The organism is Streptomyces javensis, from assembly GCF_039525925.1.
Lineage (GTDB): Bacteria > Actinomycetota > Actinomycetes > Streptomycetales > Streptomycetaceae > Streptomyces > Streptomyces asiaticus.
On the sequence record NZ_BAAAIF010000050.1, the window covers coordinates 1 to 57,671 of the forward strand.

A 57,671-nucleotide genomic window follows, 5' to 3' on the forward strand; every position below is an offset into this window, starting at 1 on the left:
CGACCCGCGAACACCGGCGACGACTCCAGCAACTCCACCGCCATCCCCACCCACTGCGACCCCTGCCCCGGAAACACGAACACCGGACGGGCATCGGGCACCGCCGCGCCCTCGCCGCACACCACCCCCGCGGACACCCCGCCGGAGGCCAACGCCTCGAGGTTGCCCAGCAGTTGGGTGCGGTCCGCGCCCACCACCGCGGCGCGGTATTCGAAGGCCGACCGTCCGGTGGCGAGCGAGTGGCCGACATCGGCCGGGGACGTCTCGGGGCGCTCGTTCAGATGCGCCAGCAGCCGCTCCGCCTGTGCCCGCAGGGCCGCTTCGCTCCTGCCGGAGAGCGCCCAGGGGACGGCGGAGCCGCCGAGCGCGGTCCCGTCCAGGGCGGGGGCGCCTTCTTCGCCGTCCTCCCCCTCGGCCGGGGCCTGTTCGAGGATGACATGGGCGTTGGTGCCGCTCACGCCGAACGCGGACACCCCGGCACGGCGCGGACGGCCACGCTCCGGCCACTCCCGCGCCTCGGTCAGCAACTCGACCGCGCCCGACGACCAGTTGACGGCCGGGGACGCCTGCTCGACATGGAGTGTCTTCGGCAGCGTGCCGTGGCGCAGCGCCATCACCGTCTTGATGACCCCGCCGACCCCGGCCGCCGCCTGAGTGTGGCCGATGTTGGACTTGAGCGAGCCGAGCCACAGCGGATGGCCGGAGGTGCGGCCCTTGCCGTACGTGGCGAGCAGCGCGCCCGCCTCGATCGGGTCGCCGAGCGCGGTGCCCGTGCCATGGGCCTCGACGGCGTCGATGTCGTCCACCGTGAGCCCGGCGGCCGTCAGCGCCGCCTCGATGACCCGGCGCTGGGCCGGGCCGTTGGGCGCGGCGAGGCCGTTGCTGGCACCGTCCTGGTTCATGGCGCTGGAGCGCAGCACGGCGAGGACCGGGTGGCCGTTGCGGCGGGCGTCGGACAGCCGCTCCAGCAGGACCATGCCCGCACCCTCGCCCCAGCCGGTGCCGTCGGCGCCCGCGGCGAAGGACTTGCAACGGCCGTTGGCGGCCAGTCCGCGCTGATGGCTGAACTCGACGAAGACACCCGGGGTGGCCATGACCGCCACCCCTCCGGCCAGCGCCAGCGAGCATTCGCCGCGGCGCAGTGCCTGGGCCGCCAGATGCATGGTCACCAGCGACGACGAGCACGCGGTGTCCAGGGTGATGGCCGGTCCCTCGAGGCCGAGGGTGTAGGAGATCCGGCCGGAGGCCACGCTGGAGACGTTGCCGATCAGCAGATGGCCCTCGACGCTCCGCGGGGCGTACTGCGGGTCCCCGCCGTACTGGAACGAGGCGAGCCCCACATAGACCCCGGCCCTGGTGCCCTTCAGCGAGAGCGGGTCGATGCCCGCGCGCTCGATCGCCTCCCAGGACACCTCCAGCAGCAGCCGCTGCTGTGGGTCCATGGCCAGCGCCTCGCGCGGGGAGATCCCGAAGAAGGCCGGGTCGAACTGGTCGGCGTCGTGGACGAAGCCGCCTTCGCGGGTGTTGCAGGTGCCGGACCGGCCCGGGTCGGGGTCGTAGAGCCCATCGGTGTCCCAGCCCCGGTTGGCGGGGAACTCCGAGATCGCGTCGCGGCCCTCGGCCACCAGCCGCCACAGGTCCTCCGGCGAGCGGACACCGCCGGGGAAGCGGCAGCCCATCGAGACGATGGCGATCGGCTCCCGCTCGTCGGCCTCGATCCGCTCCAGCCGGTCACGGGCCTGCTTGAGGTCGGAGGAGACCCGCTTGAGGTAGGTGAGGAGTTTCTCTTCGTTCTCGTTCGCCATCAGGAAGCCCCGAATTCGTTGTCGATGAAGTCGAAGACCTCGTCGGCGGTAGCGGAGAGGAGGCCGGTGTCGGGGGACGGCCCGCCGGTGTGTTCCCCGGGCGTGCCGCCCAACTTCGCCATGAGGTCGTTCAGACGCCCCGCCAGCCGCTCCCGCACCCCGTCCTCGGCCATCAGCTCCGGCAGCGCGGACTCCCACCGGTCCAGGTCGTCGAAGAGGGTGCGCGCGTCCGCCGGGCGGGCCGACGGCAGCTCGCCGCGCAGGTACTCGGCCAGTGGCGCGGGCGCCGGATAGTCGAAGACGAGGGTGGCGGGCAGGTCGAGTCCGGTGACCGCGGCCAGCCGGTTGCGCAGTTCGACCGCGGTGAGCGAGTCGAATCCCAGCTCCTTGAACGGGCGGCCGCCGGCGACCGCGTCGGACGAGGAGTGGCCGAGCACGGCCGCCGCCTGGGCGTGTACCAGGTCCCGCAGGGCCCGGTCCAGGCCCTCGCCCGTCAGGCCCGCGAGGCTCGCCAGGAAGGTGTCCGCCACGTCGTCAGGCCCGGTGGTGTCGGGGGCCGCGGTGGTGGCGAGGGCGTCGCGCACCTCCGGCAGCTCGCCGATCAGCGGCCGGGGGCGTGCGGCGGTGAAGCCGGGGACGAAGCGGTCCCAGCGCACATCGGCGAGGACGAGGGAGGTTTCGCCGGTGTGCAGCGCCTCGCTCAGCGCGGCCACGGCCAACTCCGGTGCCATCGCGGGCAGTCCACGGCGGCTGAGGTGCTCCGCCACCTCACCGTGCTCGATCATGCCGTGGTCGGCCCAGGGCCCCCAGGCCACGGAGGTGGCGGGGAGGCCGCGTGCCTCGCGGTGCTCGGCGAGGGCGTCCAGATGGGCGTTGGCGGCCGCGTAGGCGCTCTGGCCGCCGCTCCCCCAGGTGGCGGCGATGGACGAGAAGAGCACGAACGCCTCGAGGTGGTCCTGGTCCAGCAACGCGTCCAGATGGGCGGCGCCCAGCACCTTGCCGTCGGCCATCTCCGCGAAGTCGGCCACCGTACTGTCGGCGAGCTGGGAGAACTCCACGACGCCCGCCGCGTGGAAGACGGCGTGCACCGGGTCGCCCCCGGTGGTGATCCGGCGCAGCAGCGCCGCCACCTCGTCGCGGTCGCGGACGTCGCACGCCGCCACCGTCACCCGGACTCCGCCCTCGCCCAGCGCGATCAGCTCGTCGCGCAGTCCGGCGGCGCCGGGCGCCGCCATGCCACGGCGGCTGGTGAGCACGAGGTGTTCGGCGCCGGAGCGGGCCAGCCAGCGGGCGACCTGGGCGCCGAGCCCGCCGGTGCCGCCGGTGATCAGCACGGTGCCGTGCGGCTTCCAGCTCTCCCGGCCCGGTGTGCGCAGCGGCGCCCGGACCAGCCGCCGGACGAACACCCCGGCGTCGCGGAGGGCGAGTTGGTCCTCCGGGCCGCTGTCGCCGGCGATGCCGGAGAGCGCGGCGCACAGCCGGTCCGCCGTCCGCTCGTCGAGGCCCCCGGGGAGGTCGATCAGACCGCCCCACCGCTGCGGGTGCTCCAGGGCCACGACCCGGCCGAGGCCCCAGGTGGCGGCCTGTGCGGGGCTGTCGAGCGGATCGGATCCGCTCACCGATACGGCGCCGGTGGTGGCGAGCCACAGCGGGGCGGCGATCCCCGCGTCGCCCAGCGACTGGATCAGCCCGACGTTGCGGGCCAGACCGGTGCTGAGCGCGGGGTGTTCGGGGTGCGGGCCGTCGTCGAGGGCGAGCAGCGAGAGCACACCGGCCGGTGTGCCGCCGGTGTCCGCCTCGTGGCGCAGCCGCGCGGCGAGCGCGTCACGGCCGGTCGTGGCCGTGGTGAGGGGCACGACGCGCGCCCCGCGCCGGTCGAGGGCGGCCGCCACGGCGGCGGCCAGCGCACCGTCCGCCCCGCCCTCCGGCACGGCCACCCACCAGGTGCCGGACAGCGGCGCCGTACGCTCCTCGACGGCCACCGGGGACCAGGTGACCCGGTAGCGCCAGGAGTCCACGGTGGCGCGGTCGCTCTGGCCCCGGCGCCAGGAGGAGAGCGCGGGCAGCAGGTCGCCGAGCCGCGCCTGCTGGTCGATCTCCAGGGTGGTGGTCAGCGCCTCCAGGTCCTCGCGCTCGACCGCCTCCCAGAAACGGGCCTCCACGGAGGACGCGTCCGTGGTGGCGGCGGCGGTCGGCGTTCCCGGTGTGGCGGGGTCGAACCAGTAGCGCTGCCGCTGGAAGGCGTACGTGGGCAGCTCCACCCGATGCGCACCGCGCCCGGCGAACACCGCCTCCCAGTCGATGTCTCCGCCGTGCGCGTGCACCTGGGCGACACCGGAGAGCAGCGCCTCGGTCTCGTCGCGGTCCTTGCGCAGCAGGGGTACGAACGCGGCCGGACCGGAGACGCACTCACGGCCCATGGCGGAGAGCACACCGGCCGGACCGAGCTCCACAAAGCGGGAGACGCCCTGGGCCTCGAGGAACCGTATGCCGTCCCCGAAGCGCACCGCCTGACGCACATGGCGCACCCAGTACTCCGGCGAGCACACCTCCTCGCCCGCCAACTCCCCCGTGACGTTGGAGACGATCGCCATGCGCGGTGCGGAGTAGCCGATCCGGCCCGCCACCTCGGCGAACTCGGCCAGCATCCCCTCCATCAGCGGAGAGTGGAACGCATGCGAGACGGTCAGCCGCTTGCTCTTGACCCCCACCGCGTCCGCCACCGCGAGCACCGCCGCCTCCTCACCGGAGATAACGGTCGCCGCCGGGCCGTTGACCGCCGCGACGCTCACCCGGTCCTCGTAACCGGCCAGACGCGGCAGCACCTCGGCCTCCGGCGCCTTCAGCGACACCATCGCACCGCCCTCGGGCAGCGCCTGCATCAACCGGCCGCGCGCCGCTACGAGTGCGGCGGCGTCCTCCAGCGAGAACACCCCCGCCACATGGGCGGCCGCGAGCTCCCCCACCGAATGCCCCACCAGGAAATCCGGCGCCAGACCCCACGACTCCACCAGCCGGAACAGCGCCACCTCCAGAGCGAACAGCCCGGTCTGGGTGAACACCGTCCGATCCAGCGCCTCGGCGTCCTCACCGAAGACCACCGCCCGCACCGAACCGTCCAGATGACGGTCCAGCTCCGCGCACACCGCGTCGAACGCCGCCGCGAACACCGGGAACGCTGCATACAACTCCCGACCCATACCGAGCCGTTGCGCGCCCTGACCAGTGAAGAGGAACGCCGTCCTGCCCTCGTCGTCGGCCACCGTGCCCGGGGTGACGCCCGTGGCGAGTTGCTCCAGCCCGCTCAACAGCTCCTTCCGGTCCCGGCCGACGACCGCCGCGCGGTGGCCGAAGGCGGACCGGGTCAGCGCCAGCGAGTAGCCCACGTCCACCGGATCCAGCTCCGGCCGCGCCGCCACATACGACCGCAGCCGCTCCGCCTGGGCCCGCAGCGCGCCCTCGGTACGGCCGGACACCGTCCACGGGACCACATCGGTGCGCACCGGCGGCTCCGACTCCGGCTCGGGTTCGGTGGCCGGGGCGGTGGGCGGCTCCTCCAGGATGAGGTGGGCGTTGGTGCCGCTGATGCCGAAGGCGGACACCCCGGCGCGCCGCACCCGCTCGCCCGCGGGCCACTCCCTGGCCTCGGTCAGCAGCTCGACGGCTCCGGCCGTCCAGTCCACGTGCGGGGTGGGCTCCTTGACGTGGAGGGTCCTGGGCAGCAGGCCGTGGCGCATCGCCATGACCATCTTGATGACGCCCGCGCCGCCGGCCGCGCCCTGGGTGTGGCCGATGTTGGACTTCAACGCGCCCAGCCTCAGCGGCCGTTCCGCCTCCCGGCCCTGGCCGTAGGTGGCGAGGATGGCCTGGGCCTCGATCGGATCGCCGAGGGTGGTGCCGGTGCCGTGCGCCTCGACGGCGTCCACCTCGGCGGCCGACAGTCCCGCGTTCGCCAGCGCCTGCCGGATCACCCGCTGCTGGGACGGGCCGTTGGGGGCGGTGAGGCCGTTGCTGGCGCCGTCCTGGTTGACGGCGGAGCCTCGCACCAGCGCCAGCACCTCGTGGCCGCCTGCCCGCGCGTCGGACAGCCGCTCCAGGAGCACCATGCTGACGCCCTCGCCCCAGCTGGTGCCGTCGGTGTCGGAGGAGAACGCCTTCGACCTGCCGTCGGGGGCGAGTCCGCGCTGCCTGCTGAACTCGATGAACAGGCTCGGCGTCGACATCATCGTCGTGCCGCCCGCCAGCGCCATCGAGCATTCGCCCTGGCGCAGCGCCTGCGCCGCCTGGTGGATGGCGACCAGGGAGGAGGAGCACGCGGTGTCGATGGTGAGCGCCGGGCCTTCCCAGCCGAGGGAGTAGGCGATGCGGCCGGAGACCACACTGGCGGCCTTGCCGGTCAGCAGATACCCCTCCATGTCCTCGGGGATCTCGCCCAGCCGCGAGGCGTAGTCCTGGCCGGTGGAGCCGATGAACACGCCCGCGGTGCTGCCCTTCGTGGAGTGCGGGTCGATCCCGGCGCGCTCCAGCGCCTCCCAGGAGGTCTCCAGCAGCAGCCGCTGCTGCGGGTCCATGGCCAGCGCCTCGCGCGGGGAGATCCCGAAGAACTCCGGGTCGAAGTCGTAGGCGTCGTAGAGGAAGCCGCCCTCCTTGGCGTAACTCCTGCCCGGCGTATCGGGGTTGGGGTCGTACAGCTCCTCGACGTTCCAGCCGCGGTCGGTCGGGAAGGGCGAGATCACATCGCGGCCGTCCGCCACCAGCTCCCACAGGTCCTCGGGGCCGCGGACCCCGCCGGGCAGTCGGCAGCTCATGGCCACGATGGCGATCGGATCGTCGTCGGCGGGTCGGACGGCGGCCACCACGGCCGCCACTTCCGCCTGCTCGCCCAGTGCCTCGCGCCGCAAGTGGTCCACCAGGACGGCGGGGGTCGGGTAGTCGAAGAGGAGGGTGGTCGGCAGCCGCAGCCCGGTGGCGGCGCCCAGCCGGTTGCGCAACTCGACGGCGGTCAGGGAGTCGAAGCCGACCTCGCGGAAGGCGCGGGTGGCCTCGATGTCGTCCGGGGCGGCGAGCCCCAGCACCCCCGCCGCGTGTTCCCGCACCAGGTCCAGCAGGAACGGGTCCCGGTCGGCCGTCGGCAGGGCGGCCAGCCGCCGCCCGAACGAGCTCTCGTCGCTCTCCGCGGCCCCGCCTCCGCCACCGGCCCGTACGACGCGGCGGACCGGCGTCCGGACCAGGCCGCGCAGATAGGCCGGTACGGCCTCCTGGCCGGGGGTGGCGGCGGCGCTCGCGGCGCGCTTGCGCAGATCGGCCAGGTCGAGCCGGACGGGCACGAGCGTGGCATCGCCCGCCTCCCGTGCCGCGTCGAAGAGTTCCATGCCCTCCGCGCTGGGCAGCGGGCGGATGCCGGAGCGCGCCATGCGCCGGACATCGGCGTCGTCCAGATGTCCGCTCATGCCGCTGCGCTGCTCCCACAGGCCCCAGGCGAGGGACTGGGCGGCCAGGCCGCGGGCCCCGCGGTGCTGGGCGAGGGAGTCCAGGAAGGCGTTGGCGGCGGCGTAGTTGGCCTGTCCGGCGTTGCCGATGGTGGCGACGACGGAGGAGTACAGGATGAACGCGGCCAGGTCGTGGTCCGCGGTCAGCTCGTGCAGATTCCACGCGGCGTCCACCTTGGGCCGCAATACGCGGTCGAGCCGCTCGGGGGTCAGCGCGTCCACGACGCCGTCGTCGAGCACACCCGCCGCGTGGACCACGGCCGTCAGTGGATGCGCGGCGGGTATCGCGCCGAGCAGCCCGGCGAGCGCCTCCCGGTCGGCGGCGTCGCAGGCGGCGACGGTGACGGTGGCGCCCAACCCGGCCAGTTCGGAGCGGAGTTCGCCCATACCGTCGGCCGCGGGCCCGCGCCGGCTGACCAGCAGCAGATGCCGTACGCCATGCTCGCCCACCAGATGGCGGGCGACGAGCCCACCGAGGGTGCCGGTGGCTCCGGTGATGAGAACGGTGCCCTCGGGGTCCAGCGGCCGGTGGCCCCCGACGGGCCCGGCGGCCCGGGGGACGGTGGTCTCAGCGACCTCGGTGGCGGCAACCCCGGTGGCGGCCTCGGTGGCGGCGGTCGCAGTGCCGGTGACACCGGCCCCCTTGGTGACGGCAGCCCTGGCGGCCCGGGGGGCGGCGGCCTCAGCAGCCCCAGTAGCCCAGGAGCCGGTGGCCCCGGCAGCTCCGGTGGCGGCGGCCCCGGCAACCCCGGTGGCGGCCTCGGTGGCGGCCTCGGTAGCCGAGGCAATCCTGGTGGCGGCCCCAGCGACCCCAGCGACTCCAGCAGCTCCGGTGGCTCCGGTGACTCCGGTGACTCCGGTGACTCCGGTGGCTCCGGTGGCGGTGGCCTCGGTGGCCCCCGTCCCCCGCGCCACCCGCCCCAGCCGGGGCACCCGCACCAGTCCCTCGCGTACCGCGCACTGGGGCTCACCGGACGCCATCGCGGCCGGGAGAGCGGCCGCCGACTCCGGATCGGGGTCGAGGTCGACGAGGACGAAGCGGCCGGGGTGTTCCGACTGGGCCGAGCGCACCAGGCCCCATACGGCGCCGTGGGCCACGTCCGGGACCTCTTCGCCGGGGGCGGCCGCGACCGCGCCGCGGGTGAGGAACACCAACCGGGAGGCGGCGAGGCGGTCATCGGAGATCCAGCGCTGGATCAGCGTCAGCGCTCGGTGGGTGGCCGCGTGGGCCGCCTCCGCCACATCGGCGTCGCCCTCCGCGACACACGGCACCAGCACCGCGTCCGGCGCGTCCGGCGCGTCCGCCGTCTCGTCGTAGGACACCGCGCCCACGGCCGCGGAGAGCCCCAGCGGGTCGTCGCCGAGCACCGCCCAGCTCGCCGGAGTCCCGGTCACGGTGGTGTCCGCGGCGGACACCGCGGGCCACTCCAGCCGGAACAGCGACGGGTGGAGGGCGGAGCGGCCGCCGATCGGTTCGGGCGTGTCCACCGCGCGCAGCACGAGCCGGTCCACCGAGGCCACCGGGGCGCCGCTCGGGTCCGCCGCGACGACCGCGTACGCATCGGGGCCCGTCGGCGTCAGCCGCACCCGCAGCGCCGTGGCGCCCGTGGCGTGCAGGGTGACACCGCTCCATACGGCGGCCAGCCGCGACCCGTCGCCGTCGCCCGGTGCTTCCACCGCGTCGAGCGCCGACTCCAGCAGCACCGGATGCAGTCCGTAGCGCCCGGCGTCGGCCTCCTCGGCCTCGGTCAGCCCGACCTCGACGTAGAGGTCCGCTCCGAGCCGCCAGGCCGCGACGGCGCCTCCCGCCACCTCCACCGCGGCGGCGTCGGCCGGTGGCCACGCGGCGAGGCCGATGTCGGCGGCCGGAGCGCCGGTGCCCAGAACCGCCGTCGCGTACCGCGTCCACGGCTCGTCCGCGTCGGCGCCCTCGGCGCGCGCGTGGACGCTGAGGTCCCGCGATCCCGCGCCGTCCGGGGCGCCGACGCGCACCTGGATCACCGCGGCGCCCTTCTCGGGCAGCACCAGCGGCGCGTCCAGGGACAGTTCCCCGATCCGGCCGCAGCCGACCTGGTCGCCCGCGCGGATCGCCAGTTCGGCGAGGGCGCTGCCGGGCAGCACGGCCGCGTCGGGACCGGTGCGCTCGGTGAGCCAGGGGTGGTCCTGGGCGGAGATCCGGCCGGTGAACAGGTGGTCGTCCGCGCCCGCCAGCGGGACCGCCGCGCCGAGCAGCGGATGCCCGGCCGCGTCGAGTCCGGCCGCCGCCACATCGCTCGCCGCGGCCGGCTTGTCAAGCCAGTACCGCTGCCGCTGGAACGGGTACGTCGGCAGCTCCAGGGCACGCTCACCGCGCCCCGGCGCGCCCCCGAACGCCGTGTCCCACGACGGCTCGACACCCTGGACGTACGCCTCGGCGAACGAGCCCACGAAGCGCTCCGGGTCGCCCTCGTCCCGGCGCAGCGTGCCGACGACGGTGGCGTTTCCGCCCGTGTCCTCGATGGTCTGCTGGAGCGACATGGCGAGCATGGGGTGCGGGGAGCATTCGATGAACGCCGTGTGGCCGTCGGCCAGCAGCGCCCGGGTGGCCCGCTCGAAGTCCACCGGCTCGCGCATGTTCCGGTACCAGTAGTCGGTGTCCAGTTCGGTGGTGTCCAGCGGTCCACCGGTCACCGTGGAGTAGTACGCGATCCGCGAGGCGCGCGGCCGTACCCCCGCCACCTCGCGCAGCAGCCGCTCGCGCAACCCGTCGACCTGCGGGGAGTGTCCGGCGGTGTCCACGCCCGGCACCCGGCGGGACTTCACCCCGTCGGCGGCGAGCTCGGCCATGAAGGCGTCCAGGGCCTCCGGGTCGCCGGAGACGGTCACGGTGGCGGGGCTGTTGACGGCGGCGATGCCGAGCCGTTCGCTCCACGGCCGCAGCCGCTCCGCGACCGTCCCGGCCGACGCGAGCACCGAGAGCATGCCGCCCTTGCCGCTCAGCTCGGCCCATGCCTGGCTGCGCCGGGCCACCACCTTGGCGGCGTCCTGGAGCGACAGCCCTCCGGCCACGTACGCGGCGGCGATCTCGCCCTGCGAGTGGCCGACCACCGCGGCCGGTTCGACGCCGTGACCGCGCCACAGCGCCGCCAGCGACACCATCACCGCGAACAGCGCGGGCTGCACCACGTCGATACGGGACAGCGACGGCGCGCCCGGCTCACCGCGCAGCACATCGCGCAACGACCAGTCCAGGAACGGCTCCAGGGCGTCGGCGCACTCCTCCAGCCGCTCCGCGAAGACCGGCGAGGCGTCCCACAGCGGAAGCGCCATCCCGATCCACTGCGAGCCCTGCCCGGGGAAGACGAACACGGTCTTCCGCCGGCCGCCCGCCGTGCCCTGGACCACATGGGGCGCCGGGGTGCCCTGCGCGAGCGCGCCGAGGCCGTCCAGGAGCCGCTCCCGGTCCCGGCCGAGGACCACCGCCCGGTGGCCGAAGGCCGTGCGGGTGGTGGCGAGGGCGTGGCCGAGGGCGGCGAGGTCGGTGCCGGGGTGGTCGGCCAGATGGTCCCGCAGCTGCTCGGCCCGGGTGCGCAGGGCCTGTTCGGTGCGCCCGGACAGCACCCAGGGCAGCACGGGCAGCCCCGGGGCCGCCGGGCGCGGCTCGTCGTGGCCGGCGGCCGGTTCGGCCGGGGCCTGCTCCAGGATGGCGTGTGCGTTGGTGCCGCTGATGCCGAAGGACGACACGCCGGCGCGGCGCGGCCGCCCGGTCTCCGGCTCCGGCCACGGCCGGGCCTCGGTCAGCAGCTCCACGGCCCCGGACGACCAGTCCACATGCGGCGACGGCTCGTGTACGTGCAGCGTCTGGGGCAGCACGCCGTGGCGCAGCGCCAGCACCATCTTGATGACCCCGGCCACGCCCGCCGCCGCCTGGGGGTGGCCGACGTTGGACTTCAGCGAGCCGAGCCACAGCGGCCGGTCCGCGGCGCGGTCCTGGCCGTACGTGGCCAGCAGCGCGCCCGCCTCGATCGGGTCGCCGAGCGAGGTGCCGGTGCCGTGTGCCTCGACCGCGTCCACATCGGCGGCGCCCAGCCCGGCGTCGGCCAGCGCCTGCCGGATGACCCGCTGCTGGGCCGGGCCGCTCGGGGCGGTGAGGCCGTTGCTCGCGCCGTCCTGGTTGGTGGCGGAGCCACGGACCAGCGCCAGCACCTGGTGGCCGTTGCGCCGCGCGTCCGACAGCCGCTCCAGCAGCACCATGCCCACGCCCTCGCCCCAGCCGGTGCCGTTGGCGTCGGACGAGAACGCCTTGCAGCGGCCGTCGGGCGACAGCGCCTTCTGACGGCTCAGCTCCACGAAGATCCCGGGGCTGGACATCACGGTGGCGCCGCCGGCCAGCGCCAGCGAGCACTCGCCCTGGCGCAGCGACCGCACGGCCATGTGCAGGGCCACCAGCGAGGACGAGCAGGCCGTGTCGACGGTGACCGCCGGACCCTCGAGACCCCAGGTGTAGGCGATCCGGCCGGAGGCGACGCTGGTGGTGCCACCGGTCAGCAGATAGCCCTCGAACCCCTCCGACGCCTCGTCCATCCGCGGCCCGTAGTCCTGCGGCATGGCGCCGACGAAGACGCCCGCGTCGCTGCCCTTGAGCGTGGTGGGGTCGATCCCGGCGCGCTCGAAAGCCTCCCACGCGGTCTCCATCAGCAGCCGCTGCTGGGGGTCCATCGCCTGGGCCTCGCGGGGGCTGATGCCGAAGAAGGCCGGGTCGAACTGGTCGGCCTCGTAGAGGAATCCGCCCTCGCGCACATAGCTGGTGCCGTGGCGGGCCGGGTCCGGGTCGTAGAGCCCGTCCAGGTCCCAGCCCCGGTTGGCGGGGAAGCCGGCGATGGCGTCCCGGCCCTCGCTGACCAGCTCCCACAGTTGCTCGGGGGTGCGCACTCCGCCGGGGAGGCGGCAGCTCATCGCCACGATGGCGATCGGGTCGTCGTGGTCGGTGGTGACGGTCCGGGTGGCGGCCGGACGAGGGGCCGCCGCCGGGGAGCCCACCACCACCTCCCGTAGGTGGCGGGAGAGGGCCAGCGGGGTGGGGTGGTCGAAGAGGACGGTCCCGGCGAGCCGCGTTCCGGTGGCGGTGCCGAGGAGGTTGCACAGCTCGACGGACATCAGCGAGTCGAAGCCGAGGTCCTTGAAGATCTTCTCGGGGTCGACGGCGTCGGGTCCCGGGGAGCCCAGCACCCAGGCGGTGTGCGTACGGACCAGCTCAAGCGCCACGCGCTCGCGCTCGGCGGCGTCGGTCAGGGCCCCGAACTCCTCGCGCCAGGAGAGGGGTTCATCGGTGGCGGCGTCCTCGGTGCCGGGGAGGTCGGTGTCCAGCCAGTAGCGCTGCCGCTGGAAGGCGTACGTGGGCAGCTCCACCCGATGCGCACCGCGCCCGGCGAACACCGCCTCCCAGTCGACCTCGCCACCGTGCGCGTGTACCTGGGCGACCCCGGAGAGCAGCGCCTCGGTCTCGTCGCGGTCCTTGCGCAGCAGGGGTACGAACGCGGCCGGACCGGAGACGCATTCCCGGCCCATGGCGGAGAGCACACCGGCGGGGCCGAGCTCCACAAAGCGGGAGACGCCCTGGGCCTCGAGGAACCGTATGCCGTCCCCGAAGCGCACCGCCTGACGCACATGGCGCACCCAGTACTCCGGCGAGCACACCTCCTCGCCCGCCAACTCCCCCGTGAGGTTCGAGACGATCGCCATGCGCGGTGCGGAGTAGCCGATCCGGCCCGCCACCTCGGCGAACTCGGCCAGCATCCCCTCCATCAGCGGAGAGTGAAAGGCATGCGAGACGGTCAGCCGCTTGCTCTTGACCCCCACCGCGTCCGCCACCGCGAGCACCGCCGCCTCCTCACCGGAGATAACGGTCGCCGCCGGGCCGTTGACCGCCGCGACGCTCACCCGGTCCTCGTAACCGGCCAGACGCGGCAGCACCTCGGCCTCCGGCGCCTTCAGCGACACCATCGCACCGCCCTCGGGCAGCGCCTGCATCAACCGGCCGCGCGCCGCTACGAGTGCGGCGGCGTCCTCCAGCGAGAACACCCCCGCCACATGGGCGGCCGCGAGCTCCCCCACCGAATGCCCCACCAGGAAATCCGGCGCCAGACCCCACGACTCCACCAGCCGGAACAGCGCCACCTCCAGAGCGAACAGCCCGGTCTGGGTGAACACCGTCCGATCCAGCGCCTCGGCGTCCTCACCGAAGACCACCGCCCGCACCGAACCGTCCAGATGACGGTCCAGCTCCGCGCACACCGCGTCGAACGCCGCCGCGAACACCGGGAACGCGGCGCACAACTCCCGCCCCATGCCGAGCCGTTGGGCGCCCTGACCGGTGAACAGGAACGCCGTACCGCCGCTGCCCGCCACCGCGCCCGGGACCACGCCCGCGGCGAGCTGGTCAAGGCCGTTCAGCAGCTCCTCACGGTCCCGGCCGACGACCGCCGCGCGGTGGCCGAAGGCGGACCGGGTCAGCGCCAGCGAGTAGCCCACGTCCACCGGATCCAGCTCCGGCCGCGCCGCCACATACGACCGCAGCCGCCGCGCCTGGGCCCGCAGCGCCGCCTCACCGCGGGCCGAGAGCACCCACGGCACCGTGTCGAGGGCCGTCGGGCGTTCCGTGGCCGGGGCCTCGGCGGGTGCCTCCTCCAGCACCATGTGCACATTGGTGCCACCCATGCCGAACGAGCTGACGCCCGCGAGCCGTGGGGCGTCCGTCTCCGGGCCCCAGTCGTCGAGGGCGGTCTGGACCGTCAGGCCCAGGGTGTCCAGGGGGATCGCGGGGTTCGGCGTCTCGTGGTTGAGGCTCGGGAACAGCTCGCGGTGGGCGAGCGAGAGCACCGTCTTGATGAGACCGGTGATCCCGGCCGCGCCTTCGAGGTGGCCCACGTTCGTCTTGACGGAGCCGACCCGCAGCGGCGCGCCGTCCGCCCGGCCCGCGCCGAGGACCGCGCCCAGCGCCGCGGCCTCGACCGGGTCGCCGACCTTGGTGCCGGTGCCGTGCAGTTCGACGTACTGGACCCGGGCGGGGTCGACCCCGGCGCGCTCGTAGGCGGCGCGCAGCATGGCCTCCTGACCGTGGGCCGCGGGGGTGGTGAGGCTGTCGCCGCCGCCGTCGTTGTTGGCGTCGGAGCCTCGGATCACACACAGCACCGGGTCGCCGTCGCGCAGCGCGTCCGGGAGCCGCTTGAGCACGACGAGGCCGCCGCCTTCGCCGCGCACATAGCCGTTGGCGCGGGCGTCGAAGGTGAAGGAGCGGCCGTCCGGGGAGAGGGCGCCGAAGCGGGAGGCGGCGATGAAGCCGTCGGGGGCGAGGTTGAGCTGGACGCCGCCCGCGACGGCGGTCTCGGTCTCGCCGCGCCGCAGGCTCTCGCAGGCCAGGTGCACGGCGGCCAGGGACGAGGACTGCCCGGTGTCCACGGCCACGCTCGGGCCGCGCAGTCCGAGGGCGTAGGAGACCCGGTTGGCGATGATGCCGCGGTTCAGCCCGGTGAGGGTGTGCTGGGTGATGGCGGCCGGTTCGCCGCGGTGGACCAGGGCCGCGTAGTCGTCGGCGATGGCGCCGATGAAGACGCCGGTGCGGCTCCCCTCGAGTCGCGCCGGGACGAGTCCGGCGTTTTCCAGGGCCTCCCAGCACAGTTCCAGCGCGAGCCGCTGCTGGGGGTCCATCGCCCGTGCCTCTCGGGGTGAAATCCCGAAGAACTCCGGATCGAACTCGGCTGCCCTTTCCACGAACCCGCCGAATCGAATACCGGCCTCCCGGAGCTCATCGGCGTACCGGTCCGCCGGGATCTCCGTGACGGCGCTCTCTCCATTGCGCAGCAACTGCCGGAACTCATCCGGGGTCGATGCGCCCGGCACGCGACATGCCATACCGACGACCGCGATGTGCCCGTCACGCACCAGGGAGTTCTCCGACATCACGACCTCAGACTCTTCTCTCAGTTGAGATTACGACGCGACTGGACTGACCATGATCCGGAAGTCGACGGTATGGGGCGGGAGTCGACTCAACCACCCCTAACCGCATCCACCCCTAACCCTTGGCGTAGGGGTGGTCACATCTTCTTGAGCGGTTCCCACCAACCGCGGTGTGTCATGTACCACTTGGCGGTTTCCGCGAGGCCGTGTCCGAACGACATCTCGGGGCGGTAGCCGAGTTCGGCGGAGATTTTCGCGATGTCCACCGAGTAACGGCGGTCATGGCCCTTGCGGTCGGGCACCCGCTCGATCAGGGACCGGTCGACGCCAAGCAGTTCGAGCAGCTGTTCCGTGAGTTCCAGATTGGTCAGTTCGGTGCCGCCGCCGATGTTGTAGACCTCTCCCGGGCGGCCGTTCTCGGCGACCAGGGCGATACCGCGGCAGTGGTCGTCCACGTGCAGCCAGTCCCGGACATTCCCGCCGTCGCCGTAGAGCGGCACGGGTTTGCCGTCCATGAGGTTGGTGACGAAGAGCGGTATGACCTTCTCGGGGTGCTGGTACGGGCCGTAGTTGTTGGAGCAACGGGTCACGCAGACGGGCAGTCCGTGGGTGCGGTGGAAGGCCCGGGCCAGCAGATCCGAGGACGCCTTGGATGCGGAATACGGCGAGTTCGGCTCCAGTGGTTCCTCCTCGCTCCAGGAGCCGCTTTCGATGGAACCGTAGACCTCGTCCGTGGAGACATGGACGAACTTTCCGACCTCCGCGTTCGCGGCCGCGTTGAGGAGGGTGTGGGTGCCCAGGACATTGGTGCGCACGAATTCCTCGGCGCCGGATATCGAGCGGTCGACATGCGATTCCGCGGCGAAGTGGACCACCAGATCGGTGTTCCGCAGCAGCTCGCCGACGAGCTCGCCGTCGCAGATGTCACCGCGGACGAAGCGCAGCCGGGGACTGTCCGCGACCTCGGCCAGGTTGGCCTCGTTGCCCGCGTAGGTGAGCTTGTCGACCACCACGACCTGGGCGTCCGCCCAGGCCGCGTACGCCCCTGCCAGGGTCTGCCGGACGAAGTGGGAGCCGATGAAGCCCGCACCGCCGGTCACAACTATGCGCACTGGAGACAACCCTTCAGCGGTTATTGGCCGCGATATCCATCAGATATTGTCCGTAGTCCGTCTTGCTAAGCTCCGCACCGAGCTCATAACAGGCGGCGGCGTCGATGAACCCCATGCGGAAGGCTATCTCCTCGAGACAGGCGATCCGCACGCCCTGGCGCTGCTCCAGCAGCTGCACATACTGGCCCGCCTGGAGCAGTGAGTCATGGGTTCCGGTGTCCAGCCAGGCGAATCCGCGGCCGAGCCCCACCAGTCTGGCCTTTCCGCGTTCCAGATAGACGCGGTTGACGTCGGTGATCTCCAGTTCGCCGCGTGCGGAGGGTTGTACGTTCTTGGCGATGTCCACGACGTCGTTGTCGTAGAGATACAGACCGGTGATCGCCAGATTGGATTTGGGGGCGGCCGGCTTCTCCTCGAGGGAGATCAGCCGGCCCTGCTCATCCATTTCCCCTACACCGTAGCGCTCGGGGTCCTTGACTCCGTAGCCGAAGAGCACACAGCCGTCGACATGGCTTGCCTCATGGTGCAGCATCTTCGAGAAGCCGGGCCCGTGGAAGATATTGTCGCCGAGTACCAGCGCCACCGGGTCATCGCCGATGAACTCGGCTCCGATGATGAATGCCTCGGCGATTCCATTGGCCTCGGGCTGCTCGGCGTACTCGATCGAAAGACCCAGCCGGCCGCCGTCGCCGAGAAGCGCGCGGAACAGCTCCACATGGAGCGGGGTCGAGATGATCTGGATTTCCCGGACGCCGCCGAGCATGAGCACCGAGAGCGGGTAATAGATCATCGGTTTGTTGTAGACGGGAAGGATCTGCTTCGACACCGCATGTGTCAAAGGATGCAGTCGGGTACCGCTTCCTCCGGCGAGGACTATGCCCTTCATGCGGCCAGAAGCTATCAACGCGGCCGACCCGCGCTCCAGGTCTGTGGCGGCGATAGGGGGGTAATCAGGGGTGGGCATGGAACAGGGGTGGCCGCGTGTGGCCACCCCTTCCGCGGGACATCACCCCGTCGTCGCTCAGGCGATTTCGTCCACCTGGGCGCGGAGCGCGGTCGGCAGCTGCTGCCGGCTCCTGATATTCAGCTTGCGGTACACCCGCGTCAAATGCTGTTCCACCGTGCTGATGGTGATGAACAGGCTGGCGGCTATTTCCCGGTTCGTATAACCGTCCACCGCCAGGGCGGCCACCCGGGCCTCGGATTCGCTGAGCTTGCCGCCCAGGGGCGGCGGCACCGCCGGTTTCGGGCCGAGCGGTCCGGACACCGGCCGCACCACCGGCCGTGGATCGCGGGCCTCCAGACCGGAGTCGAGACGGATCCGGGCGCACAGTTCCTCGGCGCCGCACTCCTTGGCCATCCGCCAGGCCCGGCCCATGATGGCGTCGGCCCGCCCCAGCTCGCCGGATCCGCGCAGCGTACGTCCCAGATCGTTCAGCGCCCGGGCCAGTTCCAAGCGGTCGCCGGAGCACTGCAACTCCTCGACGGCCTGGCCGAGCAGCCGGGACCGGTTCTCGATGTCGCCCGCCGCGGCCAGTAACCGCAGGGAGACGCCACGGACCCGGGAGTCCCCCGCGCCGTTCCTGGCCAGCTGCTCGGAGACCAGGTTGGCGGCCTTCTCCCGGTCGCCGAGCTCCAGCCATGCCTCGGCGGCGTCCGAGCGCCAGGGCAGCAGCGCCGGCTGGTCGAGCTCCCACAGCTGGGCGAGCCGGCCGGCCATGAGAAATTCGCCGAGCGCCGCGTTGATGCGGTTGGTGGCCAGGTAGTAGCGGCCGCGGGCGCGGGTGTAGCCCAGTCCGTAGATGCTCTTGAACAGCGCCTCGGGGACCGGGCGGCTCAGATGCCGCGCCGCCGCGTCATGCTTGCCCATCTCCGTGTACGCCAGGATCTGGCTGGCCAGGGGGCCGCCGATGAAGACGCTTCCATCGCGGCCGGGCACGATCTCCAGGGCGGTGGTCGCATAGGCCGCCGACTCCACCAGATTGCCCTGCCGCAGGGCGATTTCGGCGCGGATCGAGGCGAAGATGGCCCGCCAGCCCGGCGCCCGGCGCCGCTCCGCCTCCTCCATCAGCGCGTCGCACCACGGCGCCGCCTTGTCCGGGCGGCCCGCGTACACCAGCGCGTTCACCGAGTTGACGATGGGCTCGAAGGTGGCGTCGGTGAGCGGCGAGACATCGAGCACCTTCTCCGCCGCGGCCACCGGCGACTCCTCGCTCCCCCCACGGCCGAAGAAGCCGCTGAACGCCGCCGTGATCGTCGACAGCGCGGAGGGTCTGCGGGATCTGAGCTGCGCACGGACGGCGCCGCCGTCCTCACTCTGGCGGGCCGTGGCCCCGGGGGCCCGGTCCTGCGCACCCGACTCCTGGGCCCAGCGGGCGGTCAGCCGGAACTGGGACATCGAGGTGGGGCCCGCGTTGCTCATCACGGCGTTGAGCCGGCCGATGGCGCCGCGCGCCTCCTCGATCCGGCCGTGGGCGAGCAACAGCTCGATCAGCCTGCCGATATGGGAGGCGGGCAGCCGGTCGGCGTAGAGCGCGGCCAGCGGCTCCTCCAGCATCCGCTCGGACGCCGACGGGTTGAGCCGCCACATGATCCCGGCGGTGCCGATCCTGATACCGGCCCGCAGCTCCTCGTCCGCGCAGGCCGCGTACGCCAGCTCCAGGCAGGCCACCGCCAGTTTGGCGTCGTCCTCGGCGAGCGCCTGCTGCGCGGCGTCCCGCAGCAGCGGCACCGCCCAGGGCTCGTCGGCGGCCTGGGCGGCGAGCAGATGGCGGGCCACGGCGAGGGTCGCCCCGCCGCCCTGGTGCAGCAGGACGGCGGCGCGCCGGTTCATGTCCAGCCGGACCTCGGGGTCCATGTCCTCCAGCACCGCCGCCTCGACATACGGGTGACGGAAGGCCAGGCCGTCGACGAGGCCCGCCGCGTCCAGCGCGGCGACTCCGCGGCGGGTTCCGGCGGGGCCGATGCGCAGCAGCCGGCCGAGGAGTTCGAGGGAGGCGGACGCCCCGAGCACCGCGATGCCCTCGGCCAGCCGGGAGACGGTGCGCCCACTGCGGTAGACGCAGGTGAGCACGGCCTGGACGAACATGTCGCCCACCACGGGTTCCACTGCGCGGCTGCGCCGTGGGGGCGCCCCCGCGGTGCGGTAATCGTCTATCACCGCGCGTAGCAACAACGGATTACCGCCGCTCACCTCATACCAGGTGTAAGCCACATCGGTGGAATCCGGAAGTCCCAGACGAGTGGTGAGCAGATGTGCCGTCTCATCCCAGGACAGCCTTTCCAGCCGTAGCCGCTGGAAATTGGGCTGGCGCAGCAGTTCGGTATTGAAGACGGCGTCTTGTCGTTCGCTGTCCGTCGCCTGTGCGAACACCATCAGGAGTTTGGCGGAGCGCGAACGGGTCGCGAGGTACAGCAGGTACTGAAGTGACGCCGCGTCGACGAGCTGGAGTTCGTCGACGCAGATCACCACCGATTCGCGGGAGGCGAGTTCATGGAGTGCGGCGCGGAACTCCCGGGCCCCCTGGACATGCGTGGGGTTCGCGCCGACGGGGTCGTCACCTGGGGTTTCCCGGGGCGGTGCGGCGTCGAGGGCGCCATGGTCGAGTGCCCGGCGCAGATGGTCGGCGGTCGCCATGGGCAGCCGCGGCGAGTCCAGAAGCTGGCGGAGTGTGCCGAGCGGGGCCCGGTCGGCCGAGCTTCCGTACGCCTTGAGGACGAGGGCTCCGGCCTTCGCCGCGTGGGCCGTGACGGCTTCGAGCGTATGGGTCTTGCCACAACCGACCGCGCCCTCGACGAGTACGATGCCCGCCTCCCCGGACAGACATCTGGAAAAAGCCCGCCGAAGTCTCTCGAATTGCGCGTCGAATTGTCTGGCTCTGGCCGATGAAAACACCATTGCTCGCACCCCCGAATGCGACGCGAAGCACTGCTCACGGCAGTCCGAACGCCTCCCAGCAAGCTATACGCCCACCGGTCACGCCACCATCGCCGCACGTAAAATCATCGTTAACGAATTACCAATTCTGAGCGGACTGCCCGACGATCGACAAAAGCGATGCGAGCGGGCCCCCTACCTGGGGCAACACATCGCAGCCGAAGTGCACCGACACCCTGACAACCTGCGCCACCCCCCGTTCACGTGGGCATTTGTTCGGAAGGGCCAGCATACACGAGACCCCCTAGCCGTACCCGGGTAAGCTCTCGACATCCTTGACTCCGACACTAAGTGGTCATGCACAGAGGGCCCCGGGGGCCCTTTCGAACATTTATTTGCCCGTTTTGATCGCCAATGCGGTTCTTATGTCTGTTGCCACTGGTAACCGCAAGCGATTCGCCGGGAATTCTCATGCCATAAAGCGGACAGCGGGTCGGCATACCTATTCCCGCGCCGATGAATTCCCGAGCCATACACCTCGGCGTTGGACTATTCCAATGGCATCTGCGCACCCTCAGCCGTGGAGGTGCAGCCCCCTCCCGCCCTTGCGGCCCAGATGACCCGCCCCGACCAGCCGCCGGAGATGGCGCGCCGGGGTCAGGGCCGGATCCCGGAAGGTGGCGTGCAGAGTGCGCTGGATGGCGAGCGAGACATCCAGCCCGATCACGTCCAGCAGCCGCAGCGGGCCCATCGGATAGCCCTGCCCGGCCGCCATCACCGTGTCGATGTCATCGGCGGTGGCCCAGCCCTCCTCGAGCATCGTCACCGCGCTGTTCAGATAGGGGAAGAGCAGGGCGTTGACGATGAAACCGGCCCGGTCCGGGCAGTCCACCGCGCGCTTGCCGAGCGCCGCGGCCACCGCGTGCGCCGTGCCGAGCGCCTCCTTGGAGGTCAGCACGGTGTGCACCACCTCGACCAGCCGCATCACCGGAGCGGGGTTGAAGAAGTGCATCCCGATGACGTCCTCGGGCCGCCGCGTCGCCATCGCGCACTCGATGACGGGCAGGCTGGAGGTGGACGTGGCGAGCACCGCGCCCGGTGCGCACACCCGGTCCAGATCGGCGAAGACGGCCCGCTTGACGTCGATGTCCTCCGCCACGGCCTCGACCACCAGATCGCAGGCGCCGAGGGCCTGGAGTTCACTGCCCGCGGTCAGCCTGCCCATGGCCTCGGTGAGCAGTTCGGGCGCCAGCTTGCCGCGCCGCACCCCGCGCTCCAGCGAGCGCTCCACCGCGGCCGTGGCCTCCTTCGCGCGCATCTCGCTCCGGGCCACCAGCACCGTCGGATAGCCGGAGCGCGCGCACACCTCCGCGATCCCGACGGCCATCGTGCCCGAGCCCACCACCCCGATCCGCCGCACCGCACGGGCCGGTACGGGCTCGCCCAGGCCGTCCGTCCCCCCGCCCCGCGCCGCGCCGCCCGCCCCGTACTCGTAGAAGCCGCGGCCCGCCTTCACCCCGAGCAGACCCGCGGTCACCATATGGGCCAGGGTGGGCGCGGGCGCGTACCGCGGATCGCCGGTGCGCTCGTACAGCGCCTCCAGGGAGTCCCGCGCGGTGTCCAGACCGATGGCGTCCAGCTGGGCCAGCGGCCCCATCGGCAGTCCGCAGCCGAGGGTCATGGCGGTGTCGATGCTGTCGCGGGAGGCGTAGCGCCGCTCGTACATGGCCACCGCGTTGTTGAGGTACGCCATGGTGAGCGCGCCCCCGACGAAGCCCGGCCGGTCGGCCACCCGCACCGGGATCCGGCCCAGGTCGCGCATGAGTTCCCGGACGTCGGCCAGGACCGCGTCCGCGGTGAGCGGGGTGCCCACCACCTCCACCGCCGGCTGCTCGCGGTCCGGGCCCACCGGGAAGAGGTGCAGCCCCACCGTGCGGTCGGTCCGCCCGGAGCCGACGGCGATCTCGGTCACCGGGAGGCCGGTGGTCGTGGTGGCGAACACCGTCTCCGGCGGGCAGTCGGCGTGGGCGCGGGCGAGCAGCCCGAGCTTGGTCGCCAGCCGTTCGGGGACCGCCTCGACCACCAGATCGGCCCGGGCCGCGGCCGCCGGGTCGGTGGTGAACTCTACGGCGGGTCCCGGCGCGGCCACCTCCGCCCGGCCGCGCCGCAGGGCCGGTTCGTCCCGCTCCACGGCGATCACCCGCCGGCCGCCGCGGACCAGGGCGTCCACGAGGTGACGGCCGGTGGTGCCGAGCCCGAACACCGCGACGGTGGGGAAGCGCTGTGCCATGCCGATGAGTCCTTTCGCTGGCTGGGACCTTGGGTTGGGCACGGACCGCGGTGGCCTGCTGCCACCTGACCCGGGTTGGTCACGGACTGCGGTGGCCGTCCTGCCATGTGAGCAGCGCGGCGCCGAGCGACATCCCGCCGCCGAATCCGGCCAGCAGCAGCAACTCGCCGTCGCCGAACACGCCCTGCCGCCGGGCGTCGTCGAGCGCCAGCGGGATGGAGGCGGCGCTGGTGTTGCCGTGCTCGGCCACCGTCAGATGGGTGCGCGCCCGCGGCAGTCCGAGGTCCGGAAGCGCCTTGGCCAGCAGCACGCCATTGGCCTGATGGGGGATGAAGTGGTCCACGCTCGCGGGGTCCGTGCGGTGCGCGGCCAGCAGGCGTCCGATCGCGCGCGGCAACTCGGCCAGGACGTATTCGCTGACCGCGCGGCCCCGCATCCGGAAGAAGTGGCCCCCGTCGGCGAGGGTCTTCTCCGACGCCGGGGCGCGGCTGCCACCCGCCGCCACCTCGATCAGCTCATGGAGCGCGCCGTCGCTGGTGAGCAGCGATCCGCCGAGGCCGTAGCCGGGACGGACGGGGCCGAGCACCACCGCCCCGGCCCCGTCGCCGAAGAGCACGGCGGTGCGCCGGTCGGTGCGGTCGATGATGCGGGAGTAGACATCGGCGCCGATCACCAGGGCGTACGGGGCGGGGGCGGCGGACCCGGCGGACAGCAGCCCGGCCGCCGTCACCAGGGCGAAGACAAAGCCGCTGCACACCGCGTTGAGGTCGAAGGCGGCCGCGCCGGTCGCGCCGATCCGGTGCTGCACCAGACAGGCGGTGGCGGGCTGGGGGTGATCGGGGGTCGAGGTGGCCACCACGACCCAGCCGAGCTGATCGGCGCCGATCCCGGCGTCCGCGAGGGCGGCGCCGGCGGCCGCCGCGGCCAGGTCTGAGGTGGCCTCGTGGTCGGCGGCGTAACGGCGGCGGTGGATCCCGGTCTTCGCCGAGATCCAGTCCGGGGTCACCCCCGCGCGCTCGGCCACCAGCTCGTTGGACACGGTCTCGGCGGGCAGATACGAGCCGGTGCCGAGGATCCCGATGGGCCGCCCGCCGGATGTCCGGACCGGCTGCTCGGTCATCTGGATCTCCCGGCCCGCGCGGCCACCGCCGCGGTCGCCGGTGCCATCGCTGTCATCGCTGTTCGGGGGGTGCGGCGGTGCTCGAGAAGAAGCATTGGGTGGTTCCCTCCGGATCCATGCCGGGCTTTGACGCTACGGACCGGGCACGGCACCGATAACCCCTAACCCATCACCCCCCTAGGCCCCCTACCGGATGAACCCGATCCGCCGTATGACCCGGCGGATGACGGGCACCCGTCGGAGGTGGTACCGGATACATGCAGGCCGAAGGCGCACCGGCCCAGGGAGCGGTCCCCATGGAGTGGTTCACCTCATCCGACTACTGGCTGAGCCGGCTGGTCTTCCAACGGGGTCTGGCCGCCATCTATCTGATCGCCTTTCTGGTGGCGGCCCGGCAGGGCCGGGCGCTGCTCGGCGAGCGGGGGCTGACGCCGGTGCCGCGCTTCCTGGACCGGGTGCCGTTCCGCCGCTCGCCCAGCCTCTTCCAGCTGCACTACTCCGACCGGTTCTTCGCCTGCTGCGCCTGGCTGGGGGCCGCGCTGTCGGCCGCGCTGCTGGTGGGGGCGGCGGACCGGGCGCCGCTCGCGGTCGCGATGGTGGCGTGGCTGGTGCTGTGGCTGCTCTATCTGTCGATCGTCAACGTGGGACAGGTGTGGTACGGCTTCGGCTGGGAGTCCCTGCTGCTGGAGTCGGGGTTCCTCGCCGTGTTCCTGGGCAATGAGCACACCGCGCCGCCCGTGCTCATCCTGTGGCTGACGCGTTGGCTGCTGTTCCGGGTGGAGTTCGGCGCCGGGCTGATCAAGATCCGTGGGGACCGCTGCTGGCGGGACCTGACCTGTCTGTACTACCACCACGAGACCCAGCCGATGCCGGGGCCGCTGAGCTGGTACTTCCACCATCTGCCGAAGCCGCTGCACCGGGTGGAGGTGGCGGCCAACCATGTGGCGCAGCTGATCGTGCCCGTGCTGCTGTTCACCCCGCAGCCGGTCGCGAGCGTGGCCGCGGGGATCGTCGTGGTCACCCAGCTGTGGCTGGTGGCCTCGGGGAACTTCGCCTGGCTCAACTGGCTGACCATCCTGCTGGCGCTCCCGGCGGTCGACGGGCGGCGGGCCGCCGAGGTGCTGGGGCTGCCGGGGCCACCGGACCTCGCCGCTCCCCCGGTCTGGTACGAGGCGGTGGTGCTGGCCGCCACCGTCCTGGTATTGGTGCTCAGCTACTGGCCGGCCCGCAATCTGCTGTCGGGCCGTCAGCTGATGAACTTCTCGTTCAATCCGCTGCACCTGGTCAACACCTACGGGGCGTTCGGCAGCGTCAACCGCAGCCGGCAGGAGGTGGTCATCCAGGGCACCGACGAGACGGTCCTCACCCCGGACACGGTCTGGCGGGACTATGAGTTCCGGGGCAAGCCGGGCGATGTGCGCCGGTTGCCGCGCCAGTACGCCCCGTACCATCTGCGGCTGGACTGGATGATGTGGTTCGCGGGGCTCTCACCGGGCTACGCCGGGTCCTGGTTCACCCCGCTGATCGGCAAGCTGCTGGTCAACGACCGGACGACGGTGAAGCTACTGCGGACCAATCCGTTCCCGGGGACGCCGCCCACCCATCTGCGGGCGCGGCTGTATCTCTACCGCTTCACCACCCGGGCGGAGCGGCGGGCCACCGGGGCCTGGTGGCACCGCACCCTGCTGAGCGAGTTCCTGCCGCCGGTCAGGCTGGAGGATCACGGCTCGTCACGGGCGTGACGCCGGGCGGGCCCGGGGCCCGGCGGGCGTCACGGTCGTGACACCGGGAGGCCCGGGGCCCGGCGGCTGTGTGGTCGGGCCCCGGGCCCCGCGGCTGTGGGGCGCGGTCCGGGCTCAGGCGGTGGCGCCCTTCGCGTTCGGGGTCTCGGCGCCGGGCGGGGGGTTGCGCAGCACGGCGTAGCCGACGCCGACGCCCAGCGCGATCGGCCATTCCAGGACTCCGGCGAGGCCCATCGCGCCGAGGCCGAGGTAGAGCGGCAGCCCACCCTTGGCGGGCAGCACCCGCCGTGCGGTCCTGATGGGCATCGTGGCGACGTTCGCCGTGGCCATGGCGGCACGGGGGACGGTGAAGGTCACCGTGCGGTCGCCGTTCTTCCTCGCGGACGTGCCCGTCTTCCGGGTGTCGGCCGTCTTGGATGTGGTCGCTGCGTTCACGCCTTCCTCCTACCGGACGCCCTTTTGATTACTTTATGACGGAATTAGGTAAGTATAGGCCGATCTTAGGTTCCGGCATATCAGGACCGAGGGGAGAGCAGCCTGTGCTGCCCATCACGACGCTCACGGGCCTCGTCTCCGACCCGTCCCGCACGATGAACGGTCCGCGACTGCGGCTCGCGGACATCACCGACGTCCTGCGGAACGCCGGCGACCGGCGCGGCGGCCGGAGGGTGTGGGCCCGGGCGGGCCGGGCTCATGTGGAGGTACGCGGGCTGACCGGCCACGGCGAGGGCCATGAGCGGCTGGTCCAGGAGCTGGAGGACGCGCTGCGGCGGGTGGCGGGCGTCAACTGGGCCGCGGTGAACGCGGCACTGGGCCAGGTCCTGGTCGACTTCGACGAGGACCGGCTCGGTCCCGACGACGTGCTGGAGGTGGTCGAGCGCGTCGAGGAGGCCCATGGGACGGGCGCGGACCCCTTCCCGGCGGGCCGTCCGCAGCCTCCGTTCGCCTCCGCTCCGGCGACGCTGGCCGTGATCGCGCTCGCCGCCGACTGTCTGGGGCTGATGACGGCCACGATCCGGCGGGTGGCGATGCGCCCCGCCCTCTCCCCCGCGCTGCGGATCCCGGCGGTGATGGCGGAGCTCCAGCCACGGGTGCGCGGTCTGCTGGAGTCCCGGCTGGGCCGCGCCCACGCCGACACCCTGATCGGCGTGTCGAACGCCGTGGTGCACGCCCTGACCAGGGGTGAGGCCCCGCTCGCCCTGGACGCGCTGCAACGTGTGCTGCAACTCGCCGAGATCCGCGGCCGGCAGGTCGTATGGCAGCGCCGGGAACCGGAGTTGGTGGCGGACGGCGACGGGCTCCCGACGCGCTCGTATCCGCCCACCCACCGGCCCGCACCGCTGCCTTCCGGGCCGGTGGAGACCTGTGTCGACCGCACCTCACTGGCCTCGCTGTCCGGAGCGGGTGGACTGCTGGCGTGGACCCGGGACCTCGAGCAGTCCGCCAAGGCGCTGCTGGCCACGGTGCCGAAGGCGGCCGCCATGGGCCGGGAGGCGTTCGCCGCCCGGCTGGGCGACGTGCTGGCACGCGACGGCGTGGTGCCCATGGACGGCACCGCGCTGCGGCTGCTGGACCGCGTGTCGGCGGTGCTGATCGACTCGCGGGTGCTGTGCGCCCGTCGGCCGCGGCTGCTGTCGGTCACCACCGTGGGCGACCTGGGGGAGGCCGAGGCGTGGAGCGCGGCGCAGTCCGTCCTGGACCGCCGCACCCTGCGGGAGCTGTCCGGTGCGGGGCCCTGGACGCGGGGTCCGTGGCGGCTGGAGCGACCCCCCGGGCTCCCCGCGGCGCTCCCGGCGAGCCCACTGGCCCTGACCGCGGATCTGCACGGCGAGGACGGCCGGCGACAGGCCCGGATCCGGATCGGCTGCGAACTCGACCCGCTGGCCGACGCCCTGGTGGCGGCGGCCCGCTCCGGTGCGCGGCGCCTGGTGCTCACCAGCCACGCCAGCACGGACGAGATCGCTCCATGGGCCGATGAACTGCTCCCCCTCGGCGTGTCGCTCCCCGACACGGTGCGCCGGCTCCAGATCGAGGACCACGGCGTGTTGGTGATCAGCGGCGAGGACGACGAGGCGCTGGGCGTGGCGGATCTCGGCGTCGCCGTCACGGCGCGCGGTGCGGGCCGGGTGTGCTGGTCGGCCGATCTGCTCTGCGGTCCGGGGCTGCTCCACGCGTGGCGTGTCCTGCGAGCGCTCGAGGACGCGCGCGCGGTCAGCCTGCGGTCGGCCCGGCTGTCGATGGGCGGATCCGCGCTCGGCGCGCTCATCGCCGCGGCGGGGACCCGGCCCGCGGTGGCCGGGCTGGCCACCTCCCCGGTGTACAGCGCGGCGTTCCTGGCCATACTCGGCGGGATCGGCGCGGCGCGCCGGGTGGAGCGCCGCCCGGCACCGGCGCCCCGTATCCGCGGCAACTGGCACGCCCTGGGGGCCCGGGAGACCCTGAGCGTGCTGTGCGCGTTCCGGGAGAACGGGACCGAACTGCCCGACGGCCCGGGCGCGTCGCGCGGCGCGGGCCCCGGGGAACCGGGCGCGTCGCGGATGTCCGGGGCGCTGTGGGCCGCCGGGGTGCGCCCCGTGCGCAAGGCCGCCGGGACGGTCGTACGGGCCGGGGCGCCCGATGCCGCGGGGTCCGCCTCGGCCCGGTTCGCGGCCCTGACCCGGAACACCGTCTCGCTGGTGCGCGCGGTGCGCGAGGAGCTGCACGATCCGCTCACCCCGGTGCTGGCCCTCGGCGCGGCGGCCTCCGCGGCGGTGGGGTCCGGGGTGGACTCCTTCCTCGTCGTCAGCGTGATGGCGGGCAACGCGGTGATCAGCGGCGCACAGCGGCTCCGGGCCGATCGCTCGCTGCGCGGCCTGCTGCTGAGCGAGCGGATGAACGGCCGACTGGTCGACTGGGCGCCCGCGATGTCCCTGGCGGACGGGGCGACGGCGGACCGCGAGGTGTTCTTCGCGGGGCTGACCACCGCCCCGGTGCGCACGGTGGCCGCCGAGGAGCTCCGGGTCGGGGACGTCATCGCGCTGCGGCCCTCGGATGTCGTACCGGCCGACGCCCGGCTGCTGGTGAGCGACCGGCTGGAGCTGGACGAGGCCGGGCTGACCGGTGAGTCCGGGCCGGTCGCCAAGGACCCGGCCGCCACGCCGGGCGCCGATCTGGCGGACCGGTCCTGCATGCTCTACCAGGGCTGTACGGTGCTCGCCGGAACCGGATACGCCGTGGTCGTGGCCGCCGGGGCGCAGACCGAGGCCGGGCGCGCCGCCGAACTGGCCGGGCGCGCCACCGCGCCCATCGGGATCGAGGGCCGGCTGGCCGCGCTCACCAAGGTCGCGCTGCCCGCCACCGGCCTCGGCGGCGCCGCCGTCACCCTGCTGGGGCTGTTGCACGGGGTGCCGGTGCGCGAGGCGCTGTCCACCGGAGTGGCCATCGCGGTGGCCGCCGTGCCCGAGGGGCTACCGCTGGTGGCCACGGTGGCGCAGTCCGCCGCGGCGCGCCGGCTCTCGCACCGCGGGGTGCTGACGCGCTCGGCGCGGGTGCTGGAGGCGCTGGGCCGGGTGGACGTCGTCTGCTTCGACAAGACCGGCACCCTGACCGAGGGCCGGCTGGCCGTGGCCCGGGTCGCCGGGTACGACCAGGAGCTGCCGACCCGCGGCGCGCTGGGCAAGCGGCTGCTGCGCACGGCGGCCCGGGCGTGTCCCGAGCCGGAGGGCGGGCGGGCGCTGGCCCACGCCACCGACCAGGCCGTGATCGACGCGGCGGCGGCGCACGGCGACGGGGACGGTGCCTGGCGTCCGGTGTCCGAGCTGCCCTTCGAGGCCAGCCGGGGATTCTCGGCGTGTCTGGGCACGCAGTCCGGGCGTCCACACCTGGCGGTCAAGGGGGCGCCCGAGGTCGTGCTCGCCCGCTGCGCGTACGCCCTGAGCCCGGCGGCGGCGGACGACACCGTGCCGCTCACCCCGGAGCGGCGGCGCGCCACCGAGCGCCTGCTGCACTCGCTGGCCTCGGACGGGCTGCGGGTGCTGGCGGTGGCCGAGACCCGGCCCAGCGCGTCCGACACGCCGACGGCGGAGGTGGCCGAGATCGCCCGGGAGCTCACCCTGCTGGGCTTCATCGCCATCGCCGACACCACACGGCCGGGCGCCGCCGAGACCGTCAAGCGGCTCACGGACGCCGGGGTACGCGTCGCCATGGTCACCGGCGACCATCCGACCACGGCGGTCGCCATCGCCCGGGAGCTGGGCATCCCGGACGCCGAGCCGGTGCTCACCGGGGCGGAGCTGGACACCTTGCCCGAGGCCGAGCGGGTCGAGCGGATCGCCCGTGCCACCGTGTTCGCCCGGGTCTCCCCCGAGCACAAGGTCCGTATCGTCCAGGCGCTGCGGCAGGCCGGACAGGTGGTGGCCATGACCGGGGACGGGGTGAACGACGCGGCCGCCATCCGCCTCGCGGACATCGGCATCGGGCTGTCCGCCCACGGCTCGGCCTCGGCCCGCGCCGCGGCGGACCTGGTGCTCACCGACCCGGACCCGACCCGGATCCTGGACGCGCTGCGGGAGGGCAGGGCGCTGTGGCGCAGTGTGCGCGACGCGGTGGCGATCCTGGTCGGCGGGAACGCGGGCGAGGTCGCCTTCACCCTGCTGGGCGCGGCGGTGGCCGGGCGGGCGCCGCTGGGCACCCGTCAGCTGCTGCTGGTGAATCTGCTGACCGACATGCTGCCCGCACTCGCGGTGGCCCTGGCCCGGGCCCGGGAGCCCAAGTCCGGTGAGGACCCGCTGGTCGGCGGCCCGTCATCGGCGCTGTTAGGCTCCGATCTGGGCCGTATCCTCGCGGTGCGCGGCAGTGCCACCGCGCTGGGCGCCGCGGCGGCCTGGCAGTGCGGGCGGATGACCGGCCGGGCCCGGCGGGCGAGCACCATGGGGCTCGCGGCGCTGGTCGGCACCCAGCTGGGCCAGACGTATCTGACCGACTGGCACAGCCCCCTGGTGCTGATCACCAGCGTCGCCTCGGCGGCCACGCTGTTCGCCATCGTGGAGACGCCGGTGGTCAGCCACTTCTTCGGCTGTACGCCGCTGGGCCCGGTGGCCTGGGCGATCGTCGGTGGCTGCTCGGCAGCCGCCACCGTGGGGGCGGCCATGGCGCCGCGGCTGCTCTTCCCCCGGCGGGTGTCGCTCGCGGTCTGAGGCCGTCGCCCGAGAACGGGATATCTCGGGCGTTTCTCACCCAGATCTTTCCGTCCGTTAACCGGACGCTCACCCGATGTGTGCCGCCCGCTTTCCGGTTCCGGTCAGGCTATGGAACTGGAAGCGGATGCCTCGCTTCCGATCCTGTTCCATCCAGTGAGGTACTCATGGCCGACATTCTCTCGACCGTCCTGGTCAAGCTGGCCCAGCTCGCGCTGGAGGCATTGGTCGCCCAGCTCGCGAAGACCCTTCTGACCGCCGCCTTCAGGCCGACCGCCGCCCCGGCCGCGGCCTGACGCGGCCGACCCGCCGACCGCTCCCGGGCCCCGTCCCGGGCTCCTGCCCGGGCCCCCGCCCCGGGCCCCCGCCCCGGGCCTCCGCTCAGTGGCCGTACGACGCGGCCCGGTGCACCGGACCGTGGGCGGTCGGACAGTGCTCCCCGTCCGGACGTCCCCGCTCGGCGGGCTCGTCCAGATGGTCCACCTGGAGCGTGGTGTGGGTGATCCCGTACTCCTCGCTCAACACCGCCTCCAGGTCCTCCCGTACGGCGTGGCAGTCGCCGCCCGCCGCCACCAGGACATGGGCGGAGAGGGAGACCTCACCCGAGGTGATCTGCCAGACATGCAGATCGTGCACCTCGGCCACCTGGCCATGGGCGACCAGCCGACCGCCCACCTCATCGGGCTCGACACCGGCGGGCGCGGCCTCCAGCAGCACCCGGCCGGAGGCCCGCAGCAGCTCCACACCCGCCTTGATCATGAGGAGGACCACCAGCAGACCGGCGATCGCGTCGGCCCGGGCGAAGCCCGTCGTCACCACCACCAGTCCCGCGATGGCGGTGGCGATGAAGGCGTAGAGATCGTTGAGCACATGCTGGAAGGCGCCCTCGACATTGAGCGAGGAGCGGTTCGCCTTCGACATGCACCACGCGGCCGCGAGATTCACCACCACACCGGCCAGCGCGGTGGCCAAAACCAGACCACCGGTCACCTCGGGCGGATCGATCAGCCGCCCCACACTCTCGTAGCCGAGATAGGCGCCGAGCAGCAGCAGGGAAAGCCCATTGGCCTGGGCGGAAAGGATTTCCGACCGCTTGAGCCCATAGGTGTATCCGCCACGCGCGGGGCGCGCCGAGAGCCGGATCGCGATGAGGGCGAGAACGATCGAGGCGGCGTCGGTGAGCATATGGGCCGCGTCGGACAGCAGCGCCACGGAGCGGGCGACGATCCCGACGATGACCTCCACCGCCATGAAGCCGCTGATCAGCGCGAGGGCGAAGGTCAACCACCGGCGGTCGGCGTTCTCCGCCACCCCGTGGGTGTGGCCGCCGTGGCCGGGCCCGCCGTGCCCCACGTCGGGTCCGTGCGCATGAGCTCCCACCGGCTCCTCCTCGGATCGCCTTTGGATCGTCCTCGGGACAACGCAATTGAAACAGGCCCGAGGGGAATTCGCCAAAGGCTGCAATGGACACGGTTATCAATAAACCCTTGCCCCGGCGGCGAATGGGCTTTATGAATGCGGCAATGCTTTTCATTTCGCCTGCGAAAAGGGGAACCGCCCGGGTCGCCCGGGCGGGTCACCGTGGCGCCGCCAGGCCGGACCGGCGGGCAGTCGCTGACATGTGCGACACCACGCCGATGCGGGTGAGACCGGCGTGCGGAAGGTGACCCGGCGGGGCGGGGCGCGTTGTCCGAACATGACGACGACGATGCGACGCCGTTCTCTCTCGCAGCCGAGCAGAGCGCTGGACCGGAGCACCGAAGGCGACGGAACGGTTCATCAGACCGTTCACACATCCACATCCGTACCGATCTACGCGGCGCTGGTCGAGCGCTGGGCCTCCGCCGGGCGCGCGGTGCCCGGGCGCTACGACCGCGAGTGGACCGAACTGGTCAACTGCCCCCCTTGGCCGGACCGGATCCGGGCGGCGACCCGTCCGGCGGCGCGCACGTCCGCCGACTGAGCCGCCGCCGGACGCACCGGACCCACCGGGACCCACCGGGACCCACCGGGACCCACCGGACAAGCGGCGGACGTGCGGGGAAGCGACGGACGCGGCTACTCGTCGTCCCCGCCCTCCAGGCCGCCCTCCGTCTCCAGGTACAGCTCCCGCACCCGCTCCAGCACCTCCGGATCGGGCTCCTCCCACAGCCCGCGGCTCTCGGCCTCCAGCAGCCGCTCGGCCATGCCGTGCAGCGCCCAGGGGTTGGCCTCCTCCAGGAAGGCGCGGTTCTCCGGGTCGAGCAGATAGGTCTGGGCGAGTTTGTCGTACATCCAGTCGGCGACCACGCCCGTGGTGGCGTCGTAGCCGAAGAGGTAGTCGACGGTCGCGGCGAGCTCGAAGGCGCCCTTGTAGCCGTGGCGGCGCATCGCCTCGATCCAGCGCGGATTGACCACCCGGGCCCGGAAGACCCGTGAGGTCTCCTCGTGGAGGGTGCGGGTGCGGACCGTCTCGGGGCGGGTGGAGTCGCCGATGTACGCGGCGGGCGCGGTGCCCTTCAGCGCGCGCACGGTGGCCACCATGCCGCCGTGGTACTGGAAGTAGTCGTCGGAGTCGGCGATGTCGTGTTCGCGCGTGTCGGTGTTCTTGGCCGCGACCGCGATCCGGCGGTAGGCGCTCTCCATCTCCTCGCGCGCCGGCCGCCCCTCGAGACCGCGGCCGTAGGCGTAGCCGCCCCAGACCGTGTAGACCTCGGCGAGGTCGGCGTCGGTGCGCCAGTCGCGGCTGTCGATGAGCTGGAGCAGTCCGGCGCCGTAGGTGCCGGGGCGGGAGCCGAAGATCCGGGTGGTGGCGCGGCGCTCGTCACCGTGTGCGGCGAGGTCGGCGCGGGTGTGCGCCCGTACGTAGTTGTCCTCGTCGCTCTCGTCGAGCGAGGCGGCGAGCCGTACGGCGTCGTCCAGCAGCCCCACGACATGCGGGAAGGCGTCGCGGAAGAACCCGCTGATGCGCAGGGTGACATCGACACGCGGGCGGCCCAGCTGGTCGAGGGGGACCGGCTCGACCCCCGTCACCCGGCGTGAGGCGTCGTCCCATACCGGGCGGACGCCCAGCAGCGCCAGCGCCTCGGCCACGTCGTCGCCGGAGGTGCGCATCGCGCTCGTCCCCCACAGCGAGAGGCCGACGGAGTGCGGCCACTGACCGTCGTTGTCGGCGCGGTAGCGCTCCAGGAGGGAGTCGGCGAGGGCCTGGCCGGTCTCCCAGGCCAGCCGGCTGGGCACGGCCTTGGGATCGACGGAGTAGAAGTTGCGGCCGGTCGGCAGGACGTTGACCAGTCCGCGCAGCGGCGAGCCGGACGGCCCGGCCGGGACGAAGCCGCCGTTCAGCGCGTGCACGGCGTGGTCGATCTCGTCCGTCGTGGCGGCCAGCCGGGGCACCACCTCACGGGCGGCGAAGTCGAGGACCGCGGAGACCGCGGGGCGCTGCTCATCGGGCAGGGTGAGGACGGCCTTCTCGACGGCCTCCGGGGCCCATGCGGCGTCCTCCATCGCCTGGACCAGCGCACGGGCCCGCTCCTCGGCCTCGTCGGCGCCGGTGCGGGTGGCGGCCGACTCGTCCAGGCCGAGCGCCTCGCGCAGACCGGGGAGCGCGGACGTACCGCCCCAGATCTGCCGGGCGCGCAGGATGGCCAGTACGAGGTTGACGCGCTCGGGGCCGGTCGGCGCGCCGCCGAGTACATGCAGTCCGTCGCGGATCTGGGCGTCCTTGACCTCGCACAGCCAGCCGTCGACGTGCAGCAGGAAGTCGTCGAAGCCGTCGTCGTCCGGCCGCTGCTCCAGGCCCAGGTCGTGGTCGAGCCGGGCGGCCTGGATCAGAGTCCAGATCTGGGCGCGGATGGCGGGGAGCTTGGCCGGGTCCATCGCGGAGATGGCCGCGTACTCGTCCAGCAGCTGCTCCAGGCGTGCGATGTCGCCGTAGGAGTCGGCGCGGGCCATCGGCGGCACGAGGTGGTCGACCAGGGTGGCGTGGACGCGGCGCTTGGCCTGGGTGCCCTCGCCCGGGTCGTTGACCAGGAAGGGGTAGATCAGTGGCAGATCGCCGAGCGCGGCGTCGGGGCCGCAGGCGGCGGACAGCCCGGCGTTCTTGCCCGGCAGCCACTCCAGGTTGCCGTGCTTGCCCAGGTGGACCATGGCGTCGGCGCCGAACCCGCCGTCCGCCCGCGCGGTGGCCATCCAGCGGTAGGCGGCCAGGTAGTGGTGCGAGGGCGGCAGATCGGGGTCGTGGTAGATGGCGATGGGGTTCTCTCCGAAGCCGCGCGGCGGCTGGATGACCACCAGGAGGTTGCCGCGGCGCAGCGCGGCCAGCACGATCTCGCCCTCCGGGTCGCGGCTGGTGTCCACGAACATCTCGCCGGGCGGTGGGCCCCAGTGCTCCTCGACCGCGTCCCGCAGCTCCCGCGGCAGCGTGGCGTACCAGCGGCGGTAGTCGGCGGCCGGGATGCGGACGGGGTTGCGGGCGAGCTGCTCCTCGGTGAGCCACTCCTGGTCATGGCCGCCCGCCTCGATGAGGGCGTAGATCAGCTCGTCGCCCTCGCCGGAGACCAGGCCCGGCAGCGCGTCCGGCCCGTCCTCGGGGCCGAGGTCGTAGCCTTCGGCGCGCAGCCGGCGCAGCAGGGCGACGGCGCTGGCGGGGGTGTCGAGGCCGACCGCGTTGCCGATCCGGGAGTGCTTGGTGGGGTAGGCGGAGAGGACGAGCGCGAGGCGCTTGTCGGCGGCGGGGATATGGCGGAGCCGGGCGTGTCGTACCGCGATCCCGGCGACCCGCGCGGCGCGCTCGGCATCGGCGACATAGACCGGCAGTCCGTCCTCGTCCACCTCCTTGAAGGAGAACGGCACGGTGATGAGCCGACCGTCGAACTCGGGGACGGCGACCTGGGTCGCGGCGTCCAGCGGCGACAGACCCTCGTCGTTCTCCTCCCACGCGGCGCGCGGCGAGGTCAGGCACAGCGCCTGGAGCACGGGCACGTCGAGCGCGGTGAGCGCGCCCGCGTCCCACGCCTCGTCGTCGCCGCCCGCGGACGCCTCGGCGGGGCGGGTGCCACCGGCCGCGAGCACGGTGGTGACGATGGCGTCGGCCGCGCCGAGTGCCTCGATCAGCTCGGGTTCGGGGGCGCGCAGCGAGGCGACGAACAGCGGCAGCGGGTGGCCCCCGGCGTCCTCCACGGCGCGGCACAGGGCCTCCACGAAGGCGGTGTTGCCGCTCATGTGGTGGGCGCGGTAGTAGAGCACCGCGACGGTCGGGCCGGTGGCGTCGCCGGTGTCGGCCGCCCGGGCGGTGCGCTCCAGCGGGCCCCAGGTGGGCGCGGGCGCGGGCGGTTCGAAGCCATGGCCGGTGAGCAGCACGGTGTCGGAGAGGAACCGGGCGAGCCGGCCCAGGTTGGCGGGCCCGCCGTGGGCCAGGTAGGCGTGGGCCTCGGCCGCGATGCCGACCGGGACCGTGGACGCCTCCATGAGCTGGGCGTCGGGCGCCTGTTCACCGCTGAGGACCACGACCGGGAGGTCGCCCGCGAGCAGCGTGTCGAGCCCCTCCTGCCAGGCGCGGATGCCGCCGAGAAGCCGTACGACGACGAGTTCGACGCCGTCGAGCAGGCCGGGGAGGTCGTCGAGGGCGAGGCGGGCCGGGTTGGCGAGGCGGTACGGCACCGGGCCCGTGGCGGCACGGGCGCTGAGCAGGTCGGTGTCGGACGTCGACAGCAGCAGAATCATGCGGCGCATGCCTTCCTCGGGGTCCGCGCCCCGGGCGGGTTGAAGACGGCGGCAGTTCCTGGCTCGCGCGGCCGCTGCCGTTCGGCAGCCACCGCGCTCACAGTGGCGGGACCGCGCCGGATTTCCACCGGCTTCCTACCGTGAGTGCCGTCTTGTGCGTGTCGCGGGTCGGGACCGACCCGCCGCTGAGCATAGTAAGCGTTGCTGACCTGCCACGGGACGGTGCGTTCCGGTCTCCGTGAAGCCTGGCCGGGGCGGTGGGCCGGACCGGATCGTCGGTATGCTCGCCGCCATGTCCCTCCCCCCGACAACCACCCCATCCGGGGATGAAACCCCCGTGCGCGGGCGCGATGACGCCTGTCCGGGCGCGCTGCGGCTGCACCCGGCGGACGACGGTTCGCTGGCCCGGATCCGGGTGCCCGGCGGACTGCTGACGATCCGTCAGGCATGGGTGCTGGGGCGGGTGGCCGAGGAACTGGGCGATGGGCGGCTGGACATCACCTCACGGGGCAACGCGCAGGTGCGCGGCCTGGCGGCGGGGTGCGGCGCGGAACTGGCGGCCCGGCTGCGGGCGGCCGGACTGCTTCCCTCGGACCGCCATGACCGGGTGCGCAACATCGTGGCGTCGCCGCTGTCCGGCCTGGACGGTGGCGGGCACGCCGATGTGGTGGCGTGGGTGCGGGAGTTGGACGCCGTGCTGTGCGACGACGCATGGCCGGGGCATGGGGAATTGTCGGGCTTGTCGGGCAGGTTTCTGTTCGCGCTGGACGATGGGCGCGGCGATGTGGCCGCGTTGGGCGCGGATGTGACATTGATCGCAACGCCTGGTGGTGGGGCGGTGCTGCGATGCGGTGGTCCGCCGCCGGGTCCGGGTGTGTCACCGCCGTCGGGCGCGACACACCCGGACGCGGCAGCGCGTCGGGGCGGTCGTCGGAACGGCTCCGACACGCTCGGCCGACGCGCGGAGGCGAACACCGGCGGTGACTGCGTGGCGAGCGTCGCCGCGGACGGGTCCGTGGCAGGGGGCGGCGGCCTCTGGGTGCGGGGCGAGGACGCGCCGCGGGCAGCGGCACTGGCCGCCGTGGAATTCCTGACCCGGGTGCGGGATAGCGGCACCCGGGCGTGGCGGGTGCGCGAACTCCCCGCCGAACACTCCGTGACGACCGGCGGTCTGGCCGCGCGACTCGCCGACGCGGGCATCCGGGCCGTACCGGTGCGGCACACACCCGCACCCGCCTCCGCAACACCCCCCGCCCCCGGGCCGGTCCCCGGCCCGGACGGGCGCCACGCGCTGTCCGTCGCCCTGCCCCTGGGCCGGGTGAGCGCCGCGCAGTGGCGGCTGCTCACCGGGCTCGCCCACCGGAGCGGGGCGGATGAGCTGCGTATGACACCCTGGCGCGGCGTGGTGCTCCCCGGGTTCGCACCGGACGACGCGCGCGGCGCCCTGTCGGAACTGTCCGACGCGGGACTGGTGACCACGCCGGACTCGCCGTGGCTCGGGGTCGGCGCGTGCACGGGACGGCCCGGCTGCGCCAAGTCCCTGGCGGACGTGCGGTGCCACGCGGCACGCATGGTCGCGGGCGGTTCGGAGCCGCGGCCGGTGAGCGGCACGGCGTCCGACGGCCGCCGGGGCGCGCCCGGTCCGCTGCCGGTGTACGTCTCCGGCTGCGAACGGCGCTGCGGCCACCCCGGGGGCCGCTGGGTGGATGTGCTGGCTACCGGCGACACGGACTATCGGGTCACCGTACGGGGCGGCGCGAAGGACGACACGCCGGAGGCGGAGGACGGCGTGGAAGTGACAGCAGAGCAGTTGGCCGGCGCCGTCGCGGCGGCCCGTGGAACGACATGATCGAGGACACCGTGTTCGACTACGAGAAGGACGGGGCGGCCATCTACCGCGCGTCCTTTGCCACCATCCGCGCCGAGGCCGACCTCGGCGGGCTCCCCGCCGACATCAGCCAGGTGGCGGTGCGGATGATTCACGCCTGCGGCATGGTCGACCTGGTCAAGGACCTCGCGTACACCCCCGAGGTGGTCTCCCGCGCCCGCGCCGCGCTGCGGTCCGGCGCGCCCGTGCTGTGCGACGCGCGCATGGTGGCCAGCGGGGTCACCCGCAAGCGGCTGCCCGCCGACAACGAGGTGATCTGCACCCTGTCGGACCCGGCCGTACCGGAGTTGGCGCGGCGCATGGGCACCACCCGCAGCGCCGCCGCGCTGGAGCTGTGGCGGGACCGGCTCGAGGGCGCGGTGGTGGCGGTCGGCAACGCGCCCACGGCGCTGTTCCGGCTGCTGGAGATGGTCGAAGAAGGAGGAGCGGGCGCGCCGCGCCCGGCCGCCGTGATCGGCGTGCCGGTGGGCTTCATCGGCGCGGCCGAGTCCAAGGAGGCGCTGGCCGGGCACCCGGCGGCGCTCGACCACCTGGTGGTGCACGGCCGGCGCGGCGGCAGCGCCATCGCCGCGGCCGCGATCAACGCGATAGCGAGCGAGGAAGAGTGAGCGAGCAGCAGACGGGCCGGCTCTACGGTGTGGGGCTCGGCCCCGGCGACCCCTCCCTGATGACCGTGCGCGCGGTGGAGGTCATCGCCGCGGCCGATGTCATCGCCTACCACAGCGCCCGGCACGGGCGCAGCATCGCGCGCTCCATCGCCGAGCGCCATCTGCGGCCCGACCACATCGAGGAGCGGCTGGTCTACCCGGTCACCACGGAGACCACCGACCATCCGGGCGGCTATCGCGGCGCGATGGAGGAGTTCTACGCGGACGCGGCCGCCCGGCTCGCCGCGCATCTGGACGCGGGACGCACGGTCGCGGTGCTCGCGGAGGGCGATCCGCTCTTCTACGGCTCGTACATGCACATGCACAAGCGGCTCGCCGACCGCTACCCCACCGAGGTCATCCCCGGTGTCACCTCGGTCAGCGCCGCCGCCGCCCGGCTCGGCACACCGCTGGTGGAGGGCGAGGAGGTGCTGACGGTACTCCCCGGCACCCTGCCGGAGGAGGAGCTGACGGCCCGGCTGGCGACGGCGGACGCGGCGGCCGTGATGAAGCTCGGCCGGACCTTCCCGACGGTGCGCCGGGCGCTGGAGCGGTCGGGACGGCTCGCGGACGCGCGCTATGTGGAGCGCGCCACGATGAACGCGGAGCGGACCGCCCCGCTGGCCGAGGTCGACCCGGAGTCGGTGCCGTACTTCTCGATGGCGGTGCTCCCGAGCCGCGTGGACGCGCCGCACGGCGACGACGGTGACGCGCCGGGCGGTGTGTCCGGCGGCCCGGGCGAGGTCGTGGTCGTCGGCCTCGGCCCGGCCGGTCCGCTGTGGCTCACCCCCGAGGCGCGCGGCGAGCTGGCCGCCGCCGAGGACCTCGTCGGCTACACCACGTACCTGGACCGGGTGCCCGTACGGCCGGGCCAGCGGCGCCATGCCTCCGACAACAAGGTCGAGGCCGTACGCGCCGAGTTCGCCCTCGACCTCGCCCGCCACGGTCGGCGTGTCGCCGTGGTCTCCTCGGGCGACCCGGGCGTGTTCGCCATGGCCACCGCCGTTCTGGAGGCCGCCTGCGAGGACCCGTATCGCGAGGTCCCGGTGCGGATCGTCCCCGGTATGACGGCGGCCCACGCGGCCGCCGCCCGGGCCGGTGCCCCGCTCGGCCACGACTACGCGGTGATCTCCCTCTCCGACCGGCTCAAGCCCTGGGAGGTCATCGCCGAGCGGCTGCGCGCCGCCGCGGCCGCCGACCTGGTGCTCGCCCTCTACAACCCCGGTTCGCGCAGCCGCGTCTGGCAGGTGGGCAAGGCCCGCGAACTCCTGCTGGAGCACCGCGCCCCCGACACGCCCGTGGTACTCGGCCGTGACATCGGCGGCCCCGGGGAACGCGTGCGGATCGTCCGCCTGGCCGACCTCGACCCGGCCCAGGTCGACATGCGCACGATCCTCCTGGTGGGCTCCTCGCAGACCCGCACGGTCCGGCGCGGCGACGGCACCGACGTCGTCTGGACCCCGCGCCGCTACCCGGAGACGTAGCACCCGGTGGGCTCCTGGCGCGGAGCGCGCCGGTTCAGGCCAGGGTCGTCCGCACCCAGGTGACGGCCTCGGCCGGGGTTTCGGCCACCGGGACGCCCTGGGGGGCGGGTGGGCGGCGGATGACGACGACCGGGAGGGCGGCGGCGCGGGCCGCGGCGAGTTTGGGGGCGGTGGCGTGGGCGCCGCTGTCCTTGGTGACCAGCACCTCGACGCGATGGCGGCGCAGCAGCTCCGCCTCGCCCTCGAGGGTGAACGGGCCGCGGTCGAGTATCACCTCCATCCGGGGCGGAACCGGCGGCTCGGGCGCGTCGACCGAGCGGACCAGGAACCACTGCCCGGTGAGATGGGCGAAGGCGGCCAGGCCCATCCGCCCGGTGGTGAGGAAGATCCGCTCCCCCAGGTCCGGCAGCAGCCGCGCGGCCTCGGCCAGCGAGCCGGCCGAGTGCCAGCGGTCGCCCGGACCGGGTACCCAACCGGGGCGGCGCAGGGCGAGCAGGGGAACATGGACGTCTGCGGCCGCCCGGGCCGCGTGGGAACTGATCGTGTCGGCGAAAGGATGGGTGGCGTCGATGAGCGCGTCCACCTGGTGCTCGCGGAGCCAGCGGGCCATGCCCTCGGTGCCACCGAATCCGCCGATCCGCACCTGCCCCACCGGCAGCCGCGGCGCGGCGACCCGGCCCGCGAGGGAGCTGGTGACGCGCAGCCCGGGCGTGTCGGCGAGCTCCTCGGCGAGGCGGCGCGCCTCGGTGGTGCCGCCGAGGATGAGCACATGGCGCGCCGGTGCGCTGTTCATCGGGATCGGGTGCCTTTCGTCGTCCGTGCGCCCGTCATCGTATGCGCGGCGGCCCGCCCATGGCTGAGGCGGAGACGACGCCCAAGGCGACCGGGGGGCGGGGCGCGCAGCTGGAGCGGTCGGGGCTGCGGCACGGCTGGACCACGGGGGCGTGTGCCACCGCCGCGACCACGGCCGCGTACACCGCGCTGCTGGGCGCGGAGTTCCCCGATCCGGTGACCATCGAACTGCCCAAGGGGCAGCGGCCCGCGTTCGCGCTCGCCGCCGAGGAGCTGACGGCGGACCGGGCCATGGCCGCGGTCGTCAAGGACGCGGGGGACGATCCGGATGTGACCCACGGCGCGCTGGTCAGGGCCACGGTGCGGGTTCTGCCGCCCGGCAGCGGAGTGGTCTTCCGGGCCGGTCCTGGCGTCGGCACGGTGACCCGGCCCGGACTGCCGCTCGAGGTGGGCGAACCGGCCATCAACCCCGTGCCGCGCCAGATGATGCGCGACCACATCGCCTCGGTCGCGTCCCGGCACGGCGGCACCGGTGACGTCGAGATCGAGATCTCGGTGGACCACGGCGAGGAGATCGCCCGCTCCACCTGGAACCCGCGGCTGGGCATCCTCGGCGGGCTGTCGATCCTCGGCACGACGGGCATCGTGGTGCCCTACTCCTGCTCGGCCTGGATCGACAGCATCCGGCGCGGGGTGGATGTCGCCCGCGCGGCGGGGCGCCGCCACGTCGCGGGCTGTACGGGCTCGACGTCCGAGAAGGTGGCGGTGGCCGTGCACGGGCTGCCGCAGGACGCGCTGCTGGACATGGGTGACTTCGCGGGCGCGGTCCTGAAGTATCTGCGCCGCCACCCGGTGGACCGGCTGACGGTCGCCGGCGGCTTCGCCAAGCTCTCCAAACTGGCCGCCGGCCATCTGGACCTGCACTCCTCCCGGTCCCAGGTGGACAAGGGCTTCCTCGCGGAACTGGCCCGCCGGGCAGGGGCCGACGAGGAGCTGGCGGAGGCGGTGGCCACGGCCAACACCGGCCTTGAGACGGTGCAACTGTGCACCGCCCACGGCGTCCCCCTCGGCGACCTGGTCGCGGCCGCGGCCCGCGACACGGCCCTCGGGGTGCTGCGCGGGGCGCCGGTGGCCGTGGACGTCATCTGCGTCGACCGCGCCGGCACGATCGTGGGCCGCGCCGAGCCACGCGGCCCCCGGGGTGGCTGACCCCCCGTCCCCCGCACGGCCCCGGGGTTACTGACCCCCGTCCCCGCGCGGGACGCGACACGCCTCGCGTGCGGCGCCGACGGCTTCGGCCGTCGGCACGGCACGCCGGAAGTCGTAGCGGCCCCCGCGCCCACCACGCTGCCGCACCAGGCGGACGCCCTCGTCACCACGAACGCGGCGTGCCACGCACAACACACCCAAGCTATGCCGCGCACGGGACACCGCACGGGCGCCCAGGCGAGCCAGTACGGGCAGGCACCGTCCCCGCCCAGCCCCACACGCCGGGCGTGCGGATCGCCGCACCCACAACCCGTCCCGCCGGGCGCCGCCACATTTGCCACGCCGGACACGACACGCCCGGCGCCCACCGCACATGCGACGCCGCACCCGGGCCCGCCGGACGCCGCCCGGCCCGATACGCCGCATGGGTGCAGGGCGCCACGCCCACCACACGACCCGCCGGGGCGGGCGCTCGTCGTCAGCCGACCCCACATGTCGCGCGGGCTCGGGTCGCGCTCACCCTGCGGTCCGCCGCGCGCGGCGCCGACGCCGTCGGCACCACAGAGGATGGCGCGCCGTTCGCAGCACGGCCCACGCGGAACCACGCACGGCGCCCGCCGAGGTGAGGCCTCAGGGCGCGGCCGGGGAGCCGGGGGCGCAGGGGCGGGGCCTGGCCGTGGAGTAGAGATGGCTGTCCGGGAACTGGGCGGCGGCCAGGGTCCGGCCGACGATGATGACCGCCGTGCGGATCACGCCTGCCGTCTTCACCTGGGTCGCGATGTCGTCCAGGGTGCCGCGCAGGACCAGTTCGTCGGCGCGGCTGGCCATGGCGACCACGGCGGCCGGGCAGTCGGCGCCGTAGTGCGGGAGGAGTTCGGCGACCACGCGGTCCACATAGCGGGCGGCGAGGTGCAGGACGAGCAGGGCACCGCTGCGGCCCAGGGCGGCCAGGTCCTCGCCGTCCGGCATGGGGGTGGCCTGCTGGGCGACGCGGGTGAGGATGACGGTCTGGCCGACGGTCGGGATCGTCAGTTCGCGCTTCAGCGCGGCGGCCGCGGCGGCGAAGGCGGGGACGCCCGGGACCACGTCGTACGGAACGCCGGCCGCGTCGAGACGGCGCATCTGCTCGGCGACGGCGCTGAAGACCGACGGATCGCCGGAGTGGAGGCGGGCCACGTCATGGCCCGCCTCGTGGGCGGCGACCAGCTCGGCGGTGATCCGGTCCAGGTCGAGCTGGGCGGTGTCGACCAGGCGGGCGTCCGGCGGGCACTCGGCGAGGAGTTCACGGGGCACCAGGCTGCCCGCGTACAGACACACCCGGCAGCGGGCCAGGGTCCGGGCGCCGCGCACCGTGATCAGATCGGCGGCGCCGGGGCCCGCGCCGATGAAGTACACCGTCATCGTGTTTCTCCTTGAGCGGCTTCGACGGATCCCCCGGGATCGGCGGCGCCCCCGCCAGGGCCTCGGGAAGCGAACGGTTTGACGGCGGCCCACTGGGTGACCGGCATCGCCTGCCGCCAGCCGGTGAACCCCCCGACCGGCGCGGCGTGGGAGACGGCGAGGCGGACCAGGTCGCCGCCGTGGCGGCGGTACCGGTCGGCGAGCAGCGCCTCGGACTCCAGGGTCACGGTGTTGGCCACGATCCTCCCGCCCGGCGGCAGGGCCGCCCAGCACGCGTCCAGTACCCCGGGCGCGGTCAGGCCGCCACCGATGAACACCGCGTCGGGGGTGGGCAGTCCGGCCAGCGCGCCGGGCGCGGCGCCGGTGACGACGGTCAGCCCGGGCACACCGAGCGCGGCGGCGTTGCGGCCGATGCGCTCGGCGCGCGCAGGGTCGCGTTCGACCGAGACCGCCCGGCAGACGCGGTGGGCGCGCATCCACTCCACCGCGATGGAGCCCGAGCCGCCGCCGACGTCCCACAGCAGCTCGCCGGGTGCGGGGGCGAGCGCGGCGAGGGTGGCGGCCCGCACATGGCGCTTGGTCAGCTGGCCGTCGTGCTCGTACGCCGCGTCGGGCAGCCCCGGGACGGGCGACAGCGGCCGGACGCCGTCCGCCGGGGCGCAGTCGACGGCGATGACGTTGAGGGGGTCACCGGGTGGATGGGGCCACCCCTCGGCCGTGCCCTCCACACACCGCTCCCGCGCGCTCCCCAGCTGCTCCAGCACCCGCAGCCGGCTCGGGCCGAAGCCGCGCGCCCCGAGCAACCCGGCCACCTCGGCGGGGGTGTCCGCGCCCGCGCTGAGCACGAGCAGCCGCCGTCCGGCGTAGAGCTCACGGTTCAGCGCGGCCAGGGGGCGGCCGACGAGGCTGATCACCTCGGTCTCCTCCAGCGCCCAGCCGAGCCGCGCACAGGCCAGGGAGACCGACGACGGATGGGGCAGCACCCGCAGCCGCTCGGCGCCCAGCAGCTCGGACAGCGTGCGGCCGATGCCGAAGAACATGGGGTCGCCGCTGGCCAGCACGGAGGTCCGCCGCCCGGTGTGCGCGGCGAAAAGTCCGGGGACGGCGGGGCGCAGCGGGGACGGCCAGGGCACCCGTTCGCCGGGGCACTCCGGCGGCAGCAGGCCCAGCTGGCGCCGCCCGCCGATCACCACCTCTGCCGTGCGCAACGCCTCGCGGGCGGCGGGGCCGAGCCCCTCCCAGCCGTCGGCGCCGATGCCGATGACGGTCACGGGGGGAGGCGGCGGGCTCACGGTGGTCACCTTCGCGGGTCGGGTACGGTCCACGAAACTCTACTGACCTGCTAGGACGCCCCGGCCCCCGGCTCCCGCTCCAGTCCGTGCCCCTCCACCTCGAGGCTCCGCTCCGCCGCTTGTTCCCGTGCCCGCTCCCGCTCGCGCTCCAGCTCGGCCAGCGCGAGCAGTTGCTCCACCGTCATGTCCTCGGGGATCGGCACCGGCGCCGGGGTGCGCAGTGGCGGCTGCCAGCCCTCGTCCGGGGCCCAGCGCCGTATGATCCGGGCCGGCGCCCCGGCCACCACGGCGTGGTCGGGCACCTCGCCCCGTACGACCGCGCCCGCCGCGACCACCACATTGCGGCCCAGCCGCGCGCCCGGCAGGATCACCGCGCCCGCGCCCAGCCAGCTGCCGGGGCCGATGTGGACGGGCGCGGAGCGTGGCCACTGGCGGCCGATGGGCTGGTCCGGATCGTCGTAGGAGTGGTTGTCGCTGGTCACATAGACGTACGGGCCGCAGAAGACATCGTCGCCGAACTCCACGCTCACGGAGGCGATCACATGGCTGCCCCGGCCCAGCACCACGCCGTCGCCGATGCGCAGCACCGGTTCGGGGCCGAGGTCCACATCGGGCATCATGCCGGCGGTGAGGGTCACCTGCTCGCCGATCACGCAGTGCGCGCCGAGCTCGATCCACGGTTCGCCGAAGAGGGTGCCCTGGGGGAACGCCAGCCGGGTGCCGACGCCGATGCGGCCGAAGCGGTACGGGCCGGGGCGCTCGGCGGTCACCGCACCGGCGCGCTGTACGGCGCGCCAGCCGCGGTGGACCAGACGGGAAGTGACGCGTCCGCACCAGCCTCGCCAGGATGAGAACACGTTCTCGTTCTTCGGCATCCGCCCACCGTATCGACCCATCGGAAGAGCGTCTCCACCGGGAGACGTCCCCACTGGGAGACATCCTCACCGAAAGACGTCCCCACCGGGAGACCGGCCGCCTCAGGAGAGCCGTCCGCCCCACCCCGGTGTCCCGCGCCCATTCCCCCGCCCCGGCGCCTCGCGCAGGACGCAGTCGCCGCACAACCCGCCGCCCGGCACCCGGTAGTAGAGACAGCAGGTGCGGCGCCGGTAGCCGAGCGGCGCGGTGCTGAGGGTTCCGGCGTCGCGCAGCGGCGGGTGGTCGAGCTGGGCGCGTGCCAGCTCTACGGCCCGGTCCGCCGCCTCGGTGCGGCCGTGCGCCCGGCACCAGTCGTGCAGCACCCGCAGCGAACCGACCAGCGCCGAGGCCGCGTTGCCCCACAGCAGCCGCCCCGAGACCCGGTACGCCCGCTCGATGGCCTGGTGCAGCGGCACCAGATGGACACATGCCGCGGTGCCCACCGGACCGGCGAGTCCTCGTGGTTCGCCCATCACGGACGGCGCGCCGGGCCACCACAGGTCGTCGGGGGCGACCCGCCCGGGGTTCCACCACAGCCGGTCGGGCCGGAGGTGGGGCACCCCGCCGGAGAGGGCCGCCGGGCCGAGCGCGAGGGACCACACCCGGGCGGCGAGCCCCTGGAAGACGAGTGAGGCGGCGACCCTCGGTTCGTCGGTGCGCAGGCTCGCGGCGACCGCCTCGACACGGGCGCGCAACAGCGGCCCGGCGCCGCCCGTGCCGGTCAGCCGGTACGCCTCGCCGATCCGCGCGTACCCCTCCGCACCCGGATCGCCGCTGCCGGTGCGCAGCGCGAAGAACGGCCCGACCCGCGCCGCGTCCCCCAGCGGCGCCTCATCCACCGTGGGCCGGGGCCTGGGGCGTCCCACCGTCGGCCGGGGCCTGGGCCCCTCCACCGTCGGCCGGGGCCTGGAACGCCTCCAGCAGCCGGTCCGCCGCCAGCGTGGCCGTCAGCGTGCCCTCGCGGACCCGCTGCTCCAGCTCGGGCCCGAGCCGTCGCACCTCGGGGTGGGCGTGCAGCCGCGCGAGCAGCTGGTCGCGCACCATCGACCAGGTCCAGTCCACCTGCTGGTCGCGCCGCTTGGTCCGCAGCGCGCCCGTGGCCTCCAGCACCCGGCGGTGCTGCTCCAGGCGCTCCCACACCACATCGAGCCCGGTGGACTCGCGGGCGCTACAGGTGAGCACCGGCGGGTTCCAGGGCGCGTCCGGCGGCTGCAACAGGCGCAGCGCGCCCGCCAGTTCGCGGGCCGCCGACTTCGCGTCCCGTGCGTGCGGCCCGTCGGCCTTGTTGATGGTGACCACGTCGGCCAGCTCCAGGACGCCCTTCTTGATGCCCTGGAGCTGATCGCCGGTGCGGGCCAGGGAGAGCAGCAGGAAGGAGTCGACCATATTGGCCACCGCGGTCTCGGACTGGCCCACGCCCACGGTCTCCACCAGCACCACGTCATAGCCCGCGGCCTCCATGACGACCATGGACTCGCGGGTGGCGCGGGCGACCCCGCCCAGCGTCCCGGCGCTGGGCGAGGGCCGTACGAAGGCGCTGGGGTCCACCGCCAGCCGCTCCATCCGGGTCTTGTCGCCCAGGATGGAGCCGCCGGTGCGGGTCGACGAGGGGTCGACAGCCAGGACCGCGACCTTGTGGCCGACCCCGGTGAGCATGGTGCCCAGGGCGTCGATGAAGGTGGACTTGCCGACACCGGGTACCCCGCTGATGCCGACCCGCCGGGCCCCGCCGGTGTGCGGGAGCAGCTCGACCAGCAGCCGCTGGGCGAGGTCGTGGTGGTCCGGGCGGGTGGACTCGACGAGCGTGATCGCGCGCGCGATGTACGCGCGCTTGCCGTCGAGCACGCCCTTGGCATACTCCTCGATGTCGATCGTCCGTGGCATTACAGCTCGTGGCCGAGGTCGGCTGCCAGCTTCCGCACCAGGTCGTGGGCGGCGTCGGGGATGACCGTGCCCGGCAGGAAGACGGCGGCGGCGCCGGCCTCGTGCAGGGTCTGGACGTCCTGCGGCGGGATGACACCCCCGACCACGATGGTGATGTCCTCGCGCCCCGCCTCGGCCAGCTGCTCGCGCAGCGCGGGCACCAGCGTGAGGTGGCCGGCCGCGAGCGACGACACGCCGACGATGTGCACATCGGCCTCCACCGCCTGCCGCGCGACCTCCTCGGGGGTCTGGAACAGCGGGCCGACGTCGACGTCGAAGCCCAGGTCGGCGAAGGCGGTGGCGATCACCTTCTGGCCGCGGTCATGCCCGTCCTGGCCCATCTTGGCGACCAGGATGCGGGGGCGGCGGCCCTCCTCGCGCTCGAACGCCTCGACCAGCGTGCGGGTGCGGCTCACGCCGGACGACGGTCCGGCCTCGTCTCGGTACACACCGGAGATCGTACGGATCTGGCCCGAGTGGCGCCCATAGACCTTCTCGAGCGCGTCGGAGATCTCGCCCACGGTGGCCTTGGCGCGGGCGGCGTCCACGGCCAGCGCCAGCAGATTGCCCTCCAGACCGGCGCCGGGACCGGACTCGGCGGCCGCGGTCAGGGCGCGCAGCGCGTCCTGGCAGACCGCCTCGTCGCGCTCGGCCCGCAGCCGCCGCAGCTTCTCGATCTGCTGGGCGCGCACCGAGGAGTTGTCGACCTTGAGGACCTCGATCTGCTCATCGCTGTCCACCCGGTACTTGTTGACGCCGATCACCGGCTGGCGCCCGGAGTCGATCCGCGCCTGGGTGCGGGCCGCGGCCTCCTCGACGCGCAGCTTGGGGATGCCCGCGTCGATGGCCTTGGCCATGCCGCCGGCCGCCTCGACCTCCTCGATGTGCTGCCAGGCCCGCCGCGCCAGGTCGTACGTCAGCTTCTCGACGTACGCGCTGCCGCCCCAGGGGTCGATGACCCGGGTGGTGCCCGACTCCTGCTGGAGCAGGATCTGGGTGTTGCGGGCGATGCGCGCGGAGAAGTCGGTGGGCAGCGCGAGCGCCTCGTCCAGCGCGTTGGTGTGCAGCGACTGGGTGTGGCCCTGGGTGGCGGCCATGGCCTCCACACAGGTGCGCGCCACGTTGTTGTAGACGTCCTGGGCGGTCAGCGACCAGCCGGAGGTCTGCGAATGGGTGCGCAGGCTGAGCGACTTGGGGTTCTTCGGGTCGAACTGCTTGACCAGCTTGGCCCACAGCAGCCGCGCCGCCCGCAGCTTGGCGACCTCCATGAAGAAGTTCATGCCGATGGCCCAGAAGAACGACAGCCGGGGCGCGAAGGCGTCCACGTCCATCCCGGCGTCCAGACCGGCCCGCAGGTACTCCACACCGTCCGCGAGGGTGTACGCCAGCTCCAGATCGGCCGTCGCCCCGGCCTCCTGGATGTGGTAGCCGGAGATGGAGATGGAGTTGTAGCGCGGCATCCGCTGCGAGGTGAAGGCGAAGATGTCGGAGATGATCCGCATCGACGGCTGCGGCGGATAGATGTAGGTGTTGCGGACCATGAACTCCTTGAGGATGTCGTTCTGAATGGTCCCGGCCAGCTTCTCGGGCGGTACGCCCTGTTCCTCGGCGGCCACGATGTAGAGCGCGAGCACGGGCAGCACCGCGCCGTTCATCGTCATCGACACGCTCATCCGGTCCAGCGGGATGCCGTCGAAGAGCTGCCGCATGTCGTAGATGGAGTCGATGGCCACGCCCGCCATGCCGACGTCGCCGGTGACCCGGGGGTGGTCGCTGTCGTAGCCCCGGTGGGTGGGCAGGTCGAAGGCGACCGACAGGCCCTTCTGACCGGCCGCGAGGTTGCGGCGGTAGAAGGCGTTGGACTCCTCGGCGGTGGAGAAGCCCGCGTACTGCCGGATGGTCCAGGGCTGGTTGACGTACATCGTCGGGTACGGGCCGCGCAGATAGGGCGCGGCGCCGGGATAGGTGCCCAGGAAGTCGACGCCCTCGAGGTCCTCGGCGGTGTAGAGCGGTTTGACCCCGATGCCCTCGGGGGTGTCCCACACCAGGTCCTCCACGCCCTTGCCCACGCCGTTCTGGAACGCGGCGGCCCAGTCACCGGAGCTGGGCACCGGGCCTTCGGCCGGTCCGTCCAGATCGACCGCCGAGAAGTCCGGGATCTTCCCGGGCTCCACCGGAGAGCCGGTCATCACGCCACCCCCATGGTGTCCAGAGCCGAGGTGAGCACCTCGACCGCGTCGCAGCCCGCGAAGACGTATCCGTCCACTCCGGCCCGCTCGTACTCGTCCTGTTGTGCCCCCGGCCGTCCGGCCAGGTAGACCCGGGTCGCCCCGGCCGCCTTCAGTCGCTCGGCCACGGCGGCCGCCTCCTCCGCGTACAGCTTGTCGCTGGAGCACAGGCAGGCCACCCGGGCGCCGCTGGCGGTGAACGCCTCGGCGACCGTCTCCGCGGTCACCGTGACCGGTTCGTGGACCGCCTCGATCCCGCCCGCCTGGAAGAGGTTGGCGGTGAAGGAGGCGCGGGCGGTGTGCGCGGCGGCGGGGCCCAGCGCGGCCAGGAAGATCCTGGGGCGGCCGCCCTCGGCCGCCAGATGGGCGTCGGAGCGGGTGCGCAGCGCCTCGTACGCCTCGTCGCGGCGCACCCTCGGCAGTCCGCCGCCGGGCTGCTCGGGCGCGGGCTCGCGCTCGACGGGCCGCTCGGCGAGGTTCGGGAACTCGCTGACGCCGGTGATCGGCTCCTTGCGGCGGGCGAGGGCCCGGCCGCGGCGGGCCCAGGTCTCGGCGAGCCGGTCGCGGACCAGCCCGGAGGCGAGGGCGGCGGCCATGCCCCCGGCGCGCTCGATCTCCTGGAACCAGGCCCAGGCGGCGCGGGCGACGTCGTCGGTGAGCTTCTCGACGTACCAGGAGCCGCCGGCCGGGTCGATCACCCGGGCCAGATGCGACTCCTCCAGCAGGATCGTGGAGGTGTTGCGGGCGATGCGCCGGGCGAAGTCGTCGGGGAGGCCGATGGCGCTGTCGAAGGGCAGCACGGTGACCGCGTCCGCGCCGCCGACGCCCGCGGCGAGGGTGGCCACGGTGGTGCGCAGCATGTTCACCCAGGGGTCGCGCCGGGTCATCATCACCGGCGAGGTCACCGCGTGCTGGCGCTGGGCGCGCGCCTCGGAGGGCGCGCCGCACGCCTGCGCCACCCGCGCCCACAGGCGCCGAGCAGCCCGGAGCTTGGCGATGGTGAGGAACTGGTCGGCGGTGGCCGCGTAGCGGAACTCCAGCTGCGCACAGGCGGCTTCGACGCTCAGCCCCTCCCCGGTGAGGGTGCGCAGATACGCCACGGCGGCGGCGAGGGAGCAGCCGAGCTCCTGGGCGGCCCCGGCGCCCGCCTCGTGGTAGGGCAGCGCGTCCACGGCGAAGGTCCGCACCCGGGGGTGGTCGCGGTCGCAGGTCAGCGCGAGGTCGGCGGCGGCGGCCAGCTGTCCGGCCAGGCCCTCGTCGCGTCCGGTACGGGCCACGAGGCCCAGCGGGTCCGCGCCGAGGTTGCCGAGCGCGGCGCCGGGCGGCACCTCGCGGCCGGCGTAGAGCCGCAGCAGGGCGCGGGCGGCGTCCTCGAAGTCGGCGCCCGCGTCGAGGGCGACGGTGGCGAGGTCGAGATAGACCCCCTTCAGCGCCTCCGGCAGGGCGTCCACGGGCACCCCGGCCGCGCCGACCGCGAGCCAGACCGAACCGGCGCCGTTCTCCAGGTCGGCGAGGATCGCCTGGTTGGTGCGGGCCGGATCGGGGTGGGCGTGGCGCTGGCGTACGTCCCAGCCGGACACGGCGGAGCCCTCGGCCCGGCCGCCGCGCACGAAGGGCGCGAAGCCGGGGAATCCGGCGTCCCCGGGGGCGTCGTCGGCGGTGTAGAGGGGGTGGACGGTGATTCCGTCCTCGAGCGCGGTCGCGAGGGCCTGTTCGGCCTCGGCACCCACGGCGTCCGAAGTGCCGGTTTTACGCAGCACGCCTTCGACGAGGTGGCGCCATTGGTCTCGCGTCACTTCAGGGAAATCGTCGGCTAGGGGAAGCCCGTCGGGCAGGACCGTCATAGGAGGAGGCTAATGGGGTCCCCTAAAGCCGGAGCAGTGGTTGGGGCTGTGAGCTTACTCTCTAGTGATCTCAGGGGTGAGCACTAGGGATTTCAGGGGTAACGGCCGACCACCGCCGGAGCGGGTGGGGCGGACGGGCCCACCGCCAGGCACCGGCCGTATGCCCGATCCGTTGCCGGCGCACCGGACGCACAGAGGCCCGCCCGGTGCGACGGGGGATGCACACCGGGCGGGCTCGAAGACCTTTTTACCGCATCGGCGGGGGGTTATGCATCAAAAACCTGTTCGCTTCTCCGGATCACCATGCGACAGGCAGCGAGATCAGGCCACGCGCGCGGATCGTCGGCCGCCATCCGAGCCGCTCCCTCGGGACGTCCAGCCGCAGCCCCGGGAATCGGCGAAGCAGCGCGGCCAGAGCGGTTTCCATCTCCATTCGGGCCAGCGGCGCGCCGAGGCAGTAGTGGATGCCATGGCCGAGCGCAAGGTGACCGGACCGGCCAAGATGTGGATTGAACTCGTCCGGATCCTTGAAGTGTGCCGGGTCCCGGTGGGCCGAGGCCATCGACAGCAGCACGGTCTCCCCGGCGGGGATGGTCACGCCGCCGATCTCGATGTCCTCCAGCGGGAAGCGGCGGATCCCCAGCGACGCCGGGCCCTCGTACCGCGCCAGCTCGTCGAAGGCGGCGGCGATACCGCTCGGATCCTCGCGCAGCTCCTGGAGGGCCGCGGGGTGGTCGAGCAGGGTGAGCACCGAATTGGCGATGAGGTGGACGGTGTTCTCGTAGCCCGCGAGGAGGATGAGGAAGGCGAGCGAGGTCAGTTCGTCCTCGCTGAGCCTGCCGTCGCCGCTGCCGTCACCGCCGCCGTCCCCGGCCTCGTCGTCACGGACCCGGATCAGATCCGAGAGCAGATCGTCGGCGGGCTCGGCGCGCTTCTTGGCGATCAGCTCGGTGTAGAAGCGCAGCATGCTGCCGACCGCTTCCTTCGCCGCCCGCGGCCGCGCCGGATCGGGGGTGATCAGGGCGTCGCTCCAGGCCCGGAAGTCGCGCCGGTCGCGCTGCGGGACGCCGAGCAGATCGCAGATGACGATGATGGGCAACTGCCCGGCGTAGGCGGCCAGGAGGTCCGCTCGGCCGTCGGGCTCGATGGCGTCGAGCAGTTCCTCGGCGACCCGCCGGACCGGTTCGCGCAGCTTCTCCACGCGGCCGGGGGTGAACGCCTTGACCACCAGCCGGCGCACCCGGGTGTGGTCCGGCGGGTCCATGTTGAGCAGATTGGCGTCGAGGGCGGGCGGCAGCGAGAAGCCGCTGAAGTTGCCCGGCGCGGCGTGGCGCTTGTCCAGGGCGAGGCGCGGATCGGCGAACAGCCGCCGCACATCCTCGTAGCGGGTCACCAGCCAGGCGGGGCGCCCGTCGGTGCCGGCGATCCGGTGGACCGGACCGGCCTCGCGCAGCTCGGCCAGGGCCGGGTAGAGGTCCTCGACCAGCGGGGCGGTGTCAACGAGCTCCGGGCCGTCCGTTCCGGCGGCGTTCGCGGTGTTCTGCATGGATCCCGACTCTAGGCCGTGGCGTCCACGGTGCCTGGACGGGTGGGCCATTCCAGCCCGTCCAGGCGCTGTGCACGCCGGTGGTGAATAGTGGTGGCCGGGAGGCGGCGCCGGGGCTGAATCCCCCCGGCGCCGCCTGTGCCACGGGCGGCCCCGACCCCCGTCCAGGGCCACCTCGTCTGTGATCCCCCCGTTCACCGCCGCTGGGCGGCGGTCTCCTCTCTCAGTTCCGCGAGCACCTCGTCGACCAGCGGCAGGTGGTAGACGTCGGCGACGCGGGCCAGATGCTCGTGCTCGTCCACCAGTTCGGCCCCTGTCGTCACCACCACGCTGTCCGCCGCGGACTCCGGCACATGTCCGTCTGCTTGATTCAGCAAACCGCGTCTGAGGGCCGCCGCTTCCACTACGGCAGCAAGTTGCCAATCGTCGAGTCGCGCCGCGCTGCCCTTGACATGCGCAATCTCCAGCGCGCGGGCCTCCACATGACGCCGTACGCCGCGCTGGACGTCCCGGATCTCCGCCATCTGACGGTTGGCCCGCCACTCCAGGTCCGCGAACGGCCACCAGCCGGTCCAGCGGGGCTGCCCCATGGACACCTCGGGGGCCCGCTCGGTGACCTCCCGCCACAGCGGCCGCAACCTCCGGAAGCGGCGCCACGCGGAGGCCCGCGGGCCCACCGCGGGGATGGCGAAACCGGCCAGCACCAGGAGCGCGGCGACCGAGGCGGTCAGCGGGGCCACTCCGTTGGAGAGCCAGTACAGCTCGTGGCCCGCCCAGGAGAAGACGAAACCGATCAGCTTGCAGGCGCAGTACGCCAGTCCCAGCCAGCATCCGGCGGACAGCACCCGCAGCCCCCTGGCCAGCCATGTGCCGCCCAGGCTGGCGGCATAGCGCGGGCACAGCATGCCGAGCCCCGCCAGACCGGCTCCGAAAATGGCCAGATACAGCACCAGGAAGAGGACCACTCCGGGGGCGTCGGCGTAGGCGGTGCTGAAGTCGCGGGGGTGCTCCACGGCGTCCGGACGGCCCACCGCGAAGCCGACGACGGCGACGGTCCACACCACGGCCACGGCGGCGACCACCGCGCGGGGCGGCACCGCGGAGCCCGTCCAGCGCAGCAGCAGCACCAGGGCGCCGGTGGCGAACACCACGACCGAGGAGTAGAGGAGGACCATGGCCAGATTGGCGACGCCCACCAGCCCGTCGAACCAGCGGTAGACGCTGGGCGCGGAGAGCAGGAACACATTCGCCACGGCCGCGGTCATCACACACGCCAGGCCGAGATCGGCGTTGGCGCGGTCGCGGAACCAGGCCCGGGCCTTGTAACCGGCCATCGCCCAGGCGGCGGCGCCGAAGCACAGATAGACGAGGTCAAACACCGGTGTCACCGCCCGGTTCCCCGCGCACGCCATCGGTACGATCGGCCCCGTCGGTGCGCACATGGCGCAGCGCCGGGCCCAGTGCCGCGGCGAGTTCGGCCGCCCGGCCATCGAGCGGCAGCCCGTGGTCGGGCGAGGTCGGCACCACACGCTCCATCAGAAGGGTGCCCAGCACCTCGGTCTCGCGCTCGGTGAGGTTGTCGTAAGCGTGGTGGCGGGCGAAGTCCGGGGTCATCCCCAGCCGGCGCATCGCGGTGGTCACATCGACCGACGGCGTCCACATCCGCAGCGCGTCCTCGGTGACGGCCGGGTCCTGCTCGTGTCCGAGCAGCAGATGGCCGATCTCGTGCAGCACGATATGGATCTGGTGCCAGGGGGACGTCCTGAGCTCGTAGAAGATCCAGTAGTCCTCGTCGGTGGAGGCGGTCATGCCCGAGACCACACCGCCCAGGCTCATCGGCACCAGGTGGACCGGGCGTCCGACCCGGCGGGCCACGAGGTCGCAGAGACCGGGCAGGTCGGTCGAGGCGGGCAGCCCGAGCTCCTTGATGAGCTGCTTGCACCGCCGCCGTATCCGGCCCACTCGCATGCCTGTACCACCCTCGTTTCCGGTCCGCCGCCAGGAGGAGAACAGTTCCGGGTCAGCGGCTGCCATTCGTCGCCCCGCCGTCCGGACCGCCCGAACCGTCCGCCTCCCCGGCGCCGTTCGTACCGGGCGGCTCGGGCGGAAGGTTCATCTGCTGCCGGAACTGGGAGATGATCGTGGTGAGACTGTCCTGGACCTCTGGCGGGAGGCCCACGGAGCGCAGCGCGATGCTGCGGACCCGCTTGTCGCGCATGGCGACGAGGAACCGTACCTCCTCCTCGACCCGCTCCGCCTGCGAAGGCGACAGATCGCCCAGCAGATAACCGACGGGCACGGCGAAGAACTTGGCGAGCGCCCGCAGCACATCCGGGCTGGGGTTGGTGCGCCTGCCGTTGCGCAGCATCGACAGATACTGCTCGGTCAGGCTCACCCCGCCGTACTCCCCGCCGCCGCTGATCTCCTCGGCGACGTACGCGTTGGTGTACGGCGCGCCCGGCGGGTGCATGGTGGTGAACAGGTAGTTGAGCCGGTCCGCCAGCGGGCTGCCGGCCGCGTCCGGTGACCTGTCTCCACCCGCTGCCATCTGCGCCCCCTCACGGCTGCTCCCGGGCTCGCACACCCTCACGGTTGGTTAAGGCGGACGACGCCGTGCGACGCATCCTGCCATGTACCTCGCGGAGCGCACCAGCCCGGTCCCGCATCACGGGGGCGGAGGACTTAACTACCAGTTGGTAGCTGAGCCGGAAGGGTGATCCGTCGGGCGGGGGAGGCGACCGGTCGAGGGCCGGGATGTCCGCTTGTTGCCAGCGGCGGCGGCCGGAGGACCGGTGCCCTCCCTCGCTCTCAGCGCGTGCGCCGGGCCATCAGTCCACGCTCTGGAGGATGTGCGGCTCGGCGAGGTCGTCCTCGTAACCGGCTAGTCGGATCGGCGCGGAACGCGCCCATACCTCCAGACTGCCCACCTCGGCGGCCTGCACGAACCGCCCGCTGTTATCGGCGCGCGCGTCGTCGCTCTGCGTTTGTTCGGGGGTCACCGCACACTCCCTCGTGTCGGCTGAACCGGATCTGTCGTCAGATTAACCAGCGCCTGAACGCTCCGCGCGCCGATTCTCAGGGAGTGGACAACAAGCCGCCGCCGGGACCGCGTTCCACGCCCGGTGGCCGCGCGGAACCATCCGTGGTGAGCTGGTACGTACGAGATCCACCGAACTCGTCTCACCTGGTGGACAGCGCGGCATCCCAGGCGACATGGCCGTCGGGGCGCACCAGGACCGTGCGCCGCCCCGCCCAGCCGTCATGGGTGGTGGTCGGGCGCGCGCTCACGGCCCGTATCCGGTCCGGGCTCCCGGCGATCGCCCCGGCGGTGGCGAGGGCGTCGCCCCGTTCGCGTCCCGCATCGCCCTCCGGGCCGAGGTCGAGCAGCACGAAGCGCCCGTCGGCCAGGAGCGGATACAGACTGGGCTCGGGCGCGCCGTCCAGCCCGAGGTCGGGCGCCCGGGTGCCGGTGAGCCGGTCGGCCGCCCCGTCCGCCGGGTAGGCCAGGTCCAGCGCGGAGAGCTCCCCGGCGAACTGCCGGTTCACCGCCGGATGGGTGGCCAGGAGCCGGCCGAACACCGAGCGCAGGGCCTGTGCGTCGGGCGTGTGGGTGGCGCCGAGCACGGTCTGGGCCTGGGTGTTCTCCAGCAGCGCGGCCCCCACGGGGTGGCGCTCGGCGTGGTAGGTGTCCAGCAGCCCGTCGGGCGCGCGGCCCTGGCACACCGCGGCCAGCTTCCACCCGAGGTTGAAGGCGTCCTGGAGCCCCACGTTCAGGCCCTGGCCGCCCATGGGCATGTGCATATGCGCCGCGTCCCCGGCGAGCAGCACGCGGCCGTCGCGGTAGCGGGCGGCCTGCCGGGCGGCGTTGCCGAACCGGGACAGCCAGCGGGGTGCCCGCATCCCGAAGTCCGTGCCCGCGACCCGGCGCACATGGCCGCGCAGCTCCTCGAAGGTGAGCGGCCGGTCGGCGGGGATGGTGGCGGACTCCCTGGTGGAGCCCGCGATGCGGTGGTGTCCGTCGGCCAGCGGGACGATCAGGAAGCCCCCGTACTCGTTGTCGACCGAGGGGGCCGACGGCGGCGCGTCGAGCACCACATCGCCGAGGAGGCCGGTGGTCGTGGTCCCGGTGCCGGGGAAGTCGATCCCGGCGGAGGTCCGTACGGCGCTCCCGGCCCCGTCGCAGCCCACCACCCACGCCGTGCGCAGGGTGTACGTCCCGTCGGGGCCCGCCACGTCCACCTCGGCGCCGTCC

The 57,671-nt window shown here is 73.5% G+C and carries 32 protein-coding genes and 1 riboswitch (1 of these 33 running past the window's edge); of the genes, 8 read left to right on the top strand and 24 right to left on the bottom strand.

Features of this window, described 5'->3' with window-relative positions:
- From ABD329_RS33340 to ABD329_RS33370, 7 genes are all read right to left on the bottom strand, one after another.
- Window positions 1-1,805 (bottom strand): type I polyketide synthase (locus tag ABD329_RS33340; RefSeq protein ID WP_344317346.1); only part of this gene is annotated, 1,805 nt, incomplete at its 3' end.
- Window positions 1,805-15,232 (bottom strand): type I polyketide synthase, encoded by a 13,428-nt coding sequence (locus ABD329_RS33345; protein WP_344317347.1) that lies wholly within the window; start codon window positions 15,230-15,232, stop codon window positions 1,805-1,807. The genes ABD329_RS33340 and ABD329_RS33345, both read right to left, overlap by 1 nt.
- A 137-nt stretch (window positions 15,233-15,369) precedes the next feature.
- Window positions 15,370-16,344 (bottom strand): dTDP-glucose 4,6-dehydratase, encoded by a 975-nt coding sequence (gene rfbB / locus ABD329_RS33350; RefSeq protein WP_198278697.1) that lies wholly within the window; start codon window positions 16,342-16,344, stop codon window positions 15,370-15,372.
- A gap of 13 nt (window positions 16,345-16,357) precedes the next feature.
- Window positions 16,358-17,230: a glucose-1-phosphate thymidylyltransferase RfbA gene (rfbA, locus tag ABD329_RS33355; protein ID WP_198278698.1), complete on the bottom strand. Its 873-nt coding sequence runs from the start codon at window positions 17,228-17,230 to the stop codon at window positions 16,358-16,360.
- A gap of 135 nt (window positions 17,231-17,365) precedes the next feature.
- Complete coding sequence (locus tag ABD329_RS33360; RefSeq protein ID WP_198278699.1) at window positions 17,366-20,242, bottom strand: helix-turn-helix transcriptional regulator; 2,877 nt, start codon at window positions 20,240-20,242, stop codon at window positions 17,366-17,368.
- A gap of 553 nt (window positions 20,243-20,795) precedes the next feature.
- The gene (locus ABD329_RS33365; protein WP_344317348.1) at window positions 20,796-22,511 is read right to left on the bottom strand and encodes a 3-hydroxyacyl-CoA dehydrogenase family protein; all 1,716 of its coding nucleotides are present in this window, start codon (window positions 22,509-22,511) and stop codon (window positions 20,796-20,798) included.
- 79 nt (window positions 22,512-22,590) lie between these two features.
- Complete coding sequence (locus ABD329_RS33370) at window positions 22,591-23,631, bottom strand: 3-oxoacyl-ACP synthase III family protein (RefSeq protein WP_198279959.1); 1,041 nt, start codon at window positions 23,629-23,631, stop codon at window positions 22,591-22,593.
- Window positions 23,632-23,927: 296 nt separating this feature from the next.
- Between ABD329_RS33370 and ABD329_RS33375 the strand changes: the two genes are divergently transcribed.
- The gene (locus tag ABD329_RS33375) at window positions 23,928-25,373 is read left to right on the top strand and encodes a lipase maturation factor family protein (RefSeq protein ID WP_198279961.1); all 1,446 of its coding nucleotides are present in this window, start codon (window positions 23,928-23,930) and stop codon (window positions 25,371-25,373) included.
- A gap of 114 nt (window positions 25,374-25,487) precedes the next feature.
- On the opposite strand, the gene ABD329_RS33380 is transcribed toward ABD329_RS33375, so the two are convergent.
- Window positions 25,488-25,808: a hypothetical protein gene (locus tag ABD329_RS33380; RefSeq protein ID WP_198279958.1), complete on the bottom strand. Its 321-nt coding sequence runs from the start codon at window positions 25,806-25,808 to the stop codon at window positions 25,488-25,490.
- A 104-nt stretch (window positions 25,809-25,912) separates the two neighbouring features.
- Here ABD329_RS33380 and ABD329_RS33385 point away from each other — a divergent pair, with 104 nt between their 5' ends.
- The gene (locus ABD329_RS33385; protein WP_198279957.1) at window positions 25,913-30,547 is read left to right on the top strand and encodes a cation-translocating P-type ATPase; all 4,635 of its coding nucleotides are present in this window, start codon (window positions 25,913-25,915) and stop codon (window positions 30,545-30,547) included.
- A gap of 167 nt (window positions 30,548-30,714) precedes the next feature.
- Complete coding sequence (locus ABD329_RS33390) at window positions 30,715-30,843, top strand: hypothetical protein (protein WP_281404693.1); 129 nt, start codon at window positions 30,715-30,717, stop codon at window positions 30,841-30,843.
- A gap of 85 nt (window positions 30,844-30,928) precedes the next feature.
- Here the strand turns inward: ABD329_RS33390 and ABD329_RS33395 are convergent, their stop codons facing one another.
- Entirely contained in the window at window positions 30,929-31,927 is a 999-nt protein-coding gene (locus ABD329_RS33395; RefSeq protein WP_198280784.1) for a cation diffusion facilitator family transporter, read from the bottom strand.
- A 328-nt stretch (window positions 31,928-32,255) separates the two neighbouring features.
- Between ABD329_RS33395 and ABD329_RS33400 the strand changes: the two genes are divergently transcribed.
- Window positions 32,256-32,510, top strand: coding sequence for a hypothetical protein (locus ABD329_RS33400; protein WP_198280785.1), 255 nt, complete (start codon window positions 32,256-32,258; stop codon window positions 32,508-32,510).
- 95 nt (window positions 32,511-32,605) lie between these two features.
- Here ABD329_RS33400 and cobN read toward each other — a convergent pair whose 3' ends face one another.
- The gene (cobN, locus tag ABD329_RS33405; protein WP_198280786.1) at window positions 32,606-36,250 is read right to left on the bottom strand and encodes a cobaltochelatase subunit CobN; all 3,645 of its coding nucleotides are present in this window, start codon (window positions 36,248-36,250) and stop codon (window positions 32,606-32,608) included.
- A gap of 53 nt (window positions 36,251-36,303) precedes the next feature.
- Window positions 36,304-36,387, bottom strand: a riboswitch (cobalamin riboswitch).
- Window positions 36,388-36,530: 143 nt separating this feature from the next.
- On the opposite strand from cobN, the gene ABD329_RS33410 reads away from it, so the two are divergent.
- From ABD329_RS33410 to ABD329_RS33420, 3 genes are read left to right on the top strand one after another with little or no spacing between them, the layout of a single operon-like run.
- A complete protein-coding gene (locus ABD329_RS33410; protein ID WP_344317358.1) occupies window positions 36,531-38,099 on the top strand; it encodes a nitrite reductase in 1,569 nt (522 codons plus the stop codon).
- Window positions 38,096-38,746: a precorrin-8X methylmutase gene (locus tag ABD329_RS33415; protein ID WP_198282420.1), complete on the top strand. Its 651-nt coding sequence runs from the start codon at window positions 38,096-38,098 to the stop codon at window positions 38,744-38,746. The genes ABD329_RS33410 and ABD329_RS33415 overlap by 4 nt, the downstream gene beginning before the upstream one ends.
- Entirely contained in the window at window positions 38,743-40,269 is a 1,527-nt protein-coding gene (locus ABD329_RS33420) for a precorrin-2 C(20)-methyltransferase (protein ID WP_344317350.1), read from the top strand. The genes ABD329_RS33415 and ABD329_RS33420 overlap by 4 nt, the downstream gene beginning before the upstream one ends.
- Before the next feature lie 34 nt (window positions 40,270-40,303).
- Here ABD329_RS33420 and ABD329_RS33425 read toward each other — a convergent pair whose 3' ends face one another.
- Complete coding sequence (locus ABD329_RS33425) at window positions 40,304-41,062, bottom strand: cobalt-precorrin-6A reductase (RefSeq protein WP_344317351.1); 759 nt, start codon at window positions 41,060-41,062, stop codon at window positions 40,304-40,306.
- A gap of 59 nt (window positions 41,063-41,121) precedes the next feature.
- Here ABD329_RS33425 and ABD329_RS33430 point away from each other — a divergent pair, with 59 nt between their 5' ends.
- Window positions 41,122-42,270 carry a cobalt-precorrin-5B (C(1))-methyltransferase gene (locus ABD329_RS33430; RefSeq protein WP_198282303.1) on the top strand — a complete coding sequence of 383 codons (1,149 nt, stop codon included), beginning with the start codon at window positions 41,122-41,124 and terminating at the stop codon, window positions 42,268-42,270.
- Between the two features lie 630 nt (window positions 42,271-42,900).
- On the opposite strand, the gene cobM is transcribed toward ABD329_RS33430, so the two are convergent.
- The 13 genes from cobM to ABD329_RS33495 form a co-directional block, all read right to left on the bottom strand.
- Entirely contained in the window at window positions 42,901-43,671 is a 771-nt protein-coding gene (gene cobM, locus ABD329_RS33435; protein WP_198281872.1) for a precorrin-4 C(11)-methyltransferase, read from the bottom strand.
- Window positions 43,668-44,963: a precorrin-6y C5,15-methyltransferase (decarboxylating) subunit CbiE gene (gene cbiE, locus ABD329_RS33440; protein ID WP_198281873.1), complete on the bottom strand. Its 1,296-nt coding sequence runs from the start codon at window positions 44,961-44,963 to the stop codon at window positions 43,668-43,670. Before cbiE ends, cobM begins: the two co-directional genes overlap by 4 nt.
- Before the next feature lie 50 nt (window positions 44,964-45,013).
- The gene (locus tag ABD329_RS33445) at window positions 45,014-45,838 is read right to left on the bottom strand and encodes an acyltransferase (protein WP_198281874.1); all 825 of its coding nucleotides are present in this window, start codon (window positions 45,836-45,838) and stop codon (window positions 45,014-45,016) included.
- A gap of 102 nt (window positions 45,839-45,940) precedes the next feature.
- On the bottom strand, window positions 45,941-46,717 hold the full coding sequence (locus tag ABD329_RS33450; protein ID WP_344317353.1) for a (2Fe-2S)-binding protein: 777 nt from the start codon (window positions 46,715-46,717) through the stop codon (window positions 45,941-45,943).
- Window positions 46,710-47,762: a methylmalonyl Co-A mutase-associated GTPase MeaB gene (meaB, locus tag ABD329_RS33455; protein WP_198277639.1), complete on the bottom strand. Its 1,053-nt coding sequence runs from the start codon at window positions 47,760-47,762 to the stop codon at window positions 46,710-46,712. The genes ABD329_RS33450 and meaB overlap by 8 nt, the downstream gene beginning before the upstream one ends.
- On the bottom strand, window positions 47,762-49,990 hold the full coding sequence (gene scpA, locus ABD329_RS33460) for a methylmalonyl-CoA mutase (protein WP_198277638.1): 2,229 nt from the start codon (window positions 49,988-49,990) through the stop codon (window positions 47,762-47,764). The genes meaB and scpA overlap by 1 nt, the downstream gene beginning before the upstream one ends.
- Entirely contained in the window at window positions 49,990-51,873 is a 1,884-nt protein-coding gene (gene mutA, locus ABD329_RS33465) for a methylmalonyl-CoA mutase small subunit (protein WP_198277637.1), read from the bottom strand. The genes scpA and mutA overlap by 1 nt, the downstream gene beginning before the upstream one ends.
- A 298-nt stretch (window positions 51,874-52,171) precedes the next feature.
- On the bottom strand, window positions 52,172-53,419 hold the full coding sequence (locus ABD329_RS33470) for a cytochrome P450 family protein (RefSeq protein ID WP_198277636.1): 1,248 nt from the start codon (window positions 53,417-53,419) through the stop codon (window positions 52,172-52,174).
- Between the two features lie 194 nt (window positions 53,420-53,613).
- On the bottom strand, window positions 53,614-54,798 hold the full coding sequence (locus ABD329_RS33475; protein ID WP_198277642.1) for an MAB_1171c family putative transporter: 1,185 nt from the start codon (window positions 54,796-54,798) through the stop codon (window positions 53,614-53,616).
- On the bottom strand, window positions 54,791-55,453 hold the full coding sequence (locus ABD329_RS33480; protein ID WP_198277635.1) for an ImmA/IrrE family metallo-endopeptidase: 663 nt from the start codon (window positions 55,451-55,453) through the stop codon (window positions 54,791-54,793). Before ABD329_RS33480 ends, ABD329_RS33475 begins: the two co-directional genes overlap by 8 nt.
- Entirely contained in the window at window positions 55,440-55,967 is a 528-nt protein-coding gene (locus ABD329_RS33485) for a helix-turn-helix domain-containing protein (protein WP_198277634.1), read from the bottom strand. Before ABD329_RS33485 ends, ABD329_RS33480 begins: the two co-directional genes overlap by 14 nt.
- A 280-nt stretch (window positions 55,968-56,247) precedes the next feature.
- Window positions 56,248-56,418, bottom strand: coding sequence for a hypothetical protein (locus tag ABD329_RS33490; protein ID WP_020866352.1), 171 nt, complete (start codon window positions 56,416-56,418; stop codon window positions 56,248-56,250).
- Window positions 56,419-56,599: 181 nt separating this feature from the next.
- Window positions 56,600-57,671, bottom strand: partial view of an FAD-dependent monooxygenase gene (locus ABD329_RS33495; protein ID WP_198277633.1) — the 3' portion only. Its footprint extends 386 nt past the window's final position; only the last 1,072 of its 1,458 coding nucleotides appear in the window; the start codon falls outside the window, past its right edge — the gene reads right to left on this strand; it ends in the stop codon at window positions 56,600-56,602.

Bases quoted from the DNA above. Each gene is read 5' to 3' on its own strand.
- ABD329_RS33345 (WP_344317347.1), bottom strand. From the start codon at position 15,232: ATGTCGGAGAACTCCCTGGTGCGTGACGGGCACATCGCGGTCGTCGGT.
- rfbA (WP_198278698.1), bottom strand. From the start codon at position 17,230: ATGAAGGGCATAGTCCTCGCCGGAGGAAGCGGTACCCGACTGCATCCT.
- ABD329_RS33360 (WP_198278699.1), bottom strand. From the start codon at position 20,242: ATGGTGTTTTCATCGGCCAGAGCCAGACAATTCGACGCGCAATTCGAG.
- ABD329_RS33365 (WP_344317348.1), bottom strand. From the start codon at position 22,511: ATGGCACAGCGCTTCCCCACCGTCGCGGTGTTCGGGCTCGGCACCACC.
- ABD329_RS33370 (WP_198279959.1), bottom strand. From the start codon at position 23,631: ATGACCGAGCAGCCGGTCCGGACATCCGGCGGGCGGCCCATCGGGATC.
- ABD329_RS33375 (WP_198279961.1), top strand. From the start codon at position 23,928: ATGGAGTGGTTCACCTCATCCGACTACTGGCTGAGCCGGCTGGTCTTC.
- ABD329_RS33390 (WP_281404693.1), top strand. From the start codon at position 30,715: ATGGCCGACATTCTCTCGACCGTCCTGGTCAAGCTGGCCCAGCTCGCG.
- ABD329_RS33400 (WP_198280785.1), top strand. From the start codon at position 32,256: ATGCGACGCCGTTCTCTCTCGCAGCCGAGCAGAGCGCTGGACCGGAGC.
- cobN (WP_198280786.1), bottom strand. From the start codon at position 36,250: ATGATTCTGCTGCTGTCGACGTCCGACACCGACCTGCTCAGCGCCCGT.
- ABD329_RS33410 (WP_344317358.1), top strand. From the start codon at position 36,531: ATGCTCGCCGCCATGTCCCTCCCCCCGACAACCACCCCATCCGGGGAT.
- ABD329_RS33415 (WP_198282420.1), top strand. From the start codon at position 38,096: ATGATCGAGGACACCGTGTTCGACTACGAGAAGGACGGGGCGGCCATC.
- ABD329_RS33425 (WP_344317351.1), bottom strand. From the start codon at position 41,062: ATGAACAGCGCACCGGCGCGCCATGTGCTCATCCTCGGCGGCACCACC.
- ABD329_RS33430 (WP_198282303.1), top strand. From the start codon at position 41,122: ATGGCTGAGGCGGAGACGACGCCCAAGGCGACCGGGGGGCGGGGCGCG.
- cobM (WP_198281872.1), bottom strand. From the start codon at position 43,671: ATGACGGTGTACTTCATCGGCGCGGGCCCCGGCGCCGCCGATCTGATC.
- ABD329_RS33445 (WP_198281874.1), bottom strand. From the start codon at position 45,838: ATGCCGAAGAACGAGAACGTGTTCTCATCCTGGCGAGGCTGGTGCGGA.
- meaB (WP_198277639.1), bottom strand. From the start codon at position 47,762: ATGCCACGGACGATCGACATCGAGGAGTATGCCAAGGGCGTGCTCGAC.
- scpA (WP_198277638.1), bottom strand. From the start codon at position 49,990: ATGACCGGCTCTCCGGTGGAGCCCGGGAAGATCCCGGACTTCTCGGCG.
- mutA (WP_198277637.1), bottom strand. From the start codon at position 51,873: ATGACGGTCCTGCCCGACGGGCTTCCCCTAGCCGACGATTTCCCTGAA.
- ABD329_RS33470 (WP_198277636.1), bottom strand. From the start codon at position 53,419: ATGCAGAACACCGCGAACGCCGCCGGAACGGACGGCCCGGAGCTCGTT.
- ABD329_RS33480 (WP_198277635.1), bottom strand. From the start codon at position 55,453: ATGGCAGCCGCTGACCCGGAACTGTTCTCCTCCTGGCGGCGGACCGGA.
- ABD329_RS33485 (WP_198277634.1), bottom strand. From the start codon at position 55,967: ATGGCAGCGGGTGGAGACAGGTCACCGGACGCGGCCGGCAGCCCGCTG.